The sequence below is a fragment of the Novosphingobium sp. PASSN1 genome (genome assembly GCF_002278815.1).
The window spans coordinates 132,795-175,200 of record NZ_NKIS01000010.1; the positions used below are offsets into that span (position 1 = coordinate 132,795).

At 67.7% G+C, this 42,406-nt stretch carries 52 protein-coding genes; 26 read left to right on the forward strand and 26 right to left on the reverse strand.

Going from position 1 to position 42,406, the window contains the following annotated elements; genetic code table 11:
- Positions 1 to 443: PEPxxWA-CTERM sorting domain-containing protein (locus CFE35_RS16700; RefSeq protein ID WP_292932235.1), on the forward strand; the 443-nt coding region annotated here is incomplete at its 5' end.
- 36 nt (positions 444 to 479) lie between these two features.
- On the opposite strand, the gene CFE35_RS16705 is transcribed toward CFE35_RS16700, so the two are convergent.
- The 4 genes from CFE35_RS16705 to CFE35_RS16720 all read right to left on the reverse strand — a co-directional run bounded on the left by CFE35_RS16705 (position 480) and on the right by CFE35_RS16720 (position 4,593).
- Positions 480 to 896, reverse strand: coding sequence for a DUF4112 domain-containing protein (locus tag CFE35_RS16705; protein WP_292932237.1), 417 nt, complete (start codon positions 894 to 896; stop codon positions 480 to 482).
- A 117-nt stretch (positions 897 to 1,013) separates the two neighbouring features.
- Complete coding sequence (purL, locus tag CFE35_RS16710; protein ID WP_292932239.1) at positions 1,014 to 3,176, reverse strand: phosphoribosylformylglycinamidine synthase subunit PurL; 2,163 nt, start codon at positions 3,174 to 3,176, stop codon at positions 1,014 to 1,016.
- A 177-nt stretch (positions 3,177 to 3,353) separates the two neighbouring features.
- Positions 3,354 to 3,668 carry a superinfection immunity protein gene (locus CFE35_RS16715; protein WP_292932241.1) on the reverse strand — a complete coding sequence of 105 codons (315 nt, stop codon included), beginning with the start codon at positions 3,666 to 3,668 and terminating at the stop codon, positions 3,354 to 3,356.
- Positions 3,669 to 3,735: 67 nt separating this feature from the next.
- Positions 3,736 to 4,593, reverse strand: a complete 858-nt coding sequence (locus CFE35_RS16720; RefSeq protein ID WP_292932243.1) for a C13 family peptidase — start codon at positions 4,591 to 4,593, stop codon at positions 3,736 to 3,738.
- 110 nt (positions 4,594 to 4,703) lie between these two features.
- Here CFE35_RS16720 and CFE35_RS16725 point away from each other — a divergent pair, with 110 nt between their 5' ends.
- Positions 4,704 to 6,035, forward strand: a complete 1,332-nt coding sequence (locus CFE35_RS16725) for an NAD(P)/FAD-dependent oxidoreductase (RefSeq protein WP_292932245.1) — start codon at positions 4,704 to 4,706, stop codon at positions 6,033 to 6,035.
- A 42-nt stretch (positions 6,036 to 6,077) separates the two neighbouring features.
- Here CFE35_RS16725 and CFE35_RS16730 read toward each other — a convergent pair whose 3' ends face one another.
- Positions 6,078 to 7,358: a type VI secretion protein ImpB gene (locus tag CFE35_RS16730; protein ID WP_292932247.1), complete on the reverse strand. Its 1,281-nt coding sequence runs from the start codon at positions 7,356 to 7,358 to the stop codon at positions 6,078 to 6,080.
- Between the two features lie 96 nt (positions 7,359 to 7,454).
- Between CFE35_RS16730 and CFE35_RS16735 the strand changes: the two genes are divergently transcribed.
- Positions 7,455 to 8,195 carry a queuosine precursor transporter gene (locus CFE35_RS16735; RefSeq protein ID WP_292932249.1) on the forward strand — a complete coding sequence of 247 codons (741 nt, stop codon included), beginning with the start codon at positions 7,455 to 7,457 and terminating at the stop codon, positions 8,193 to 8,195.
- An 11-nt stretch (positions 8,196 to 8,206) separates the two neighbouring features.
- Positions 8,207 to 9,247 carry a sulfotransferase gene (locus CFE35_RS16740; RefSeq protein WP_292932251.1) on the forward strand — a complete coding sequence of 347 codons (1,041 nt, stop codon included), beginning with the start codon at positions 8,207 to 8,209 and terminating at the stop codon, positions 9,245 to 9,247.
- Between the two features lie 3 nt (positions 9,248 to 9,250).
- On the opposite strand, the gene purQ is transcribed toward CFE35_RS16740, so the two are convergent.
- From purQ to CFE35_RS16775, 7 genes are all read right to left on the reverse strand, one after another.
- Positions 9,251 to 9,916 (reverse strand): phosphoribosylformylglycinamidine synthase subunit PurQ, encoded by a 666-nt coding sequence (gene purQ, locus CFE35_RS16745; protein WP_292932253.1) that lies wholly within the window; start codon positions 9,914 to 9,916, stop codon positions 9,251 to 9,253.
- Positions 9,913 to 10,143, reverse strand: coding sequence for a phosphoribosylformylglycinamidine synthase subunit PurS (purS, locus tag CFE35_RS16750; protein WP_292932255.1), 231 nt, complete (start codon positions 10,141 to 10,143; stop codon positions 9,913 to 9,915). Before purS ends, purQ begins: the two co-directional genes overlap by 4 nt.
- 94 nt (positions 10,144 to 10,237) lie before the next feature.
- A complete protein-coding gene (locus CFE35_RS16755; RefSeq protein ID WP_292932257.1) occupies positions 10,238 to 10,942 on the reverse strand; it encodes a hypothetical protein in 705 nt (234 codons plus the stop codon).
- 200 nt (positions 10,943 to 11,142) lie between these two features.
- A complete protein-coding gene (locus CFE35_RS16760) occupies positions 11,143 to 11,793 on the reverse strand; it encodes a hypothetical protein (protein WP_292932259.1) in 651 nt (216 codons plus the stop codon).
- Between the two features lie 73 nt (positions 11,794 to 11,866).
- Positions 11,867 to 12,196: a Grx4 family monothiol glutaredoxin gene (gene grxD / locus CFE35_RS16765; protein WP_292932261.1), complete on the reverse strand. Its 330-nt coding sequence runs from the start codon at positions 12,194 to 12,196 to the stop codon at positions 11,867 to 11,869.
- 12 nt (positions 12,197 to 12,208) lie between these two features.
- A complete protein-coding gene (locus CFE35_RS16770; RefSeq protein ID WP_292932262.1) occupies positions 12,209 to 12,439 on the reverse strand; it encodes a BolA family transcriptional regulator in 231 nt (76 codons plus the stop codon).
- Between the two features lie 4 nt (positions 12,440 to 12,443).
- Positions 12,444 to 12,761, reverse strand: coding sequence for a DUF1476 domain-containing protein (locus CFE35_RS16775; protein ID WP_292932264.1), 318 nt, complete (start codon positions 12,759 to 12,761; stop codon positions 12,444 to 12,446).
- Between the two features lie 225 nt (positions 12,762 to 12,986).
- Here CFE35_RS16775 and purC point away from each other — a divergent pair, with 225 nt between their 5' ends.
- The gene (purC, locus tag CFE35_RS16780) at positions 12,987 to 13,766 is read left to right on the forward strand and encodes a phosphoribosylaminoimidazolesuccinocarboxamide synthase (RefSeq protein WP_292932266.1); all 780 of its coding nucleotides are present in this window, start codon (positions 12,987 to 12,989) and stop codon (positions 13,764 to 13,766) included.
- 105 nt (positions 13,767 to 13,871) lie between these two features.
- On the opposite strand, the gene CFE35_RS16785 is transcribed toward purC, so the two are convergent.
- Both CFE35_RS16785 and CFE35_RS16790 read right to left on the reverse strand, forming a co-directional pair.
- Positions 13,872 to 14,162 carry a hypothetical protein gene (locus CFE35_RS16785; protein ID WP_292932267.1) on the reverse strand — a complete coding sequence of 97 codons (291 nt, stop codon included), beginning with the start codon at positions 14,160 to 14,162 and terminating at the stop codon, positions 13,872 to 13,874.
- A complete protein-coding gene (locus CFE35_RS16790; protein ID WP_292932269.1) occupies positions 14,163 to 14,720 on the reverse strand; it encodes a hypothetical protein in 558 nt (185 codons plus the stop codon).
- A gap of 91 nt (positions 14,721 to 14,811) precedes the next feature.
- On the opposite strand from CFE35_RS16790, the gene CFE35_RS16795 reads away from it, so the two are divergent.
- The 5 genes from CFE35_RS16795 to CFE35_RS16815 all read left to right on the forward strand — a co-directional run bounded on the left by CFE35_RS16795 (position 14,812) and on the right by CFE35_RS16815 (position 19,290).
- The gene (locus CFE35_RS16795; RefSeq protein ID WP_292932271.1) at positions 14,812 to 16,455 is read left to right on the forward strand and encodes an MDR family MFS transporter; all 1,644 of its coding nucleotides are present in this window, start codon (positions 14,812 to 14,814) and stop codon (positions 16,453 to 16,455) included.
- Positions 16,452 to 17,435: an alpha/beta hydrolase gene (locus CFE35_RS16800; protein WP_292932273.1), complete on the forward strand. Its 984-nt coding sequence runs from the start codon at positions 16,452 to 16,454 to the stop codon at positions 17,433 to 17,435. The genes CFE35_RS16795 and CFE35_RS16800 overlap by 4 nt, the downstream gene beginning before the upstream one ends.
- Positions 17,432 to 18,553 (forward strand): FAD-dependent oxidoreductase, encoded by a 1,122-nt coding sequence (locus CFE35_RS16805; RefSeq protein WP_292932274.1) that lies wholly within the window; start codon positions 17,432 to 17,434, stop codon positions 18,551 to 18,553. The genes CFE35_RS16800 and CFE35_RS16805 overlap by 4 nt, the downstream gene beginning before the upstream one ends.
- A 69-nt stretch (positions 18,554 to 18,622) precedes the next feature.
- Entirely contained in the window at positions 18,623 to 19,048 is a 426-nt protein-coding gene (locus CFE35_RS16810) for a putative toxin-antitoxin system toxin component, PIN family (RefSeq protein WP_292932276.1), read from the forward strand.
- On the forward strand, positions 19,045 to 19,290 hold the full coding sequence (locus CFE35_RS16815; protein ID WP_292932278.1) for a toxin-antitoxin system HicB family antitoxin: 246 nt from the start codon (positions 19,045 to 19,047) through the stop codon (positions 19,288 to 19,290). The genes CFE35_RS16810 and CFE35_RS16815 overlap by 4 nt, the downstream gene beginning before the upstream one ends.
- A gap of 14 nt (positions 19,291 to 19,304) precedes the next feature.
- On the opposite strand, the gene CFE35_RS16820 is transcribed toward CFE35_RS16815, so the two are convergent.
- The 5 genes from CFE35_RS16820 to CFE35_RS16840 all read right to left on the reverse strand — a co-directional run bounded on the left by CFE35_RS16820 (position 19,305) and on the right by CFE35_RS16840 (position 24,083).
- The gene (locus tag CFE35_RS16820) at positions 19,305 to 20,309 is read right to left on the reverse strand and encodes an NAD(P)-dependent alcohol dehydrogenase (protein WP_292932279.1); all 1,005 of its coding nucleotides are present in this window, start codon (positions 20,307 to 20,309) and stop codon (positions 19,305 to 19,307) included.
- Positions 20,310 to 20,425: 116 nt separating this feature from the next.
- Positions 20,426 to 21,565: an aminotransferase class I/II-fold pyridoxal phosphate-dependent enzyme gene (locus CFE35_RS16825; protein ID WP_292932281.1), complete on the reverse strand. Its 1,140-nt coding sequence runs from the start codon at positions 21,563 to 21,565 to the stop codon at positions 20,426 to 20,428.
- Positions 21,565 to 22,698 carry a tRNA guanosine(34) transglycosylase Tgt gene (gene tgt, locus CFE35_RS16830; RefSeq protein WP_292932283.1) on the reverse strand — a complete coding sequence of 378 codons (1,134 nt, stop codon included), beginning with the start codon at positions 22,696 to 22,698 and terminating at the stop codon, positions 21,565 to 21,567. Before tgt ends, CFE35_RS16825 begins: the two co-directional genes overlap by 1 nt.
- Positions 22,695 to 23,180, reverse strand: a complete 486-nt coding sequence (locus CFE35_RS16835) for a GNAT family N-acetyltransferase (RefSeq protein WP_292932284.1) — start codon at positions 23,178 to 23,180, stop codon at positions 22,695 to 22,697. The genes tgt and CFE35_RS16835 overlap by 4 nt, the downstream gene beginning before the upstream one ends.
- A gap of 9 nt (positions 23,181 to 23,189) precedes the next feature.
- Entirely contained in the window at positions 23,190 to 24,083 is an 894-nt protein-coding gene (locus CFE35_RS16840; RefSeq protein ID WP_292932286.1) for a LysR family transcriptional regulator, read from the reverse strand.
- Between the two features lie 112 nt (positions 24,084 to 24,195).
- Here CFE35_RS16840 and CFE35_RS16845 point away from each other — a divergent pair, with 112 nt between their 5' ends.
- From CFE35_RS16845 to CFE35_RS16860, 4 genes are all read left to right on the forward strand, one after another.
- Positions 24,196 to 24,576, forward strand: a complete 381-nt coding sequence (locus tag CFE35_RS16845) for a YdhR family protein (RefSeq protein WP_292932287.1) — start codon at positions 24,196 to 24,198, stop codon at positions 24,574 to 24,576.
- Complete coding sequence (locus CFE35_RS16850; protein WP_292932288.1) at positions 24,573 to 25,604, forward strand: alcohol dehydrogenase catalytic domain-containing protein; 1,032 nt, start codon at positions 24,573 to 24,575, stop codon at positions 25,602 to 25,604. The genes CFE35_RS16845 and CFE35_RS16850 overlap by 4 nt, the downstream gene beginning before the upstream one ends.
- Positions 25,605 to 25,672: 68 nt before the next feature.
- The gene (locus CFE35_RS16855; protein ID WP_292932290.1) at positions 25,673 to 26,071 is read left to right on the forward strand and encodes a DUF1801 domain-containing protein; all 399 of its coding nucleotides are present in this window, start codon (positions 25,673 to 25,675) and stop codon (positions 26,069 to 26,071) included.
- Between the two features lie 157 nt (positions 26,072 to 26,228).
- A complete protein-coding gene (locus tag CFE35_RS16860; RefSeq protein WP_292932291.1) occupies positions 26,229 to 26,963 on the forward strand; it encodes a TlyA family RNA methyltransferase in 735 nt (244 codons plus the stop codon).
- A gap of 118 nt (positions 26,964 to 27,081) precedes the next feature.
- Here the strand turns inward: CFE35_RS16860 and CFE35_RS16865 are convergent, their stop codons facing one another.
- Positions 27,082 to 27,297, reverse strand: a complete 216-nt coding sequence (locus CFE35_RS16865) for a hypothetical protein (RefSeq protein WP_292932293.1) — start codon at positions 27,295 to 27,297, stop codon at positions 27,082 to 27,084.
- Positions 27,298 to 27,446: 149 nt separating this feature from the next.
- On the opposite strand from CFE35_RS16865, the gene CFE35_RS16870 reads away from it, so the two are divergent.
- The 6 genes from CFE35_RS16870 to CFE35_RS16895 all read left to right on the forward strand — a co-directional run bounded on the left by CFE35_RS16870 (position 27,447) and on the right by CFE35_RS16895 (position 31,372).
- Positions 27,447 to 28,073: a TspO/MBR family protein gene (locus tag CFE35_RS16870; protein ID WP_292932295.1), complete on the forward strand. Its 627-nt coding sequence runs from the start codon at positions 27,447 to 27,449 to the stop codon at positions 28,071 to 28,073.
- Between the two features lie 4 nt (positions 28,074 to 28,077).
- On the forward strand, positions 28,078 to 28,368 hold the full coding sequence (locus CFE35_RS16875) for an accessory factor UbiK family protein (protein WP_292932297.1): 291 nt from the start codon (positions 28,078 to 28,080) through the stop codon (positions 28,366 to 28,368).
- Positions 28,369 to 28,462: 94 nt separating this feature from the next.
- On the forward strand, positions 28,463 to 28,981 hold the full coding sequence (locus CFE35_RS16880) for a YbjN domain-containing protein (protein WP_292932298.1): 519 nt from the start codon (positions 28,463 to 28,465) through the stop codon (positions 28,979 to 28,981).
- Positions 28,982 to 28,988: 7 nt separating this feature from the next.
- Positions 28,989 to 29,756 carry a pyrroline-5-carboxylate reductase gene (gene proC, locus CFE35_RS16885; protein ID WP_292932300.1) on the forward strand — a complete coding sequence of 256 codons (768 nt, stop codon included), beginning with the start codon at positions 28,989 to 28,991 and terminating at the stop codon, positions 29,754 to 29,756.
- Between the two features lie 5 nt (positions 29,757 to 29,761).
- Positions 29,762 to 30,541, forward strand: coding sequence for a GDSL-type esterase/lipase family protein (locus tag CFE35_RS16890; RefSeq protein WP_292932302.1), 780 nt, complete (start codon positions 29,762 to 29,764; stop codon positions 30,539 to 30,541).
- A gap of 219 nt (positions 30,542 to 30,760) precedes the next feature.
- Positions 30,761 to 31,372 (forward strand): PEPxxWA-CTERM sorting domain-containing protein, encoded by a 612-nt coding sequence (locus CFE35_RS16895; RefSeq protein WP_292932304.1) that lies wholly within the window; start codon positions 30,761 to 30,763, stop codon positions 31,370 to 31,372.
- Positions 31,373 to 31,437: 65 nt separating this feature from the next.
- Here the strand turns inward: CFE35_RS16895 and CFE35_RS16900 are convergent, their stop codons facing one another.
- On the reverse strand, positions 31,438 to 31,941 hold the full coding sequence (locus CFE35_RS16900) for a MarR family transcriptional regulator (RefSeq protein ID WP_292932306.1): 504 nt from the start codon (positions 31,939 to 31,941) through the stop codon (positions 31,438 to 31,440).
- 107 nt (positions 31,942 to 32,048) lie between these two features.
- On the opposite strand from CFE35_RS16900, the gene CFE35_RS16905 reads away from it, so the two are divergent.
- Together CFE35_RS16905 and CFE35_RS16910 are read left to right on the forward strand one after the other, a co-directional pair.
- Positions 32,049 to 32,927: a branched-chain amino acid aminotransferase gene (locus CFE35_RS16905; RefSeq protein WP_292932307.1), complete on the forward strand. Its 879-nt coding sequence runs from the start codon at positions 32,049 to 32,051 to the stop codon at positions 32,925 to 32,927.
- Positions 32,928 to 33,020: 93 nt separating this feature from the next.
- Positions 33,021 to 35,771 carry an SLBB domain-containing protein gene (locus tag CFE35_RS16910; RefSeq protein WP_292932309.1) on the forward strand — a complete coding sequence of 917 codons (2,751 nt, stop codon included), beginning with the start codon at positions 33,021 to 33,023 and terminating at the stop codon, positions 35,769 to 35,771.
- A gap of 151 nt (positions 35,772 to 35,922) precedes the next feature.
- On the opposite strand, the gene CFE35_RS16915 is transcribed toward CFE35_RS16910, so the two are convergent.
- Positions 35,923 to 36,201, reverse strand: a complete 279-nt coding sequence (locus CFE35_RS16915) for a DUF6440 family protein (protein ID WP_292932311.1) — start codon at positions 36,199 to 36,201, stop codon at positions 35,923 to 35,925.
- Between the two features lie 263 nt (positions 36,202 to 36,464).
- On the opposite strand from CFE35_RS16915, the gene CFE35_RS16920 reads away from it, so the two are divergent.
- Entirely contained in the window at positions 36,465 to 36,866 is a 402-nt protein-coding gene (locus CFE35_RS16920) for a PaaI family thioesterase (protein WP_292932313.1), read from the forward strand.
- Positions 36,867 to 37,079: 213 nt separating this feature from the next.
- Here the strand turns inward: CFE35_RS16920 and CFE35_RS16925 are convergent, their stop codons facing one another.
- On the reverse strand, positions 37,080 to 37,454 hold the full coding sequence (locus CFE35_RS16925; protein ID WP_292932315.1) for a nuclear transport factor 2 family protein: 375 nt from the start codon (positions 37,452 to 37,454) through the stop codon (positions 37,080 to 37,082).
- A gap of 113 nt (positions 37,455 to 37,567) precedes the next feature.
- On the opposite strand from CFE35_RS16925, the gene CFE35_RS16930 reads away from it, so the two are divergent.
- The gene (locus CFE35_RS16930) at positions 37,568 to 38,083 is read left to right on the forward strand and encodes a MarR family transcriptional regulator (protein WP_292932316.1); all 516 of its coding nucleotides are present in this window, start codon (positions 37,568 to 37,570) and stop codon (positions 38,081 to 38,083) included.
- Positions 38,084 to 38,133: 50 nt separating this feature from the next.
- Here CFE35_RS16930 and CFE35_RS16935 read toward each other — a convergent pair whose 3' ends face one another.
- From CFE35_RS16935 to CFE35_RS16945, 3 genes are read right to left on the reverse strand one after another with little or no spacing between them, the layout of a single operon-like run.
- The gene (locus CFE35_RS16935; RefSeq protein ID WP_292932318.1) at positions 38,134 to 38,670 is read right to left on the reverse strand and encodes a hypothetical protein; all 537 of its coding nucleotides are present in this window, start codon (positions 38,668 to 38,670) and stop codon (positions 38,134 to 38,136) included.
- A 12-nt stretch (positions 38,671 to 38,682) separates the two neighbouring features.
- Positions 38,683 to 39,855, reverse strand: a complete 1,173-nt coding sequence (locus CFE35_RS16940) for an acetyl-CoA C-acetyltransferase (RefSeq protein ID WP_292932320.1) — start codon at positions 39,853 to 39,855, stop codon at positions 38,683 to 38,685.
- 39 nt (positions 39,856 to 39,894) lie between these two features.
- Positions 39,895 to 40,992: an alpha/beta hydrolase gene (locus CFE35_RS16945; protein WP_292932322.1), complete on the reverse strand. Its 1,098-nt coding sequence runs from the start codon at positions 40,990 to 40,992 to the stop codon at positions 39,895 to 39,897.
- Here CFE35_RS16945 and phaR point away from each other — a divergent pair.
- Positions 40,991 to 41,563 (forward strand): polyhydroxyalkanoate synthesis repressor PhaR, encoded by a 573-nt coding sequence (phaR, locus tag CFE35_RS16950; RefSeq protein ID WP_292932323.1) that lies wholly within the window; start codon positions 40,991 to 40,993, stop codon positions 41,561 to 41,563. The two genes, CFE35_RS16945 and phaR, sit on opposite strands and share 2 nt — an antisense overlap.
- 297 nt (positions 41,564 to 41,860) lie before the next feature.
- Positions 41,861 to 42,226, forward strand: coding sequence for an RNA polymerase-binding protein DksA (gene dksA / locus CFE35_RS16955; protein WP_292932335.1), 366 nt, complete (start codon positions 41,861 to 41,863; stop codon positions 42,224 to 42,226).
- The last annotated feature ends 180 nt before the right edge of the window (positions 42,227 to 42,406 follow it).

Below are 42,406 nucleotides of genomic sequence, written 5' to 3' on the forward strand. Positions count from 1 at the left end.
CCAACAATGTCGCTGATGGTGCCACCCAGGGCTTTGCCGGCTTTGATTCGTCGGGCATGGGCTATGATCGCATCACCATCACCAACAATTCGATCGCCGGACTCTATCCGCAGGGTATCGCGTGCTACAATTGCCGTGACAGTCTGGTGTCGGGCAATGTTGTGACATCGCTGGCGGGGGCACAATGGCGAGTCAGTGTGAACGTTGTCGGTGGCAGCAACAATATCGTCACCAACAACAGCATCGGCCCGGTGAACAAGGCATTGGCGACGCCGCTGATCTATTATTCCGTGGTGCAAACGGCAACCGGCCCGGAACTGGTTGTCGATGGTCTGGCGGTCGCTGATGTGCCGGAGCCGGCGGCATGGCAGATGTTGCTGATGGGGTTTGGCATGATCGGCGGAGCGGTTCGGCACCACAATCGCCGGTTGGCGCGCGGCTAAAATTGCCGGTGCCGCGATGCCGGCACCGTCATGGCCTCATCGCTGCGCCGGTTCGGCAACCAGCTGCGTCCGATCGATATGCCGCCGGATGAGCCGCAAATTGCGGGAATTGGAACGGTACAGCAGGTCGAAGACATCGCCGGCGAGTGGCAACGCGCCCAATGCCGTGTCGATCCCGACATTGGCCAGCATGCGCGCCTGGGTCCATTTCGACAGCCCGAGATTGCGGGCTTCCCAGACCAGATAAAGCCCCATCAGCCCGGCAATGGCATCGCCCGCCACCGGCAACAGGCCGATGATGGCGTCGAGGCCGAAGGGCCGGTTCAGGCCAGGTATGACGAAGGCGCGCTCGAGCAGGGTTTCGAACAGGGTGATGCGCTGGCGGACAGCCGCCGCGTCGGTGCCGATCAGGCGGCGAGCGGCATTGCGGTCAAGGGCATAGGTGGCGGCCATCGGGCGGGGCATACTCCGGCGACGGGCTGTCGCTGGAGTCAAGTGGCCCGGACGCGGTGGAATTCAAGATCGGCCCTTGCCGTCATCCCGGGTCAAGCCCGGGATGACAGATGGTTTCTAGATTTCGCCCTTCATCATCGCCGGCAAGGCGCCGTCATTCGCCGCGCGCAGGGCCGCGAGCGTCACCCCGGCAACGGTGTCGCCGCCGGTGGTGCCGAGCCGGCGGGCCGATACGCCGACGGTCGGCGGTGCATCGCCGGGCGTGGTGACGATATAGCGGCCCTGGCCTTCGCCGAACGCCGTGCCCGCATCGGGGAGGGCGTCGGCGACCAGCCTCACGCCGATGTTGCCGGCCAGCGCCATCTTCGCCAGCGCCACGAGCACGCCGCCGCCCGACACATCATGCACCGCTGTCACGGCGCCGGCAGCGATCAGCGCGGCCACGGCTTCGCCCGCGGCGCGCTCGGCCGCAAGATCGACGGCGGGTGGCGGGCCCTCTTCGCGGCTGTGGCATTCGCGCAACCACAGCGACTGGCCGAGATGCACACTGTCGACGCCGACCAGCCAGACGGCCTCGCCTTCGCCCTTGAAGCCCATCGTCATCTGCCGGGTGTAATCGGCGATCATCCCCACCCCGCCGATCGCCGGGGTCGGCAGGATCGCGCTGCCGCCACCGGTGGCGCGGCTTTCATTGTAAAGACTGACATTGCCCGACACGACCGGATAGTCGAGCGCGCGGCAGGCCTCGGCCATGCCCTCGATGCAGCCGACGAGCTGGCCCATGATCACCGGGTTCTGCGGGGACCCGAAGTTCAGGCAGTTGGTGATGGCGAGCGGCTTTGCACCCACCGCAATCAGGTTGCGCCAGCTTTCGGCGACGGCCTGCCTGCCGCCCTCCACCGGGTCGGCGAAGCAATAGCGCGGGGTGCAATCGGTGGTGATCGCCAGCGCCTTTTGTGTGCCATGCACGCGCACCACGGCGGCGTCGCCGCCCGGGCGCTGCAACGTGTCGGCGCCGACCATGTGATCATATTGTTCCCAGATCCAGCGCTTCGAGGCGAGGTCGGGGCAGGCCATCAGGGTCAGCAGGTCGGCGGCGATATCGGTCGATTCCGGCACATCGGTCAGCGGTGCGCGCTGCGGCGTCGGCACATGCGGCCGGTCATATTTCGGCGCTTCATCGGCCAGCGGCCCCAGCGGAATGTCACCGACGATCTCGCCATGGAAGGTCATGGTGAGGTTGCCGCCGGCGACGACTTCGCCGATCACCGCGAAATCCAGCTCCCACTTCTTGAAGATGGCTTCGGCAAAGGCTTCGCGGCCCGGCTTCAGCACCATCAGCATGCGTTCCTGCGATTCGGACAGCATCATCTCATAGGGCAGCATATGGGTTTCGCGGCACGGCACCTTGTCGAGATCGAGCCGGATGCCGACGCCACCCTTTGACGCCATTTCGACGCTGGAGGAGGTGAGGCCGGCGGCGCCCATGTCCTGGATGGCGACAATGGCGTCGGATGCCATCAGTTCGAGACAGGCCTCGATCAGCAGTTTCTCGGTGAACGGGTCGCCAACCTGTACCGTCGGGCGCTTTTCCTCCGACGATTCGTCGAACTCCGCGCTGGCCATGGTGGCGCCATGGATACCGTCGCGGCCGGTTTTCGACCCGACATAGACGACCGGATTGCCGATGCCGGCGGCCGCCGAATAGAAGATCTTGTCCGCCCTGGCGACGCCCACCGTCATCGCGTTCACGATGATGTTGCCGTTGTAGGCCTTGTGGAAATTGGTCTCGCCGCCGACGGTCGGCACGCCGACGCAATTGCCATAGCCGCCGATGCCGGCGACGACGCCCTTGACCAGATGGCGCATCCTGGGCGCGTCGATCTCACCGAAGCGCAGCGCGTTCATGTTGGCAACCGGCCGTGCGCCCATGGTGAAGACATCGCGCAATATGCCGCCGACGCCGGTGGCGGCGCCCTGATAGGGCTCGATGAAGCTCGGATGGTTGTGGCTTTCCATCTTGAAGATGGCGGCGTCACCGTCGCCGATGTCGATGACGCCGGCATTCTCGCCGGGGCCGCAGATCACCCAGGGGGCTTTCGTCGGCAGCTTAGACAGATGGATGCGCGAGGATTTGTAGGAACAATGTTCGGACCACATCACCGAAAAGATGCCGAGTTCGAGCAGATTGGGCACCCGGCCCATGCTGGCGACAACGCGCGCATATTCGTCCGGCGTGAAGCCATGGTCGGCAACGATCTGGGGCGTGATCTCGGTCATGCCGCGGCGATAGCGAAGCTGCGCCGCCAAGTCGAGAAAGCGTTGGTGCCCGCGAGAGTCGATTGCGTTTAAGAGGAGTCGGCACCGGCCCGCTCCCCCGCCCGGCCCCCCATATAGTACAATGACGTGGGTGGCCGGGCGGGGGCGCGGGCCGGTGCCGCCCTGACGCAATCGATGTTATTGCCGCGTCAGCGTATAAGCGGTGGTGGCAATCCCGATGCTGACCAGCCCGACGACGATGGCGATCAGCCGGCCGCGGTTCTGGCTGTCGCCGACGAAGCGGTTGATCACCGAATCATTGCGCTGGCCACCGATCGCCCAGGCCATCAGCGCCCCCCAGAGCAGGAAGGAAAAGATCGACAGGATGTTGAGCCGGCCGATCAGCTGGCGTTCCGGGTGCCGGCGGGCATAGGCGATGATGGCGGGGATGAAGTTCAGCAGCAGCCCGACGACCAGGCCGATGCCGAGCGCGAGCATGTTGGTCTGGGTCATCGTCGGCACCTTTCCATGCAACTGTATTATGCGGATAACATAGTTACGGCGCCGTCATGGTCAAGCGTCAGCGGCCCTCGTTCCACAGCGCCTGCATGTCGCGGCCGACCTGCGCCGCCGGCCGCGACGGCGTGACCTTCAGCCGGCGTTCCTCGGCAGCGATGCGCGCCTGCGCGGCCGCGAACGCCGCCGCCAGCGACTGCGGCTTCGCCAGTTCGGCGAGCAGGGTTTCGCCGAACAGCGTCAGCTCGCGGCTGTCGTCACAGCCAAAGCTGGTGCGGTCGGGCGCTGCCGCCGCGATCATGATCGTCGTCGGGCTGGCCAGCGCCGGGAACCAGCTGGCGCCGAAACAGGCCGAAACGATGATGATGCGGCGGCGCAGCCCAGCCTTGTCGAGCGCCGCCGCCAGGTCAGCGGCGGTCAGGTCGGCGAAATCGAGGCCGGGGGCGTCCATCTGGATATTGGCGCTCTCGCCGCCGTGCGAGGCCAGATAGACGATGACCGTGTCGTCGGCCCGCGCCCGCCGGCCCAGCCCGGCCAGCGCCAGCCTGACGGTTTCGCGGGACGCCAGCGTGCCGCTTCTCGCCTGCGCTGCCGTGTTGCTGAGGATCAGCGCCGGGCCATGATGGCGGGCGGTCAGCACCGCTGCCGCGCGCCGCGCCTCGCGGTCGAAGATCGCCTGCCAGCCGCTGCCGCCGACCGCCAGCACCGGCATGTCCGCGGCGGGCGCATGTGGCGGCAGCCGGGCGATGGCGGCGGCGATGCGCTCCGGCTGCGCCATTGCCGCATCGCCGGTGAAGACATCGTCGAACGTCCTGACCACCCGCGCCATGGCGGCTTCGGCCTCGCTCTGCCGGCGCGGCGCGGCGGTGCTGGAACTGGCGAGCAGGGTGAGCAGCAGCAGGGCAAATATGGGCGAACGCATTGGGGGCTTGTGCCGCAAGCGAGCGCGGGTGTCACCGGGGGCGAATTCCCCGCTTGGGCTAAGCGCCGGCTGCCGTTAAGGGTGCAGTGCAGCAATCGAAGGGCGCGTTGATGCCACGCACACGGGCAGACGGAAAAAAGACGCAGATCGTCGTCGTCGGTGGTGGCGCCGGCGGCCTCGAACTCGTCACCAGATTGGGCGGGCATCTGTCGCGCGACGATTTCGACATCATCCTCGTCGACCGCAACCCGACGCATATCTGGAAGCCGCTGCTGCACGAAGTCGCCGCCGGCTCTTTGGACGCCAATCTCGATGAGGTCGGCTATCGCGGCCATGCCTATCGCTGGGGCTATCGCTATTTCGATGGCGCGCTGGAGGGCATTGATCGCGAGGCCAAGCAGATCATCGTCGCGCCGATCAAGGACGAGGACGGCAGCGAGGTCATCGGCCGCCACCGCATCCGCTATGACTATCTGGTGATGGCGGTGGGCAGTGTCTCCAACGATTTCGGCACGCTGGGGGTGAAGGAGCATTGCCTGTCGCTCGACAGCCGCGCCGATGCCGATCGCTTCCGCCGCCGCCTGCTCAACCAGTGCCTGCGCGTGTCGCGGATCATGACCCAGGACCCCGCGGCCGATGCCTATGCCCGCGTCGCCATTGTCGGCGGCGGCGCCACCGGGGTCGAACTCGCCGCGGAACTCTATTCCGCCGCCACCGCGCTCGGCTTTTATGGTCTTGAAGTGTTCGACGAAAAGCGCCTGCAGGTGACGCTGATCGAGGCCGGGCCGCGCATCCTGCCGGCTCTGCCCGAAAAGCTCGCCGCCGCCGCCACCGCCGAGCTGGAAGCGCTCGGCGTGCGCGTGCTGACGGCGACGCAGGTGACGTCGGCCACCGCCGATGCCATCGTCACCCGGGATGGCGAGACGATCCCGGCCGATCTGAAGGTCTGGGCCGCCGGCGTGAAGGGCGCGCCGTTCCTCGCGCAGATCGGCGGGCTGGAAACGACCCGCAACAACCAGCTCGTCGTCGGCCCGACGCTGCAGACGACGCTCGATCCCAGCATTTTCGCCATCGGCGATTGCGCCTATTATGTGCCGGAAGGGGAGGGCAAGCCGATCCCGCCGCGCGCCCAGGCCGCGCACCAGATGGCAACGACCGCCTATCACAACATCCGCGCGCTGATCGACGGCAAGCACCTCAGGCACTTCGATTATCAGGACAAGGGCTCGCTGGTCAGCCTTGCCCGCTACACCACGGTCGGCAGCCTGATGGGCAATCTCGTCGGCGGCCGCATGGCGATCGAGGGCCGGCTGGCGCGGCTGGTCTATACGTCGCTCTACCGCATGCACCTGATCGCCATCCACGGCTGGATCAAGGGGCTGTCATTGTTGCTGGTCGGCCATGTCAACCAGGTGGTGCGGCCGAAGCTGAAGCTGCACTGATCGCCTCTCTCCCGCTTGCAGGGAGGGAGAGGGAAAGGAACCTCACTCCCGAAACTCCGCCAGTTCCGGAATCCGCGTGAAGGCTATCCGCGGTCCCGAAGATCGCGACGCCCCCGCCGCATCGTGACCGATCGTCACCGCATCCCGGCCGAAGCGCTGGTTGACCTTGTCCATCGCCTGGCTCAGCGCCAGCCGCCGCGCCTCGGCGCGCGGGTCGAGCGCGGCGCCGCCGTCGAACAGATGCATCTGCACGGCATCGGCGGCGCCCAATTCGCCCAGCGTCACGGCCACCTGCAACAGGCGATGATTGCCGAATTCAGCCAGCATCCGCGCCCAGAGCGTATCGAGCGTCCCCAGCAGCGTCACCGTGTCCATCACCTGCGGCAGACGCTGGGCGGCGTGCCATTTGCCGCCCTTCACCCCGTCACGGCCCTCCGCCTTCACCGCCAGCACCAGCAGCCCGGTGCGCTGGCCGGCGCGGCGCAGGCGGGTGGCGGCCTTGGCGAGCAGGCGCCGCGCCACCAGCCGGGCGCGCTCCGGCGGGCGCTTGTCGGGGCCGAGGACATGGCTGTGGCCGATGCTGCGCGTTTCCGTCGCCACCTCGGCCAGATCGGCACCTTGCAACAGCCAGTGCATGCGTGTCCCCCAGACGCTGCCCCACACCAGCCGCGCCTCGCGCACATCGAGGGACAGCAGCCGCTCCATCGTCACCACCCCGGCGGCGGCCAGCCTGCGCTCCATGTTGCGGCCGACGCCGGGAATGTCGGACAGCTTCAGGGTCGCCAGCCGTTCGGCGAGCGTCGCCGCTTCCAATATGGTCAGGCCGTCTGGCTTCTGCATGTCGGCGGCCATCTTGGCGAGCAGCCGGTTGGGGGCGACGCCGATCGAACTGGTCAGGCATTCGCCGACATTGGCGCGGATGCCGGCCTTGATGCGCGCTGCCAGCGCCGTCACCGCCGCCCGGCTGTTCTCATTGTCCATCAGCCGGCAGGCGACCTCGTCGATCGAACAGACGGCGGTGACCGGCACGTGCCGCTCCACCTCGGCGATGATCGCATGGTGGTAGCGGACATAATCCTCATGCCGGCCCGGCACGATGACCAGGTCGCGGCACAGCGCCTTCGCTTCCCAGATCTTGGTGCCGGTGCGGATGCCATAGGCCTTGGCCTCATAGCTTGCGGCGATGGCGCTGGTGCTGTCGGTATCGACCGGCGCCACCACCACGGGGCGGCCGCGCAGGGCCGGATTCAACTGCTGCTCAACGCTGGCAAAATAGCTGTTGAGATCGAGATAGAGCCAGCGAAGGGGCGGCGACTCGGCCATATGTTCAGCATAGCACAATCGGAACGAAATAAGAACATAACGCCTGCGCCATTGCAGCGCTTGCCAGCCGCGCAGCGCCTTGCGAGACAGGGCCGCATGAGCCCGCGCGATCCCAGCATCACCGCCGTCACCGCCGACAGCCTGTCGGGGCGGCAACTCCGCTATTATGACTTCGCCATGGCGGCGTTCGCGGTCATCCTGATCTGCTCCAATCTCATTGGTGCGGGCAAGCGGGCGACCTTCACGCTGCCCGGTTTCGGCCCGGTCATCTTCGGCGCCGGCATTTTGTTCTTCCCGCTGGGCTATGTGCTCGGCGATGTGATGACCGAGGTCTATGGCTATGCGCGGGCGCGGCGCGTCGTCTGGGTCGGCTTCGCCGCTTCGGCCTTTGCAGCGGCGATGTCGTGGGTCGTCGTCCACATGCCGCCGGCGCCGGGCTGGGACGGGCAGGCGACGCTGGCCGCGGTGTTCGATCCGGCACCGCGCATCTTCATCGCTTCGATCATCGCCTTCTGGGCCGGGGAGTTCGCCAACAGCTTCGTCCTCGCCCGCATGAAGGTGCTGACCAAGGGCCGGATGCTGTGGACGCGCACCATCGGCTCGACGGTGGTGGGGCAAGGGGTCGACAGCCTGATCTTCTACCCGCTCGCCTTTCTCGGTGAATGGGAGACGTCCGCGGTCGTTCAGGTGCTCATCACCAATTACCTGCTGAAGGTGCTGTGGGAAATCGTGCTGACCCCGGTCACCTATCGCGTCGTCGCCTGGTTCAAGCGCGCCGAGGGGCTGGACGTCTATGACGACGGCACCGACTTCACGCCCTTCACCACCAGGGTCTGAGCCCCCCGCGCATGGAGCGGCCGATCTTCATCACCGGCGCCGCGCGCTGCGGTACCGAGCTGGCGCGCTCGCTGCTCAACCGGCACCCGCTGATCCATATTGCCGCCGAATCCCATTATTTCGACGACCCCCGCCCGCGGCTGGCCGATGCCGCGGCGCCGACGGCGGCCGAGGCGACGGAACTGCTGGCCTATTTCCGGCGCATCGGCCGGCATGGCTATGGCCTGCCGCTGGACGATGTCGATGCGGGCGCAGACGCCGCGTTACGGGCGGCCTGGCAGGCGGAAGGGCCGGGCGCCGATGCGCTGTTCGCCGCCTTCTGCCGCCGCCAGGCCATGGCCGCCGGCAAGCCGATCTGGGGCGAAAAGACACCGCGTCACCTGTTCCGCGCCGCCGACATCTTCGCGGCCTTTCCCGGCGCCCGCCTCATCATCTGCCTGCGCGATCCGCGCGGCGCCGTCGCCTCCTACCGCGACTGGCGCAACAACTGGTTCGACCGCGGCAGCATCGATGCACAGCTCCGTGCCGGGGTGGAGCGCGAGGAAGCCCGGGTCCGCCGCTCCTACAATCTGACCGTCACCACCCTGCTCTGGCGCGCGGCGGCGCAGGCGGCGCTGGCGACCCGGCAGCAGTTCGGGGTGGAGCGCGTGCTGGTCGTGCGCTTCGAATCGCTGCTCGCCGCCCCTGAAAGCGAAGTCCGCCGGCTGACCGACTGGCTGGGCGTGGCCTATGATCCGGCGCTGCTCGACATCAGCCGCGTCAACAGCTCCTATGCCGGCGGTGCCGCACAGACCGGCCTCGATACCAGCGTCGGCGACCGCTGGCGCCAGCGCCTGACTCCGGGGGAAGCCGCCTATATCGCCTGGCTTACCGGCGATGCCATGGCCAGCCTGGGCTATGCCGGGACGCCGGCGCGGCCACCGCTCGGCCAGCTGACGCGCGAACTTGCCGCCCTGCCGCTGGCACTGGCGCGCATCCTGGCGGCGAACCGGTCGCGCATCGGCAACCTGCCGGCGTTCCTGTCCGCGCGCCTGCAGGCGCTGCGCACCTGAGCCTCAGCCCAGTGCGGCGTTCAGCGCCTCGAACATCCGCCGGCCATCGGTGCCGCCCTGTTCGGCCTCGATCAGCCGTTCCGGATGGGGCATCAGGCCCAGCACATTGCCGGCGTCGTTGATGATGCCGGCGATGTCGCGGGCGGAGCCGTTCACCGGCTCGGCATAGCGGAACACCACCCGGCCTTCGCCCTCCAGCCGGTCGAGCGTGTCGGCATCGGCGACATAATTGCCGTCATGATGGGCAACCGGAATGGTCAGGCGTTCGCCGGCGGCATAGCGGGCGGTGAACATGGTCTGGGCATTGTCCACAGTCAGCGCCACATCGCGGCAGACGAAATCGAGGCCGGCATTGCGCATCAGCGCGCCGGGCAGCAGCCCCGCCTCGGTCAGCACCTGGAAACCGTTGCAGACGCCCAGCACGGCGCGACCCTCCCCGGCGGCGGCGATCACCGCCTGCATCACCGGCGAGCGCGCGCTCATCGCGCCGGAGCGCAGATAATCGCCATAGGAAAAGCCGCCCGGCAGCGCGATCAGGTCGAGCCCGGCCGGCAGTGTCGTTTCGCCATGCCAGAGCATCAGCGGCGCCGTGCCGGTGATGCGTTCGATCGCCACCGCCAGGTCGCGATCGCAATTCGATCCCGGAAAGACGATGACCGCCGCCTTCACAGCAGCTCGATCCGGTAATTCTCGATCACCGTGTTGGCGAGCAGCTGCCGGCACATCGCGTCGATGTCGGCCTCGCTGGTGCCGTCGGCCAGATCGAGCTCGATCAGCTTGCCCTGCCGCGCGCCGACGACACCGGCAAAGCCGAGGCCGCCCAGGGCATTCTGGATGGCACGCCCCTGCGGGTCGAGCACGCCGGGTTTCAGGGTGATGGTGATGCGGGCTTTCATGGGGCAGGCCTTTACGGGCGGCGGCGCGGAAGGGCAAGCGGCGGCGGTATCGGAGCGGCGAAATGGTTAACGGGCGTTTACAAATTGACAAAGTTTACACATCGGGCGGTCGCCACGAGTCATTCGAGACCCTGGCCCAATATTCCGGCGTGCGCGGATCATCGAAATGCTCGGGGTTCGCCGGCGCATTCAGATCGTGATGCGGCGGCAGTTTGGCGATATCCTCCGGTGACAGCAATTCCTCCAGCAGGCCCTCGAAATTCTCCAGCGCCAGCGATTCGGCCGTCGGGGTCGGCCGCCGGTCGGCAAATTCGTGCGACATGTCGCCGTTGCGATGATGGGCAAGGCGGTTGATCTGGGCGCGAAGTTCGTTGACGGCGCGGGTGTGGTGGCGCTTTGCCTCGGCCTCGAACCGCGCTTGCGCCTGCGCCCGGGCGCGGGCGGCGCGGTCCATCACCAGGGCAACCAGCCGCGGCGAACAGGGCTTGTGGCGGACGATGCGCACATCGTCGCGTTCATAGACTTCGGTTTCGCCATGGATGACGCGCTCCATGACGCTCTCCTCCACCCGGCGCCAGGCCTCCGCCATCGCCATGTCCCAGGCCTGGCGAAATTGCCCCGCATCGGGGTGGCGGCGCATCGCATAGGCCGATTGCCGGCTCATCCCCACCCGCCGCACCGCCTCGCTCAACGATCCGGTATCGATCAGCGCCTGCAGGAATTCGCGCTGTCGCTCGGCTGTCCAGCCGTCGAGGCGCTGGGTGGCGGGAACGGGCGGCGGGGAGGGGGGCGTGTCCATGGCCGGCGTTATAACCGATATGGATAGTTGTAGGACAGGCCCCAACTTTCCTCTCCCGCCTGCGGGAGAGGCGACTCGCCCTCTTGGGCGAGCGGGTGAGGGTGTCCTTTTCCGTGACGACACGCGGGGACACCCTCACCCGGGGCGCTGGCGCGCCTCTCGCCTCTCCCGCAAGCGGGAGAGGCGAGAATGGGAGGGCGTCAGCGCAGTTGCAGATAGACCACGGCCGCCGCGGTGGCGCTGGCGATGGAGAACAGGGTCGAGATCGCCGCCGTCACCAGCGCGGCGACAAAGCCGCCGACGGCTTTCAGCCCGACCAGCGTCAGCAGCGAGCCCAGCGCGGCGCCGACGCCGCTGGTCAGCACGCTGGCGCCAAGGATGAACAGGATGGCGAGGACCAGGAACAGCATCAGCGTGCCGCCATGGCCATTGGTCATGTCCCAACTGCGGCGCAACATGGCAAGGGGGCCGAGCCGTTCGACCGTCGCCACCGGCACGATGACGAACAGCCGCGCCAGCAGATAGAGGCCGGGCACGACCAGCAGCGCAAAGCCGATGCCGGTCGGCAAGGCGCTGATCAGCACGGCGGCCAGATAGGCGGGCAGCACCGCGAACGCCGTGCCCAGCGCCTGGCGCGCGGTGACACCGGGGCTGGCGACCAGTTGCGCCACTGCCAGCTGGGCGATGGTGCCGATCAGGCCGGGGATGACCAGCAGCTGCAGGGCGATGGCAGGGGTGAAGCCGGCCATGTCCTTTGGCTGTTCGGGGCCGTAGAGCGTGACGACCATGTTGACGAGCAGCGTGAACGGCGCCGCGACGGCGAACAGCATCCAGCCATCGCGGCGCAGCACCGCGATCGTGTCGCGCCAGAGGCTGGCGCTGGTCAGCGGCGTGGTCGGGGGATTGGGAATGGCCGGGGTCCGATCAGGCGCTGCGGCTGATGCCGGCGGCTTCGATCATCGCGGTCAGTTCGCCGGCCTGGTACATTTCCATCATGATGTCGCTGCCGCCGACGAATTCGCCCTTGATGTAGAGCTGCGGCACCGTCGGCCAGTCGCTGTATTCCTTGACGCCCTGGCGGATTTCCGGATCGGCGAGGACATCGACGCCCTGGAAGGTCACGCCGACGCGTTCGAGGATGGCGACGGCGGTCGAGGAAAAGCCGCACTGCGGAAACAGCGGCGTGCCCTTCATGAACAGCACGATGTCATTGCCGGTGACGAGCGATTCGATGCGGTCGTGGGTGGTGGTCATGGCATTGATCCTTCAGGCCGGAATGGTGGTGAGTTTCAGCGCGTGCAGCACGCCGCCCATGCGGCCGCCCAGCGCATTATAGACCAGCTGGTGCTGGCGCACACGCGGCAGGCCGGCGAACTGCGCCGCCGTCACGACGGCGGCATAATGATCGCCATCGCCGGCGAGATCGGTGATCTCCACCACCGCACCGGGCAGGGCGGCGGTGATCGCGGCGGTAATGTCTTCGGCGGCCATCGGCATGGGGTTACAGGCTTTCCATGATCTGGCGACGCGCCTCGGCGGCCTGTTCGGCGAGCGCCGCGCGAATATCGGCTTCGGTCACGCCATCGTCGGCAAGATCGGCGACCAGCTTCCTGACCACATCCTCGTCGCCGGCTTCTTCCAGATCGGCGAGCACGATGGACTTGGCATAGTCGGCGGCGGCATCGCCTTCCAGGCCCAGCTTGGCGGCGGCCCACAGCCCGACCAGCTTGTCACGCCGCGCCGCGACCTTGAACTGCAATTCGGCATCATGCGCGAACTGGTTTTCAAAGGCGTTCTCGCGGTCGTTGAAAGTCGTCATGGCTGGGGGTCCTGAAATGGCGTTCGCTGTTCAGATAGAGCGGCGGCGCGGCGGGTTCAATGCGCAACCGCCGCAACGCCAGACATTGTAAGAACCGGCCCGCTTCGCTATGGGCAGGGCTTGCCGCCCCGGCTGCGCTCGACAAGGGTGCCGTCGGGGCGTAGTTTTCCAACCCAACCCCAGCCGCGTCCGCCCAGCCCGGGGCCGACGATCAGGAGACCAGGCATGACGCGCCGTCGCCAGATTTACGAGGGCAAGGCCAAGATCCTCTATGAGGGGCCGGAACCCGGCACGATCATCCAGTATTTCAAGGATGACGCCACCGCCTTCAACGCCCAGAAAAAGGGCACGATCAGCGGCAAGGGCGTGCTGAACAATCGCATCTCGGAGCATCTGTTCACGCTGCTCGCGACCATCGGCATCCCGACGCACTTCATCCGCCGCCTGAACATGCGCGAGCAGCTGGTCCGCCAGGTCGAGATCGTGCCGATCGAGGTCGTCGTGCGCAATGTCGTCGCCGGCAGTCTCGCCAAGCGCTTCGGGCTGGAGGAAGGGACGGCGCTGCCGCGCACCATCCTCGAATATTATTACAAGGACGATGCGCTCGGTGATCCGCTGATCACCGACGAACATATCGCCGCCTTCGGCTGGGCCAGCCAGGAGGAAATGCACGACATTGCCGACATGGCGATCCGGGTGAATGACTTCATGGCCGGGCTGTTCGCCGGCGTCGGCATCCGGCTTGTCGATTTCAAGCTGGAGTTCGGCCGGCTGTTCGACGGCGATTTCAGCCGCATCATCCTCGCCGATGAAATCAGCCCCGATGGCTGCCGGCTGTGGGACATGAAGACCAACGAGAAGCTGGACAAGGATCGCTTCCGCCGCGACCTGGGCGGCGAGGTCGAAGCCTATCAGGAGGTCGCGCGTCGCCTCGGCCTGGTGCCGGAAGGCGATGATTCGGCCGTGCTGGACCTGGAAGAGCACCGGAAGACGCGCGGCAAATAGGGCGCCCGGCGGCGCTGGCTCAGCGTCGCCACAGCCACCAGCCGGTTGCCAGCCCGACGCCGAAGCCGGCCACTATCCATATCCAGATTTCGCCGAACAGCCAGATCATCGGTCCAGCCATTCGGCGTCGGCGATGCCCGGCTGGCGGCGCACCGCTGCGATGACGCGGGCGCGGGTGGCCGCATCGGCGGTGCCGGACAGGCGGGCGATGCGCCAGGTCCAGCCGGCGTCATTGTCCCAGCGCACCGCCGCGTCGGTGACGCCTTCGGCCAGCATCACCGGCACGATCGGCCGGGCGAGCCGTGTCTGCAGCGACTGTTTGTCGAAATACCAGGCGCCCTTGGCCAGCAGCGCGGTGGCGGCGATGCCGGCCAGCAATTTCCAGCCGGGTGCCACTCAGGCCGGGCCCAGCTTGCCGAACAGGGTTTCATATTCGGTGTAGCGGCCCTCGGTCAGCAGCCGGGCCTGTTCGACCAGCCGGTCGCCGGCGATGCGGCCGCGGAAATCGCCCATCTGGCCGTCGATGACCTCGACATCGGCGCCGCTCCAGCCGGCGATCTGGTCGAGGCTGGTGATGCCGGCATGGGCGAGCCTTTCGGCGAATTTGGCGCCGACACCCTTCAGCTGGGTGATGGCGAGCGGATCGATCTGGCGGGTTTCGGCAGGCGTCGCGGCAGCATCGCCCTGGGCGCGGGCGCGGGCGAAATCGCGGCGCAATTTGTCGACCTCGTCCGACAGCGGGCGGATCTGCGCCTCGCGCGCCTTCAACTCCACCGCCAGCCGGTCGCGTTCGCCGATGGCGGCGTCGCGTTCGCGGGTCAGGCCGGTGTTGCGTTCATCGAGCACGGCGGCACGGCGCTTCAGCGGCGCGCGCACGGCGAGGCCGATGAACAGGCCGAGCAGCAGCGCGACGATGGCGACCGCCAGCAGTTGCGGATCGATCTGATAGGTCATGGCAAAACTCCCTGTTGCGGCCTTAACGCCCTGCCGCTTCCGGTTCAAACCCTATCGACCGCGCCTGTTCCACGCGCTATCCGGCAGGGGCATGACCGCCGCCGCCATCCCGCACCATTTCAGCGACAGCGAGCGCCGCATCGCGCTGGTCGCCGTGCTGATCGTGCTGTTCCTGTCGGCGCTCGATCAGACCATCGTCGCCACCGCCATGCCGCGCATCGTCAAGGAACTGGCCGGGCTCGATCGCATCGCCTGGGTCGGCACTGCCTATCTGCTCACCTCCACCGTCACCGTGCCGATCTATGGCAAGCTGGGCGATATCTTCGGCCGGCGGCCGGTGCTGGTGTTCGGTGTCATCGTTTTTCTGACCGGATCGATGCTGTGCGGCCTGTCGGGCGAATTCGGCACGCTGGCGCTGGTCGGCGATGGCATGAACCAGCTGATTTTCTGCCGCGCCATCCAGGGGCTGGGCGCCGGTGCGCTGACCACCGGCGCCTTTGCCACCGTGGCCGACATCGCGCCGCCGGCGGAACGCGGGAAGTACACGGGCCTGTTCGGCGCGATGTTCGGGCTGGCCGGGCTGGCCGGGCCGGTGCTCGGCGGCTTCCTCACCGATCATGCGACGACGACGGTGCTGGGCCATGTCGTATCGGGCTGGCGCTTCGTGTTCTATGTCAATCTGCCGCTCGGGCTGCTGGCGCTCTACATCCTGTTGACCAAGCTGCCGGCCGGGCGACGCGGCGCCGATGCCCGCATCGACTGGCTGGGCAGCGTGCTGATCGTCGCCAGCGCGGTGCCGCTGCTGCTGGCCTTGAGCTGGGGCGGCCAGGGTGCCGGTGGCGGCTGGGAACAGCCGCGGGTGCTGCTCGGCTTTGCGGCGGCGCTGGTGGCGTTCATCGCCTTCATCGCCGTGTCGCGCGGCAAGAGCTGGGCAGTGGTGCCGCTCGATCTGTTCGCCGATCCGGTGGTGGCGCGCGCCAATCTGGCGCTGTTCCTGATCAATCTCGGCTATATGGGCGTGCCGATGTTCCTGCCGCTCTATCTGCAGCTGGTGCGCGGCCTGTCGGCCAGCCAGAGCGGCTTTGCCATGTTGCCGTTGCTGTTCGGCGTGCTGACCGGATCGATGATCGCCGGGCGGATGGCGAGGAAGACCCAGCAGTACAAGCCGGTGATCGTCGGCGGCGGCGTCGTCGCGCTGGCGTCGCTGGCAGCGCTGACATTGATGACGCCGGACACGCCGCGCTGGGTTTTGACGCTCAACCTGCTGGCGCTCGGCATCGGCCTTGGCCCGGCGCAGGGCATGTTCACCCTCGCCATCCAGAGCGCGGTCAGCCATGCCCGCACCGGCGTCGCCACTGCCTCGGCGCAATTCTGCCGCCAGATCGGTGCCACCATCGGCGTTGCCATTTTCGGCGCGCTGCTGACCTGGCAATTGTCCGGCGAACTGAAACTGCGCGTGCCGGAACTGGCCAGCGCCGGCCAGCATCTCGAACTGTCGAAGGCGCAGACGCTGGCGATGGACCGCGGCGCGCTGCGGGCGGCACTGGCGGCGCGCGGTGATCGTGATCCGGCGGTCGCCGAGCGCGCCGGCGCCGCATTGCGCACCAGTTTCGCCCTGTCGATCGAGCGGTTGTTCCCGGTGGCGCTGCTCATCCTCGGCATCGCGTTTCTTGTCACCCTGGCGGTACCGGCGCGGCGGCTGCGCGGCCGGGCGGACCCGGTGCCCGAGGCATGAGCGACACGCTGGCCCGGCGGCGATCCCTGCCGGCCGGCGGGCAGGTGTTCCTGCAATCGATGCGCGATGGCTGGCCGGTGCGCGTCGCCATCTGGCCAGGGCGCAGCGACGGGCCGGGCTCGCTGCTGTTCATCACCGGGCGCGGCGATTTCCTCGAAAAATATTGCGAGACCTTTCACGACCTGGTCGATGCCGGCTGGGGGGTGATGAGCTTCGACTGGCGCGGCCAGGGCCTGTCCGGCCGGCAGGGCGATGATGCGATGAAGGGGCACAGCCCCGGCTTTGCCAATTGGCTCGATGATCTCGACGCGCTGGTGGCGCTGTTTCAGGATCGGCTGCCACGGCCCTGGTTTGCCGCGGCGCATTCGATGGGCGGGCATCTGCTGCAACGCCATCTGGCCGGCGAAAATGGCGAATTCACCCGCGCCGTGCTGCTGTCGCCGATGCTCGGGCTCGTGGCGAAACCGCTGGGCGCCGGCCTGACCCGGCTGCTGGCGCGCCTCGCCGTCATGTTCGGCAAGGGCGGTGCCTATGTGCCGGGGGGTGGCCCCTATGTGCCGGGCACGCCGGGCAGTTACCGCCAGCACCTCCTCACCAGCGATGCCGAACGCTATGGCGATGAAGGCTGGTGGGTGGCGCAGACGCCGGCGCTGGCGCTGGGCAGCGTCACCTATGGCTGGCTCGATGCCGCGTTCCGCTCGCTCGACGCATTGTTTGCACCGCCGCCGGGCGCGCGCGGCAGCGGTGAAGGCGCGGCTGCGACGCCGATGCTCGGCCGCATCACGACACCGCTGCTGATCCTGATTCCGGAGCAGGACGGCCTGGTTGACAATCGCGCCACGCGGCGGGCGCTGGCGCAGATGCCGCTGGCGCAGCTGGCGGAATTTCCCGGCGCCGGCCATGAATTGTTGCGCGAAATCCCGGTCCTGCGGTCGCGGGTGCTGGCGCGGCTGACGGCTTTCCTGCAAGATACGGCATGAGTGTTGATGTGTTGATTCACGATGTCGCCATTGTCGGCGCCGGTATCGCCGGGGCCAGCCTCGCTTGGAGCCTGGGGCAGCGCAGCGGCGGCGCGCTGTCGGTGGCCCTGGTCGAAATGGAATCGCAGCCCGGCTATCACACCACCGGGCGCTCCGCGGCCTTTTGGGTGGAAAGCTATGGCGGGCCGGGCATCGTGCCCTTGAGCCGCGCCTCGCGGTCGTTCTTCACCGATCCGCCTGCGGGGTTCACGCCGGGGCCGCTGCTGTCACCGCGCCCCGGCCTCAACATCGCGCCGCCCGATGATGCCGGCGAACTCGATGCGCTGGCGGCGGAATTCGATCAGGGCGGCGTCGCCTATCAGTGGCTCGCGGCCGACGCGCTGGCCGCCTATCCGATCCTGAAACCGGAATGGCGGACGCGCGCCATTCTGGAGAGCGACAGCTACGACATCGATGTGGCGGCGCTGCACCAGGGCTTTCTGCGCGGGGTCAATGGCTGGAAACCGACGCTGCTGACCGATGCCGAAGTGACGGCGGCGGTGCGAGAGGATGGGATCTGGACGCTGACGACGCGCGCGGGCCCGGTCAAGGCGCGCAGCCTCGTCAACGCCGCCGGCGCCTGGGCCGATGGGCTGGCGACGCTGGTCGGCGCCCGCCCGCGCGGCCTGCAGCCCTTGCGCCGCACCATGGCGGTGCTGATCATCGATCCGCCGCCGCCGGCCGATCTGCCGGTGATCTTCGACGCCAAGGGGCGTTTCTATTGCAAGCCCGATGGCGGCCGGCTGTGGCTGAGCCCGCACGACGAGACCCCCGATGTCGCGCATGACGTGCGGCCCGACGAATTGGACCTCGCCATCGTCATCGACCAGTTCGAACAGGCGAGTACGGCGCGCATCGTGAAGCTGGACTCCAGCTGGGCGGGGCTGCGCACCTTCACCGCCGATCGCCTGCCGGTGTTCGGCTGGGATGGCGCGGTGGACGGCCTGTTCTGGTGCGCCGGCCAGGGTGGCTTCGGCATCCAGACGGCGCCGGCGGCGGGTGACCTGTGCGCGGCCCTGCTGATGGGCGAGACGCCGATGGTGGAGGCAACGCCCTATCTGGCGACACGGGCGTTCTGAACACGCCGACGGCGACCAGTGCGGTCGCCAGACTTGGCGCAGAGGTCAATAAGTGATATCCCATGGGATATGCTGAGCGTGGTTCTCGACACCGATATTCTGGTGACGGCGTTGCGCAGTGCCGGCGGCGGCAGCAATGCATTGCTGCGCGAAGTCGCTCGAGGTCGGCAGCGACCGTTGGTGACGCCCGCGTTGTTTCTCGAATATGAAGCGGTGTTGCGGCGGCCGGAGCAGCAGCGGATCCACGGCCTCGACTTTGCCGAAATCGACCGATTTCTGGCGGCGTTCGCCAGTGCCAGCCTGGCTGTCGAGGTGAGCTTCCAATGGCGTCCGCAATTGTCCGACCCAAATGATGAAATGGTGCTGGAGGCGGCAATCAACGGTCATGCCGACGCGCTTGTCACCCATAATGTTCGGGACTTCAGCACAGGCGCAGCGCGCTTTGGCCTGCGCGTGCTCAGGCCTGGCGAATTGTTGAAGGAAATGAGGCAATGAGCAAAGCGTCTTACCCCCTGAAGCTGCCGGCATCAGTCAAGGCCGCGGCGGCACGGCTGGCCAAGGAAGATGGCGTGTCCCTGAACCAGTGGATTGCCGTGGCTATCGCGCAGAAGATCGGCGTTGTCGAAACCGCCGCCGATTTCCTGGCGCGGCGGGCCGGCAGCGCCACACCGGCGGACCTTCTGCCGTTTCTCGACGCAGCGGGGCAAGAGCCGGTGTCGGCAGCCGATCGGCTATAGACTGCCGTTGCCGCTCACCACTCCAGACAGATCTTCCCGAAATGCGTCGCTGATGCCTGGTGCCGGAACGCGTCGCCGATGGCTTCCAGCGGGAAGCTGGAATCGATCACCGGCTTGATGCCATTGGCCTCGATGGCGCGGATCATGGCGATCTGCTGTTCGCGGCTGCCGACGGTCAGGCCATTGATGCGGACATTGCCGGCCATGGCGGCGGCGGTCGGCACATTGCCGGCAAAGCCGGCGAGCACGCCGATCAGCGCGATATTGCCGCGCAGCCGTGTCGCCATGATCGACTGGGTCAGCGTGCCGGCGCCGCCGATTTCAACGACATGGTCGACCCCGCGGCCGCCGGTCAGCGCCCGCGCCGTGCTGCCCCAATTCTCATCGGTCTTGTAGTTGATGACATGGTCGGCGCCCATCGCGGTCAGCCGCGCCAGCTTGGCGTCGGAGGAGGAGGTGGCGATGACGCGCGCCCCGGCCGCCTTGGCGAATTGCAGGGCAAAGATCGAGACGCCGCCGGTGCCCTGCACCAGCACTGTCTCGCCGGGTTGCAGCGATCCTTCGACGAACAGCGCACGCCACGCGGTCAGCCCGGCGCAGGTCAGCGTCGCCGCTTCGGCATGGCTATAGCCCCTGGGCGCATGGGTGAAGGCGGTGGCCGGCGCCACGACCTCTTCCCGCGCATAGCCGTCGTTGCGGTCGCCGGGGACCTGGGCCAGCGCCTCCAGCGTCGGCTCGCCGCCCAGCCAGAGCGGGAAGAAGGTCGAGACGACATGATCGCCGGGCGCAAAGCCGGTCACCGCCGCGCCCACCGCCAGCACCACCCCGGCGCCATCCGACATCGGAATCCGGCCATCGGGCGTCGGGATGCCGCCGAGCACGACGATATAGTCATGATAGTTGAGCGAGCTGGCGTGCAGCCGCACATGCAGGTCATGCGGCCCGAGCGGGCCCGGATCGGCGCTGCCCATCGTCAGATTGTCGATCCCGGCCGGAGCCTTCAGCCTGATGGCGCGCATGGTGTTTCTCCTCGATTGCGCGGCGGTTGTAGGGCTGGGCTGGAGCGGCGTCGCTTGGGGGATGTGCTAGGTGGTGCAGCGGGGTTCCTCTCCCGCAAGCGGGAGAGGGGACTTGTCTACCCCCGCGCCCGCAGCCAATCGCCGAACACGGCCAGCGCGTCCGCCATGTTGCTGCGCCCGAACCCGATGCGGAAATGGTCCGCCGGCACCGGGCCGAGTTCGGAGCGGTAGATGCTGGCCGGCAGCAGCAGCACGCCGGTTTCGGCAACGAGCCGCTCGCAAAACGCCTCGACGCCGTCGGCACCGCGATAGCGGATGAAGGCGACGCAGCTGCTATCGGGGTGGCGCCAGTCGAACAGATCGGGGAAGCCGGCGAAGAAATCGTCGAGCAGCGCCAGATTGCTGCGCACCAGCGCGCGGTTGCGCGCCAGGATGGTGTCGCGCGCCTTCAGCGCGATTTCGGCAAGCAGTTCCGATGGCCCCGCATTGCAGATCGACAGATAATGTTTGTAGCGCTCGGCAGCGGCGAGGACGCCGCGGTCCCGGCAGGCCAGCCAGCCGATGCGCAGGCCGGGCAGGCCATAGGATTTCGACATGACATTGAGCGACACGCCGCGGTCATAGACATCGGCGACCTGCGGCAGGCGGAGGGCGGGGTCGCGCTCGATCAGCCGATAGACCTCGTCGCTGAACAGCCACAGGCCATGGGCGCGGCACAATTCGACCAGCGCGTCGAAGGTGGCGCGTGACGGGATGGCGCCGGTAGGGTTGTTGGGAAAGCAGATCGAGATCAGCCGGGTGTTCGGCCGCAGCGCCGCCCGCACCTTGTCGATATCCAGCGCCCAGCCGGCGTCGGCATCGAGCGCCACCCCGGTGACGGCGCAGATCGACAGCGGGATGGTTTCGGCGGCCTGATAGTTCGGCGTGATGACGATGGCATGGTCTTCGGGTCGCAGCAGCACGCGCATGGCGACATAAATGCCCTCCTCCGCCCCGGCGAAGCAAAGCAGGTCGTCGGCCGCGATATGGTCATAGGTGCCGGCGATCGTTTCGCGCAGCGGCCGGCTGCCGAAGGTTTCGGTATAGCCGAGGTGCAGCGCATCGAAGCGCGCCCGGTCTTCGGGGCTGGCCAGTGCCAGCAGGTCGGACAGCGTCATGCTCTGCGCGTCGGACGCGGTCAGATGATATTTCGCTGCAAATTCCCATTTCGAAAAATAGACTTCGAGGGCGAAGTTGCGAAAGCTTGCCAGCTCCATCAGCCGCTCCGGGCGCTGTAGCGGGCGAGGAAGCCGGCCGCGAACGCCGCCAGCCGTGTCTCGGCAATGGCGGCGCGCAGCCCGGCCATCAGATGCTGGTAGAAACCGATATTATGCTCGGTCATCAGCATCGCGCCGAGCATTTCGCCGGATTTGACGAGATGGTGGAGATAGGCGCGCGACACGCCGCCGGCGCAGACCGGGCAGGGGCATTCGGCATCCAGCACCGCCAGATCTTCGCCATGGCGAGCATTGCGGATGTTCAGCGGGCCATCATGGGTGAAGGCCTGGCCGTTGCGGCCCGATCGCGTCGGCAGCACGCAATCGAACATGTCGACACCGCGCAACACCGCGCCGACGATGTCGTCGGGCTTGCCGACGCCCATCAGATAGCGGGGCGCGTTCGCCGGCAATTGTGCGGTGGCGTAGTCGAGCACCCCGAACATCGCCACCTGGCCTTCGCCGACCGCCAGCCCGCCGATGGCATAGCCATCGAAGCCGATGCCGGTCAGCGCCGCGGCGGATTCGGCGCGCAGGCGCTCGTCGAGCCCGCCCTGCTGGATGCCGAACAGCGCGGCCCGCCCCGCATGCCCGGCATCGCTGTCGAAGCCCGCCCGGCTGCGCGCCGCCCAGCGCATCGACCGCTGCATGGCGGCCTCCACCGTTTCGCGCGGCGCCGGCAGCGCCACCAGCTCGTCAAAGGCCATGACGATATCGGAGCCGAGCAGCCGCTGGATCTCCATCGAACGTTCCGGGCTCATCATGTGGCGGCTGCCGTCGAGGTGGCTGGCGAAGGCGACGCCCTCCTCGCTGCGCTTCGTCAGCGCCGACAGGCTCATCACCTGATAGCCGCCGCTGTCGGTGAGGATCGGCCGGTCCCAGCCCATGAAGGCGTGCAGGCCGCCCAGCCGGGCGATGCGCTCGGCGCTGGGGCGCAGCATCAGATGATAGGTGTTGCCCAGGATGATGTCGGCGCCGGCGGCGCGGACTTCGGACGCGCGCAGCCCCTTCACCGTCGCGGCGGTGCCGACCGGCATGAAGGCCGGGGTGCGGATCACCCCGCGCTGCATGGTGATGCTGCCGGTGCGGGCGGCGCCGTCGGTCGCGGCAATGCGGAAATCGAAGCGGGTCACGCGGTCAGGTCCAGCACCCAGGTTTCGCCCGGTTCCGGCTTGCCGAATTCGTCATGCGTCGCCGTGGCAGTGATGCGGAAGCCGGCGGCGGCATAGATGGCGCGGGCGGGCAGCAGCACGGCATGCGTCCACAGCATGATCTGGCGATAGCCGGCGGCACGGGCGAATTCGACGCACTGTTCGACCAGTCGCGTGCCGAGGCGCTGGCCGCGCGCCGCCTCATCGAGATGCAGCAGCCGCAGCTGGGCGACGCCGTCGCCGGCATCGCAGCAGAACACCGATCCGACCAGCCGGCCATCCAGCTCCGCCACCCAGCAGTTCGTCTGCCCCGGCCGGTGATCGCGCAGGAAATCGCCGCAGATCTGCAACAGCAATTGTTCCATATTGCCGCGCCAGCCCCAGGCGCGATCATAATATTCGGCCTGTGCGCTGACGATGGCGCCCATGTCGCCATAGCGGAATTCGCGGATCGTGACGGTCATGGGGTTGCTTTAATCGCTGGCGGCGGCTTGTGAAGCCCCGGCCTCGAACGCCGCGATGATCCAGCGGTGCACAGCGGCGACCTGCGGCAGGCGGCGCAGGTCGCGGTGTACGGTGAGCCAGGGGATGCGCAGCGGCGGCGGCTGCGGCATCGGGATGGCGACCAGCCCGGCGGCGAAGCGCAGCGGCACGATGCCGACGCCGGCGCCGGCGCGCGTGGCAGTGACCAGCGCGCGGGTGGAGCCGGTGCGCAGCGCGATGGCCTGGGTCAGGCCCAGCGCATCCAGCCAGGCCAGTTCCGGCAGCGGCCCGAAACTGTCGTCATAGGCGAGGATCGGCGCTGCCTTCAGGTCGATGGCAGCGGGATCGCGGCCGGCGAGCCAGGCCGGGCTGGCATAGAGCCCGATCGGTTGCGGCGGCAATTGCCGGATCAGCAGCGAATCGCCGCGCGGCCGTACCATGCGCACCGCCAGCTCGGCATCGCGGCCGGCAAGGCTGACGATGCTGTTCTGCGATTGCAGCTGCACGGTCACGTCGGGCGCCGTCGCCCATAGCCGGGGCAGGGCCGGCGCCAAGATGTCGGCGATGATGGTCTCGGTGCCCGAGACGCGCACCAGCGTCGGCCCGGTGCCGTGGCGAAGCACATCGGCGGCGCGGGCGATCTCGGCGAGCTGGTCGGCCAGCGGCAGTGCCAGCGCCGCCAGCCGCTGGCCATCCTGGGTCAACCGCGCGCCATTGGTGCGGCGGTCGACAAGACGCAGATGCAGCCGCGCCTCCAGCCCGTCGAGCCGTCGCGCCGCGGTGGACACCGACAGGCCGGCGGCCTTGGCGGCGGCGCTGATCGAGCCCAGCCGCGCGATGGCCGCCAGGATCGCGATGCCGCCCATTTCGCTCGACAGGTCCATATGGTCCCCTGTGGTTTTGCGTTTTTGCAATACCGCTTTGCACGATCCTGCATAGCGACGCCGCCCGGCCCCGCCTAGCCTCAGTGCATCCGCAACCGAAGGATCGAACCCCATGAAGACGCTGCTGACCGCCGCTGCCCTTGCCCTGACCCTTGCCACCGCTGCCCCCGCGCTGGCCGAGCCGGTCGCCGTGCTCGTCGCCGTGCCGATCCCCGCCGGCATGCCGCGCGACCGTCTCGCCGGCCTGTTCGTGGCGGCGGTGCCCGACTATGCCAAGGTGCCGGGGCTGGTGCGCAAATATTTCACCATCGGCGACGACAACAAGGCCGGCGGCATCTACCTCTGGTCGAGCCGCGCCGCCGCCGAAGCCTGGTACAATGACGCCTGGCAGGCCGGGGTGCTGAAGCGCTGGGGCAAGCCGGCGGAAATCCATTATTTCGCCGTCCCCGCCACCGTCGATGGCCAGAATGTCGAAGGCTTCAAGCCGCAATGACGATGCAATCGCTGCATTTCCTGGCGCCCGGCCGCTTCGAATGGCGGGAGGTGGCGACGCCGCGCCTCGCCGACGCCCGCCATGCCATCGTGCGGCCGCTGGCGGTGGCGCGCTGCGATCTCGACCTGCACATCGCCACCGGCATAGTGCCGTTTATTGGTCCTTTCGCCTTCGGCCATGAATGCGTGGCGGAGGTGGTGGACGCCGGCGATGCCGCCGGCGTGCAGCCCGGCCAGCGCGTCGTCGTGCCGTTCCAGCTGTCGTGCGGCGCCTGCGGTTCCTGCCGGCGCGGCTTCACCGGCAGCTGCGATACGATGCCGCCGCTGGCCAATTACGGCCTCGCCACAGCCGGCCGCACCGAATTCGGCGGCGCGCTCGCCGATCTGATGCATGTGCCGCACGCCGATCACATGCTGGTGCCGCTGCCGGCCGGCCTCGATCCGGTCAAGGTCGCCAGCGCCACCGACAATATCGTCGATGGCTGGCGTGGCGTCGCCCCGCAGCTGGCGGCGCGGCCGGGGGCGAGCGTGCTCGTCGTCGGCGGCCTGGCGCAAAGCGTCGGCCTCTACGCCGCCGGCGCCGCGGTCGCGCAAGGCGCCGGCCGTGTGCTCTACCTCGATGACGATGCCGACCGTCGCGCCCGCGCCACGGCCATGGGCGCCGACGCCGCCCCGCTCGCGCTCGCCGAGGGCCGTCGTCCCGCCGAACTGTTCGACATCGTCGTCGAAGCCGCCGGCACGCCCGATGCGCTCGGCTTCGCCATCCGCTCCGGCGCGCGCAACGCCGTGCTGACCAGTGTCGCCATCCACCTCGGCCGCACCACGCCGGTGCCGCTGACCGAAGCCTATTACAAGGGGCTGACGCTGGTGACCGCCCGCGCCGATTCCCGCGCGCACTTGCCCGCCGTGCTCGATTGCCTCGCCTGCGGCCGGCTGCACCCGGAACATGTCACCCACCGCGTGCTGGGCTTTGCTGAAGCAGGAGAGGCGATGACCGATCCGGGGCCGAAGCTGGTGTTTGTGCGATAGAAACGAAAGGGCGGCCTCCGGAAAACCACTGCTTGTCGCTCGCAATCGCCGGTGGCAGCATCCGCGCCATGGCTACGCTCTTCCGCCTACCTTGGGCGCGCCCGCACGATCCGGCGGTGGTGGCATGGTTCGCTGCGGACAGTGACGGCCTGCGCCTGCTGGCGCGCCCCTGGTTCGATCGGATGCGTGGCGCCGGCGATGATGTGCTTGAATGTCTGCACGATGGCGCGCCGACAGCCTGTGTCGGGGATGCCGCCTTTGCCTATGTCGCTGCCTTCAGCCGCCATGTGAACATCGGCTTCTTCCATGGCGCGGCGCTTCCCGATCCGGCCGGCTTGCTGGTCGGCAACGGCAAGCGCATGCGCCATGTCAAACTGCACTGGGGTGAAGCGGTTGACGAGGCGGCGTTGGCGGCGCTGATCGCCGCCGGCTATCGTGACATGGCGGCGGCGGCAGTGCGGGGCTAGGGCAGTCAGCGTGCTGTCCTGCATCCGCACTTTCCATTAGCATTGCCGCCATGATCGCCTCAGCCTTGTGTTTTTCGTGGCCGGAACGCGCCGGAAGCAGCAAACACGGTCAATTCGTAAATGATAGTGTAGGCCGCGCGTCGATGGGGCGCCCGGCATGAAAACCCGTATCGATCAATTGCTCGCCAATCGCGGGCTGGCCGAAAGCCGGACGCGGGCGCAGGCGCTGATCCTCGCCGGGCTGGTCTATGTCGGCACGCGCAAGGTCGCCAAGGCCGGCGAACTGGTCGCCGATGACGCCGAGATCATGGTGAAGGGCCGCGATCACCCCTGGGTGTCGCGCGGCGGCGTGAAGCTGGCGCATGGCCTGGCGCATTTCGGATGGGATGTGACCGGTGCCGTGGCGATGGACGTCGGGTCATCGACCGGCGGCTTCACCGATGTGCTGCTGTCGGGCGGGGCGACGCGGGTCTATGCGGTCGACAGCGGCACCAACCAGCTCGCCTGGAAATTGCGGCAGGATGCGCGGGTGGTGGTGCTGGAGCAGCTGAGTGCGCGGCTGCTGACCGCCGCGCATGTGCCGGAGCCGGTCGACATCATCGTCTGCGATGCGAGCTTCATCAGCCTTGCCAAGGTGCTGGACGTGCCGATGACCTTTGCCGCGCCGCAGTGCCGGCTGCTGGCGCTGGTCAAGCCGCAGTTCGAGGCCGGGCGCGGCGAAGTGGGCAAGGGCGGCGTCGTGCGCGATGCCGCTGTGCATGCGCGGGTGTGTGCGGCAGCAGCGGCCTGGCTGGCGGATCAACCCGGCTGGCAGGTGGCGGGGATCACGCAGAGCCCGATTACCGGGCCGGAGGGCAATGTGGAGTTCCTGCTGGGCGGCATCAGGGGCTGACGCTGCGGGGCAGGGGGAGCACGGGCGGGACCGGGCCGGGGTCGCACATTTGCGACCGGTGCCGGGTCCCGCCCGGCTGCTTGGCGCCGCCCAAGGGGTAAAGACGGCGCGAAGAGGATCAGGCGGCGACTTCCGGCGTGCCCTTGCGGCGCAGGCCGACGGTGACGAAGCCGAGGCCGGCGAGCAGGGTGGCGATGCCTTCCGAACCCGGGTTGGCGGTCATCAGCGCGTTCAGGCTGTCGCTGGTGGCGGCGCCGGCGATGGCGGGGAGCAGGGCGCCGAGGGTGGCGGCGGCGTAGATGGCGATCCGGGGGGCGGCGATGCGGGTCTTCATGGCGGCTTCCTTCGTGAAACTTTGGCGCCTGGCGGGATGGCCGGGCTGATGCAAACATCTATGCAAACGCCGTGCCAACTGCTGTCGACGATGATTTTTGGCGGTTTTGCGTGGTTTGACCTGCTGTGACCCGAGCCTTTCCTCGCAAAATGCACGATGCAAAGTGCGAAAATCGCACATTGCAAATTGCATTACGCGAATTCTCATGCGCCCTGTCCCCTCAGGCGCGATTGCGCTATGAGGATGCCATGACAGCAACAGCGATGACCCCGGCGCGCGGATCGATCTGGCGAGCGGGGTTGGTGCTGGTGCCGGCGCTGCTGCTGGTCGGCGGCTTGTCGGCCCGGCTCTCCGGCTCCACCGAAACCAATGCCTGGTTCCAGACCCTCACCCTGCCGGCGGCGCAGCCACCGGGGCCGGTGTTCGGCATCGCCTGGTCGATCCTCTATACCCTGCTCGCCGTGTCGGCGGCGATTGTCTGGGGTCATCGCCACCAGCCCGGCGGCCGCCGCGCCCTCACGCTGTTCGCCATCGGCATGCTGGTCAATTTCACCTGGTCGCCGACCTTTTTCCGCCTGCACCTGATCCTGCCGGCGCTGGGCATCATCGCGGTGATGCTTATTGTCGCGCTGGCGACGACCTTTGCCTATGCGCGCGTCAACAGGCTGGCGGCGTGGCTGATGGTGCCTTATCTGGTGTGGCTATCATTTGCCCTGTCGCTCAATGCGCGGATATGGGTGCTCAATCCGGCGGCCGACGCCTTTCGCTTGGGATAAGACCATGCAGACCGAAAACAAGCTGTTCGAAGATCTCTCCAAGGTTGCCTCCTCGGCGCTCGGCACCCTGGCCGGCGTCACCCGCGAAATGCAGGACCAGGCCCGCGCCCGCGCCCGCGATTTCGTCGGCGGCAGCGACGCCATCGATCGCGACGAGTTCGAGGCGGTGAAAGCCAATGCCGCCGCGGCACGCGAGGCAGTGGAAGTGCTGAAGGCCGAAGTCGCGGCGCTGAAGGCGGAACTGGCGGCGCTGGCGAAACCCCCGGCGGCAGCGCGAAAGTCCGCCAAGGCGTGATTATCCACAGCTTTGTCGCCCGCGGCCTGCGTCGCGGTCTTGCCGAATCATGGCCGTGCCGACAGCGTGCAGCATCGCAGCGGAAGGGAATGGCATGAGCCTGGTCGATATTGACTATACCCCGGCACCGGCCGCCCCCATCGATATGCTGGAACATGTCTTCGACGCCAATGGCTGGGCGTTCGAGCGTTCGGGCGATGAGGAAATCAGCACCTCGATCAAGGCCGGCTGGGCGACCTATCAGTTGCGCGCGCTGTGGCGGGAAGATGAAGGCGTGCTGCAGATCATCGCGCGCGCCGATCTGACCGCCAGCGACGACCGTCGCGCCGCCGTCTATGAAACGCTCGGCCTCATCAACGAGCAATTGTGGATGGGGCATTTCGAGCTGTGGTCAGCCGATGGCACCGTGCTGTTCCGCCATGCGACGTTGCTGGATGGCAGCGAGGACGAGGATGGCCCCGATCTGACGCTCGGCCAGGCCGAAGTGCTGGTGGAAGCCGCCGTCGACGAGTTCGAGCGCTTCTATCCGGTGTTCCAGCTGGTGCTGTTCGCCGATCACGCCCCGGCCGATGCCATGGCGGCGGCGCTGCTCGAAACCGTCGGGGAAGCGTGACGCGGGCATGACCGCGCCGCTCTGGCTGCTCGGCGCCGGCAACATGGGCGGCGCCCTGCTGCGGCGCTGGCTGGCCGAGGACATGGGGCCGGTGGCCGTCATCGATCCGGCGCCGCGCGACCTGCCTGAAGGCGTTGCGGCCAGTGCCGCGCCGCCTGTCGGCCGGCCCGATGTGCTGGTGCTGGCGGTAAAGCCGCAGATCTGGTGGGCGGCAACGGCGCCGCTGGCGGACCGGGTCCAGGCCTCTACCCTGATCGTCTCGGTCATGGCCGGCGTCACCACCGCCGATCTGGCGCGCCGCTTCCCGCAGGCGCCGATCATCCGCGCCATGCCCAACACGCCGGCGGCCATCGGCCAGGGCGCGACGGCGCTGTTCACGGCGGCGGGCGATCTGGCGCAGGGCGCCGCCGAGGCGCTGTTCAGCCCCGCCGGCACGACCGTGTGGCTGCCCGAGGAAGCGATGTTCGACGCGGTCACCGGCCTGTCCGGTTCCGGCCCGGCCTATGTCTTTGCCTTTATCGAGGCGCTGGCGGCGGCGGGGGAGGCCGAAGGCTTGCCGCCGGCGCTGGCGATGCAGCTGGCCCGCGCGACGGTGAGCGGGGCCGGCGCGCTGGCAGCGAGCCAGGCGGCAACGCCGGCGGCAGTATTGCGCGCCAATGTCACCTCGCCGGGCGGCACCACCGCCGCGGGGCTGGCGGTGCTGCAACCGGCACTGGCACCCTTGCTGACGGCAACAGTGGCGGCGGCGGCGGTACGGTCACGCGAACTGGGATAGGGTTCATGACATTGCGGGGATTGCTGCTGGCGCTGGCGCTGGCCTCGTCGGCGCAGGCGGCGGACTTTGCCGCGACCAAGCCGACGCAGCGGGTCGATTACTGGCAGCAGCGCCAGGCGGTGATTGCCGCCCAGCTGGCGACGCCGGCCAGCCTTGCCCGTTACAGGCTGGTGTTCATCGGCGATTCGATCACCGACTTCTGGCTGCTCGGCAAGAACCCCTGGGCGGCCGGGCAGATGTTTGGCCGGGCGGTTTGGGACGAGAGCTTTGGCGAAACCAGCCCGCGGCCGGCGCTCAATCTCGGCATTTCCGGTGATCGTATCGAACATGTGCTGTATCGTCTCGCAGCGCCGGCGGATGGCGGCCTTGGCCAGCTCGACCGCGCCGATCTCCGCCCCGATGCCATCGTGCTGATGCTCGGCATCAACAACAGCTATGACCCCGAAACCCCCGCCGATGCCGCGATCTTTGCCGGTGTGCAGGCGGCGGTGCGCACCATCCATGCCCGCAAGCCCGGTGTGCGCATCATCCTGCAATCGCTGCTGCCGACCAATGATCCGGCGAAGAACACCGCCATCGTGCAGCCGGTGAACGCACGATTGCAGGCGATGGCGGCGGCGCCGGAGTTTGCCGCCTATGTCCGCTGGCTCGATCTCTATCCGGCCTTTGTCGACGCCGAAGGCCGGCAGATCACGGCATTGTTCAACGATGGCCTGCACCCGAATGAAGCCGGCTATCGGCACTGGCGGGACCGGCTGCTGCCGGTGTTGCCGCCAGCGCGGTGATCCGGCGGACAATTGTTGCCTTTGTTCGCCGTCACGGCGTGCCAGAATGCAGCAATTGGCGCTGCATTTCGCAACGATCTTTGCATTTCGATTAATTGTATTTTTACAGTTCCAATGCTAAATGATATGCCATATCGATATATCATCATGATTTTATTGATATATCTCGGTGTTCGGTAGCGGTGTCGTTGCGTATCGATTCGAACACAAGGGGGACACATGTTTCGAACAGCAATTCGGGTCGCTTTGCCGGTCGCCGCGGCCTTGCTGGCAACGGCTGCCAGCGCCGCCATCACCTACAATGGCAGCGTCACACCGATCCGCCAGTTTGGCGCCGGCACGCTGACGGTCGATTATGCCATCACCACCGATGGCTCGCTGGGCTCGATCACCATCGCCAGCATCACCAACTACAGCCTGACGTTCAACTACAACGGCACGATCACCACCTATTCGACGACGGATGCACCGACCGACGACTGGCCGGAAACCCGGCTGGTCGCCTCTGCGACGACGCTGTCGATGGACTTCACGCGCGTGCCGGGTGCCATCAACCAGTTCACGCTGGGTCCGAGTGCGCCGCTGAAGCAGATCACGTTCAGCAGCCATGGCAATGAAATCCTCGGCCCGCCGAACACTGGGTCGATCACGGCTTTCTATGTCGTGCCCCCGGCGATTTTTGCCGGCTATTCGCTCCCGGGCGCGGGCCTGCAGGTTATCGGTACCGCCGCCGCCGCCGTTCCCGAACCGGCCAGCTGGGCGCTGCTCATCGCCGGCTTCGGCCTGACCGGCGCCGCCTTGCGTCGCCACCGGGCGCTGGCGACCGCCTGACCGTCACGTCTGACGCTGAAATCGGGGCGTCTGCCATTGGCGGGCGCCCCTTTTTTTGCGGGCGCTCAGCCCTGGCGCAGATTCTCGACCATGGCGCGATCGCCATCCGGAATCAGGCCCAGCAGCACCGCCCAGAAGCCGGTGACCGCAGCCTGTCCGGCCTCGCCATAGGCTGCCGCCATGCGGGCGTTCAGCTCGGCAAACAGGGCCGCCTCCAGCGCTTCGCCTGGCGCCGTCAGCCGCAACAGCCGCTGCCGCCGGTCCTCTGTGCCGATGGACTGAATGACCAGCCCCTTGTCCTGCAGTTCATTGAGCACCCGGCCCAGCGATTGCTTGGTGATGGCGAGCAGGCGCAGCAGGTCGCCCACCGACAGACCCGGCTGGCGCGCAATGAAATAGAGCGCGCGGTGATGGGCACGGCCGAAGCCTTCGCGCGCCAGGATCGCGTCGGCGCCGCGAATCATCGCGCTGTAACCGAAATAGAGCAGTTCGATACCGCGCCTGATCTCGTCCTCGCGCAGATAGAGCGGCGAGGCCGTGGGCGGGGTGAGGCGATTTACGACAGTCATGTTGACATATCTTGCACGAAAGCCTAGCCCAAGGCAACAAAGCATCAGCTTGGGGCACAACGCCTGTAACAAACGGGCAGCGTGATCGGCAACAAGGGACAGGAACGATGACCGACGCCACCTTCGACAATCGCGATGGCTTTATCTGGTTCGATGGCGCGCTGCGGCCCTGGCGCGACGCCAATGTCCATGTGCTGACCCATGCCATGCACTATGCCAGCGCGGTGTTCGAGGGCGAACGCGCCTATGGCGGCGAGGTCTTCGCGCTGTCCGAACACAGTCAGCGCCTCATCGATTCGGCGAAGATCCTGGGCTTCACCATCCCCTGGAGCCGCGACGAGATCGACGCCGCGGTCAAGGAAACGCTTGCCGCCAACAAGCTGACCGACGGCTATGTGCGTCCCATCGCCTGGCGCGGCTCTGAACAGATGGGCGTGTCGGCGCAGCGCACCAAGCCGCATCTTGCCATCGCCTGCTGGGAATGGGGCGCCTATTTCGGTCCCGAAGCACTGGCCAAGGGCCTGCGCCTGACCATCGCGCCCTGGCGCCGCCCGGCGCCCTATACGGCGCCGACCCGGTCCAAGGCCGCCGGCCTCTACATGATCTGCACCATGTCGAAGCATGCCGCCGAGGATGCCGGCTACAATGACGCGCTGATGCTCGACTGGCGCGGCCAGGTCGCCGAAGCCACCGGCGCCAATGTCTTCTTCCTGAAGGATGGCGCGCTGCACACGCCGACGCCCGATTGCTTCCTCGATGGCATCACCCGCCGCACCATCATCGGGCTGGCGAAAAAGCGCGGCATCGCGGTCATAGAGCGGGCGATCTGGCCGGAGGAACTGGAAGGTTTCGAACAGGCGTTCCTGACCGGCAGCGCCGCCGAAGTGACGCCGCTCGCCGAAATCGGGCCATGGCGGTTCGAGGTCGGTGACATGACGAAGCAGCTGGCGCGCGACTATTCCGATCTGGTCAACCGCCGCATCTGATGGCGGGTGCGGCCCGCAGTCGTTGACGCATTTCCGCCGCCCGCTTACAGCGCGGGCAGCGCATGATGATCGGGACGAGTGATGGTTAGGATGATGAAGCGTGCCGTTGCCGGTGTGCTGGCAAGCGCGCTGACGCTGACCACGGCACTGCCGGTGCAGGCACAGGCCATCGATCCGCGCGTGCTGCAACAATTGCAGGGCCAGTTGGGCGGCAACAGCGGCGCGGGCGCCGTCGATGCCGCACGCGATGCCGGTGACCAGCGGCCCCCGGCCGCCGTGCCCGGCGCGCGCATCGATACCCGCGAAGAACAGGAATTGCGCCGCACCGAAGCCCGCATCGGCCTGAACCGCTATTACACCGCCAGCCCCATCGAGCGCGAATTCCGCGAACGCATGGCCGATCCGACGCTGAAACAATTCGGCTATGACCTGTTTCAGGCGGCCACCGGCACGGCCGGCGCGCTGACCGGGGCCGTCGGCGATGATTATGTCATCGGCACGGGTGACGATGTCGTCGTGCAATTCCAGGGCGCCACCAATGACAGCAAGACGGTGCGCGTGTCGCGCGATGGCCGGCTGATCGTTGGCTCGCTGCCGCCGATCCCGGCTGCCGGCCGGTCGCTCGCTGCCGTGCGGCGCGACCTGCAGGCGGCGACGCGGCGGACGATGCTGGGCACCGATGTCTATCTGTCCCTGGGCTCGGTCCGCGCCGTCACCGTGTTCGTTGGCGGCGAAGTCGATCGTCCCGGTCAGTATAATCTGACCGCGCTCAGCGATATCAGCGCGGCGCTCGCCCAGGCCGGCGGCGTTCGCCGCTCCGGCTCGCTGCGCAACATCCGCGTTGTCCGTGGTGGCAGCAGCATCAGCGTCGATGTCTATGGTCTGCTCGGCATCGGCACGCCGCCGGCGCTGCGCCTGCAGGACGGTGACCGGGTGATCGTGCCGGTGATCGGCGACACCGTCGCGATTTCGGGCAGCGTCGCCCGGCCCGGCATCTATGAAATCCGCAAGGGCACATCGCTCGGCAATGTGCTGGCCTATGCCGGCGGCGCGCTGCGCCCGCGGGGCAACCAGGTTGCCATCAGCCGCATCACCGCCGATGGCAGCGAACAATATCTGCGCGCGGCGACGCTGGCGACGACGCTGGTGCCCGGTGATGGCGTGGCGGTGATCGGGGGCAGCGCCGGCGGCAGTACCGGGCGTGTGGTGCTGCGCGGTTATGTCGGCAATCCCGGCACCCGGGCGCTGGTTGCAGCGCCGACCGTGCATGACCTGCTGGGCGATATCAGCGACCTGCGCGCCAATACCTATCTGCCGATGGCCATCCTGATCCGCCGCGATCCGCAAACCGCGTCGCGCGTTTTCGAACCGATCAACCTGCTGAATGCGCTCAACAATCGCCCCAATGTTGCGCTGCGCAGCGATGATCGCCTCTATGTCTTCAGCCGCAGCGATATCGATTTTCTCAATCGCACCGCGGTGCGCCGGGTCGTGCTCGGCCAGCCCAACTCGCTTTCCGAATGTGCGTCACTCGATCGGCTGGAAGCGCTGGTGCGCGACGGCCAGTCGGCCCGTTTCAATGTGGTGACCCGCGCCGCCTTCATCGTCGAGCGTGGTGGCCAGAGCGACGTGGCGGCCACCGGCGGCAGCCTGGCCGTTGCCGGCCGTGGTGGTGACGCCACGCTGCGCAGCGGCGACGATCAGGTCGGCCTGCGCAGCGGTGCCGCGCCGAGCCAGCGCGCCGATGCGCGCGATCCGGAACGTGACGCCGCCGGCGACGTGATGGCGGCAAGCCGCTGCCCGCTGGTGTTCGAGGAGGAGCCCGACCTTTTGCCGGTGCTGATCGAGAACGCCGTGGCCGTCGGCGGCGCGGTGCGTCGGCCCGGCGCCTATCCGATTGCCGGCCAGGCCAGCGCAGCCGATCTTGCCGCCGTGGCCGAAGGCGTGCAGCGCAACAGCAGCGCCATGACGCTGGATATCACCCGCGCGGACGGCGCCGCCGCCACGCAGCAGCGTATCGCCGTCGATGGCTATCCGACCGCGCTGGCCAGCACCATTGTGTCCGCCGGTGACGATCTGCGCTTCAACGCTGCCCAGCCCCAGTTCGAAGCCGGCGGCGTGCTGTTGACCGGCGAGGTCAACCGCCCCGGCCTCTATTCCATCCGCAAGGGTGAGACGCTGTCGCAACTGCTGGCCCGCGCCGGCGGGCTGTCGCCGCTGGCCTATCCCTATGGCACCATCTTCACCCGGCGGTCGGTCAAGGAATTGCAGCAGGAAGGCCTGCGCCGCACCGCCCGCGAACTCACCCAGTCGCTGCTGGCGGTGTCGGCCCGCAAGCAGGGAACCGGCGATGGCATGGTTGCCGCGCAGGGACTGATCCAGCAGCTGGCGACGCTGGAAGCGCCAGGCCGCGTTGTCGTTGAAGCCGACCCGCGCGTGCTCGAGCAGCGTCCGGATCTCGACACCGTGTTGGAAAGCGGCGACGCCATCGTCATGCCGAAGCGGCCGAATTTCGTGCTGGCGCTGGGTGATGTCGCCAACCCGGGCGCCCTGCAATTCGTCAAGGACAAGCCGGTGGCCGCCTATGTGCGGGAAAGCGGTGGCACGGCCTCCACCGCCGACAAGGGCCGCATCTTCCTGGTGCTGCCCAACGGCACCGCGCAGCCGATTGGCGGCCGCGGCTGGGGCCGTGATGACAATGCCGTGGTGCCGCCCGGCTCCACCATCATCGTTCCCAAGAACATCGACCCGCTCTACAAACTGGATGTGGCGCGGGACATCACCGGCATTCTCGGCTCGCTGATCACTTCGGTCGCGACACTGGCGATCCTGGCAACGAACTGAGACGGGAGTCGATTGCGTTCAAGTGGAGTCGGCACCGGCCTGCTCCCCCACCCGGCCACCCAGGTCATTGTACGATATGCGTGGCCGGGAGCGGATGCGACCGCCGTCGCGGGCGGGGGAGCGGGCCGGTGCCGTCCGACGGCAATCGACTCTAGCCGGCCTGGCCAGCGGCCCCGCACAGCGGCTTGCCCTCTGCCGAGAGGCGCGGGGTCATGCTGCCCTTGCCGCGACGTTCCCACAGCAGATATTGGCAGCCGGTGTCGGGATCACGCCAGACACGCACCTGTTCGCCGCCGCTGCGGTTGCCGCGCAGCTTGCCTGCGATGGAGCTGGTCTCGATGCTTTCGGACTTGAAGGGTGAGTCCTGCTGGTCACAGCCGGCAAGCAGCAGCAGCAGGCTGGATACGCACAGAAGCTGAATCGGCTTCATCATTGCTGGCAAACTCCGGTTCGGGATGCGTTACCGAACTGCAATTAACGTTAAACCCCGATCGTGCAAACCATGAACTGCGCGGTTGCGACAAAGCGACCGAGACGGCCCCGGGGCGCGATGGCGCTGCGTTTCGGTCGCGCCGCCACGGCCATCACCCGCGTCGCTATCGAATTTGTGGTTCGCCGAGGCCTGGGTTTGGCGGCACAAGGGCTGGCATGTGCGGCGCACGCCGCCGGTTCGGCTCTTTTCTAGGACGCAGCATGCACCAGCCCGATTTTGCCGCCATCACCAGCGCAGTGCCCTTTGCCGATCACCTGGGCTTCGAAGTCATCCGCTGCGATGCCGAACAGGTCATCGTCGAGGTGACGCTGGCCCCGGAGCATTGCACCGCCGGCGGCACCGCCCATGGCGGTTTTCTGATGGCGCTGGCCGATTTCACCGGGGCCGCCGGCGGGTTCGTGACGCTGCCGGCGGGCGCCCGCGGCACGACGACGATCGAAAGCAAGACCAACATGATCGGCACGGCGCCGGCGGGCAGCCGATTGCGCGCCATCGCCACGCCCTTGCACATCGGCCGCCGGACGTCGGTATGGAACACACGGGTCGAAACGGCCGATGGCAAGCTGATCAGCCAGACCAGCCAGACCCAGTTCGTGCTCTAGAGTCGATTGCCGTCGGTCGGCACCGGCCCGCGCCCCCGCCCGCGACGGAGGTCGCATCCGCTCCGGGCCACCCAAGTCTTTGTACGATATGGGTGGCCGGGCGGGGGAGCGGGCCGGTGCCGACTTCACTTTAACGCAATCGACTCTAGCCCAGCTTCGCCAAACGCCTTCGCCATGGCTGTCGGCGCTGGCCATGCATCGGTGCCGGAGCCATCATGCCTGCAGATGGGCGGAATCAAAGATCACATGCTCTTCGATCGCCATGCCGTCGGCGATGCGAAAACGGTCGACGCCCTTGTAGGTGCGGGTCGAGCCGGCAATCACGGCCGAAGTTTCCCAGAAAATGTAGAGCCGGTCGCCGTCTCCGGCGCAGTCGAGCGGCGTCACCTTCAGCCCCACCATCGCATCGAGCATGCCCTGCATCACATTGACATAGTCGGCGCCCGAAAATGTCCCGGCGCCGGTGAAATGGATGGTGGCGTGCGGCGCGATCAGTTCCGCCACGCGCGCGCCGCTGGGGGCCGCCCAGAAGGATTGGAAACGTTCGTAGAAATCCCGATGCTCGGGGCTGAGGGATGTTGCGGTCATGACTTGCTCCCAGAAATGCGGATGCCGACACGGCGTCACCATGCGCAGAATTATGTGCGCAACGCACATATAGTCAAGTTGAATAATGTGCGCACCGCACCTATCGTCGCCCGATGATCGACCGGACGACCAATCTCCTCGGAACAGTCGGGCTTGCCGTGGCGGATCGCATCACGGCTGCGGCGCGCGACACGCTGGATCATGCGGGCGAAACGCCCGCGGCGGTGGTGGTCATCGGCTATGGGCTTGGCCCGTCCAACGACGAATTGCGGCGGATTCTCGGGCTGTCGCACCCCGGTACCGTGCGCCTCATAGACCGGCTTGTGGCTGATGGCCTGGTCGAGCGCCGTAGCGGGCGCGACCGGCGGGCGATTGCTCTCTACCTGACCGAACGCGGTCACGCCCGCCGCGAGGACTTGCTGCAGGGGCGCCTGGCCGCCATTCGGCCGCTGCTGACGCCGCTGTCGCCTGCAGAACAGGAGGCTCTGGCGGCATTGCTCCACAAGCTGCTGGCGTCGATGGACGCGAGCGATGCGCAGCGCTGCACCCTCTGTCGCCTGTGCGACGATCGGGTGTGCAGCGACTGTCCGATCCCGGCCGACTTCCGCAATCAGACGAGGACAGGCTGATTCGTTGAAGCATATATGCCGCCGTAATTGCTGGAGACTCTCTTGGCGATTTAGGTCGCCACCGCCGGCGCCGTGACTTCCTGCACCCGGCCGATCATCGTCGGCGCCAGGCCATCGGCCTTGCCGACAAGGATGAGGTGAAAGCGCTGCGGCAGGGTTTCGATGCGCCAGTCGAGCACGTCGAACATCGTGTCGGCGAGCAGCGGGGCGAGATCGTCCTGCAGCCAGCCGGGCGCTTGCCATTGCCAGGGGCGACGCGCCTTGACGATGAGCAGCGTCAGGCTTGCCGGGGTGAGCACGCGCCACAGCTCGCGCAGTTCCTCCCGGGCGTGGCTGCCGGGCAGGGGCGTTGTGACCAGCGCGCGATCGAACAGCGCCTCGACAAAGGGCAGGCGCAGCGCATCGGCAACGGCGGTGCCCGGCATCGGCTCGGCGGGGCGGGCGAGGCAGGCGACACGCTCGAAATCGGCCAGTTCGGGCAGTTTCAGGCCGATGGGCGGGCGCCAGGCCATCAGCAGCCGGCAATGCCGCCCGCCGGCGAGCAGCCGGTCGAGCGGATGGCTATCCTCTGGCAGCGCGCCCCGCATCGGGCGGCGGCGTCAGCGCTCGACGCAGAGGGCGATGCCCATGCCACCGCCGATGCACAGCGTGGCGAGGCCGCGCTTGACGTCGCGGCGGATCATTTCATGGATCAGCGTCGTCAGCACGCGGGCGCCGGAAGCGCCGATCGGGTGGCCGATGGCGATGGCACCGCCGTTGACATTGACCTTGGCGGGATCGAGGCCAAGCTCCTGGCCGACGGCCAGCGCCTGCGCGGCAAAGGCTTCATTGGCTTCGATAAGGTCGAGATCGGCGACGCTCCAACCGGCCTTTTCCAGCGCCTTCTTGGACGCCGGCACCGGGCCGATGCCCATGATGGCGGGATCGACACCGACCGAGGCCCAGCTGGCGATGCGGCACAACACCGGCGCATTGCGGCGGGCGGCTTCCGCCTCGCTCATCACCACCAGCGCCGCAGCGCCATCGTTGAGGCCGGAGGCATTGGCGGCGGTCACCCCGCCATCCTTCTTGAAGGCGCCGCGCAGGCCGGAAATGCTCTCCAGCGTCACGCCATCACGGATATATTCATCGGTATCGACGGTGATATCGCCCTTCCGGCCCTTGATGGTCACCGGCGCGATCTGGCCCTTGAAGCGGCCTTCGGCGCGGGCGGCGCTGGCCTTGTTCTGGCTGGCGACGGCGAAATCGTCCTGGGCGGCGCGGCTGATCTGATAGCGTTCCGCGACATTTTCGGCGGTGATGCCCATGTGATAGCCGTTGAAGGCATCCCACAGCCCGTCCTTGATCATCGTGTCGACCAGCTCCAGCGCGCCCATCTTGGTACCGGCGCGCAGCGCCTGGGCGTGCGGCGACAGGCTCATCGATTCCTGCCCGCCGGCGATGATGACCCGGGCATCGCCCGACTGGATGGCCTGGGAGGCCAGCGCCACGGCGCGCAGGCCGGAGCCGCAGACCTGGTTGACGCCCCAGGCCGGTGCGGCCTCGGCAATGCCGGCGGCCATGGCGGCCTGGCGGGCGGGGTTCTGGCCCTGGCCGGCGGTCAGCACCTGGCCCAGGATGACTTCGTCGACATCATCGGCGCCGATGCCGGCATCGGCCATGGCGGCGATGATGGCGGCCTTGCCCAGTTCATGCGCCGGCGTGCTGCCGAAGGCGCCCATGAAGCTGCCGACGGCGGTGCGGCGGGCGGCAGTGATGACGGTTCCGGTCATTGATACTTCCCCAGATGTTCGATTCGATCCGGAGTGACGTTAATCGGCTTGTCCGGCAATTGCCATGGGGCGGAACCAGTCGGCCAGCGGCTGCCACAGCATGTCAGGCGCGCGATGGCCGACGATCATGCCGACATGGCCGGCATCGAGCGGCAGGGCGGTGCCGATGCCCGAAGTGCTGAGCGCCGCCGCCGCCGGCACGATATGGTCGCGCCGGGCGATGACATCGAGGATGGGGCAGGCCAGCGCCGCCGGATCGACGCGCTGACCGCCGACCTGCCAATCACCGCGTCCCGTGATGTCGGCGGCGAACAGCACCTCGGCCAGGTCGCGCGCCGCCGCCAGCGCCAGCGGCTGGCCGCCGTTGCTCCAGTCCTCCAGCCGGACGAAGGCCGCCAGCCCGGCAGCGGGCATCGCCGCCAGCGCCTCATATTTGGCGGTGACGCCGGCTTCATCGAGCGCCCAGAAGGCTGGTTGCAGCAGGTCCATCGGCAGGCTGCCCAGCGTTGCCGCCAGCGGGCCCGCCTGTTGCCACCAGCCCGCCAGCTGGTCGCGCGCGGCGCCATAGCCGCGGAAGTGCCAGGGCGTCGCCAGCAGGGCGAGGCGCGCCACCTGCGGGCCGAGCAGCGTCGCCGCCCCCAGCGCCAGCGTGCCGCCAAGGCAATAGCCGATGAGCCCGACGGGCGCGGCCAGGCCGCGCAGCAGCGGCACCAGCCGTGTGGCGACGGTGTCGGCAAGGTCGAGACCTTCCGGGGCGCCCCAATCGACCGACAACAGGTGATAGCCCCGCGCCACCAGCCCGGCGATCAGCGACTGGCCAGGGGCGAGATCGAGCACGGTCGGCGGGTTGATCAGCGAGGGGATGACGACCAGCAAGGGCCCGTGGCCGCCGTGATCGTGCAGGCTGACGTTGCCGACGCGGGCGCGCACCGGTGCCCGCGGACGCGGCGTCGCCGCCGGCGCCTCCTGATAGCGGCGCAGGCCGGCCAGCACGCGCGCCAGCCGGGCGCGATCATCGCCGCAGACCCGGGTCACCGTGGCCAGAAACAGCGGCAAGGGGTGCGGCCCGCGCTCGCGTTGCGGTGCAACATGCAAATGTGTTAGGGGCGCGCTTTCCGCTGCCTCAGGATCCGTCATGGCCCATGCCCCGTTCACTGCTGGCCCCGCCGGCACCACGCCTGATGCCCCCGCGCCGGTGGTCATCAAGAAATACGCCAACCGCCGCCTCTATAATACCGAAACCAGCAGCTATATCACCCTCGAACATCTGGCGACGATGACGCGCGATGGCCGCGACTTCCAGGTCTTCGATGCCAAGACCGGGGAAGACATCACCCGCTCGGTGCTCACCCAGATCGTCATGGAAGAGGAAGCCACCGGCCAGACCATGCTGCCGGTGCCGTTCCTGCGCCAGATCATCGCCATGTATGGCGATTCGATGCAATCGATGGTGCCGCATTATCTCGAAGCCTCGATGGCGGCGTTTTCCGAGAACCAGACCAAGTTCCGCGACGCGGCGCTGAAGCCCTTCGAGCAGCTCGCCAAGCAGAATCTGGCGCTGTTCCAGGCCGCGACGGAAATGCTGACCGGTGGCAAGCTGGCGCCGAAGCCCGCGCCGCCGGCGCCGGCCGCCGACGCCGAGGTTGCGGCGCTGAAGGCACAGCTGGCAGCCCTGCAGGCGCGTATCGACAGAATGGCCAAGGAATAGCGCTCGTCGTCGCTGCATTGCAGCAACGATTTTCCACAGATTCCACCGACTTCGCCCCTTGCGGGCGCTTGCCCGGCCGGTGCGTCGCGGCTATGAGCCGCGCGGGGAGCAGATGCCGGATCAGGGCATCTGCAAGCCGGCCAATCGGGCGAGCGACTGGCATCCAAAACGGGGCCAGTTCCTCCCACCACATGGTCGGCAGGGTGAGGGAAGCTATCCGTGAGTCTCGACGAACCGCTTGATACCATCGGTGTGACGCTGCCGGAGGGGTACCGCCCTTCGGCAGACGAAGAATTCATGAATCCGCAGCAATTGGCCTATTTCCGGCGCAAACTGCTCGACTGGAAAGAGTCCATCCTGCGCGAATCCGCCGGCACGCTGGAAACGCTGAAGGCCGAGCCGCTGCGCGAGCCCGACATCACCGATCGCGCTGCCAGCGAGACCGATTGGGGTATCGAACTGCGCACCCGCGACCGCCAGCGCAAGGTGATCAGCAAGATCGACGCTGCGCTGCGCCGCATCGATTCGGGCGACTATGGCTATTGCGAAGTGACGGGCGAGCCGATTTCATTGCAACGGCTGGAAGCCCGGCCGATCGCGACGATGACGCTGGAGGCGCAGGAGCGCCACGAGCGGGACGAGAAGATTACCAGGGATGAGTGAAGCGCGGCCGTCGCATAGCGTAGCTATGCGCGGACTCGCGCAAACTCGGCCAGCGGGGCGGCCGCGCCTTCAGCGGCCGATCCCGTCTGACGTCAGCCGCGGCTTTGCCGCGGCTGACGTCAGACGTGCTCGCCGACGCCGAGGCTTCGCCGCCCCGCTGGCCGGTCTGGCGCTTGACGG

Bases quoted from the DNA above. Each gene is read 5' to 3' on its own strand.
- CFE35_RS16910 (WP_292932309.1), top strand. From the start codon at position 33,021: ATGAAGCGTGCCGTTGCCGGTGTGCTGGCAAGCGCGCTGACGCTGACC.
- purS (WP_292932255.1), bottom strand. From the start codon at position 10,143: ATGAAAGCCCGCATCACCATCACCCTGAAACCCGGCGTGCTCGACCCG.
- CFE35_RS16815 (WP_292932278.1), top strand. From the start codon at position 19,045: ATGAGCAAAGCGTCTTACCCCCTGAAGCTGCCGGCATCAGTCAAGGCC.
- CFE35_RS16805 (WP_292932274.1), top strand. From the start codon at position 17,432: ATGAGTGTTGATGTGTTGATTCACGATGTCGCCATTGTCGGCGCCGGT.
- CFE35_RS16870 (WP_292932295.1), top strand. From the start codon at position 27,447: ATGCACGATGCAAAGTGCGAAAATCGCACATTGCAAATTGCATTACGC.
- grxD (WP_292932261.1), bottom strand. From the start codon at position 12,196: ATGACCACCACCCACGACCGCATCGAATCGCTCGTCACCGGCAATGAC.
- CFE35_RS16770 (WP_292932262.1), bottom strand. From the start codon at position 12,439: ATGCCGATGGCCGCCGAAGACATTACCGCCGCGATCACCGCCGCCCTG.
- CFE35_RS16730 (WP_292932247.1), bottom strand. From the start codon at position 7,358: ATGGCCGAGTCGCCGCCCCTTCGCTGGCTCTATCTCGATCTCAACAGC.
- CFE35_RS16940 (WP_292932320.1), bottom strand. From the start codon at position 39,855: ATGACCGGAACCGTCATCACTGCCGCCCGCCGCACCGCCGTCGGCAGC.
- CFE35_RS16860 (WP_292932291.1), top strand. From the start codon at position 26,229: ATGAAAACCCGTATCGATCAATTGCTCGCCAATCGCGGGCTGGCCGAA.
- CFE35_RS16835 (WP_292932284.1), bottom strand. From the start codon at position 23,180: ATGACCGTCACGATCCGCGAATTCCGCTATGGCGACATGGGCGCCATC.
- CFE35_RS16850 (WP_292932288.1), top strand. From the start codon at position 24,573: ATGACGATGCAATCGCTGCATTTCCTGGCGCCCGGCCGCTTCGAATGG.
- CFE35_RS16705 (WP_292932237.1), bottom strand. From the start codon at position 896: ATGGCCGCCACCTATGCCCTTGACCGCAATGCCGCTCGCCGCCTGATC.
- CFE35_RS16810 (WP_292932276.1), top strand. From the start codon at position 18,623: ATGCTGAGCGTGGTTCTCGACACCGATATTCTGGTGACGGCGTTGCGC.
- proC (WP_292932300.1), top strand. From the start codon at position 28,989: ATGACCGCGCCGCTCTGGCTGCTCGGCGCCGGCAACATGGGCGGCGCC.
- CFE35_RS16775 (WP_292932264.1), bottom strand. From the start codon at position 12,761: ATGACGACTTTCAACGACCGCGAGAACGCCTTTGAAAACCAGTTCGCG.
- CFE35_RS16725 (WP_292932245.1), top strand. From the start codon at position 4,704: ATGCCACGCACACGGGCAGACGGAAAAAAGACGCAGATCGTCGTCGTC.
- CFE35_RS16875 (WP_292932297.1), top strand. From the start codon at position 28,078: ATGCAGACCGAAAACAAGCTGTTCGAAGATCTCTCCAAGGTTGCCTCC.
- CFE35_RS16930 (WP_292932316.1), top strand. From the start codon at position 37,568: ATGATCGACCGGACGACCAATCTCCTCGGAACAGTCGGGCTTGCCGTG.
- CFE35_RS16895 (WP_292932304.1), top strand. From the start codon at position 30,761: ATGTTTCGAACAGCAATTCGGGTCGCTTTGCCGGTCGCCGCGGCCTTG.
- CFE35_RS16740 (WP_292932251.1), top strand. From the start codon at position 8,207: ATGGAGCGGCCGATCTTCATCACCGGCGCCGCGCGCTGCGGTACCGAG.
- CFE35_RS16890 (WP_292932302.1), top strand. From the start codon at position 29,762: ATGACATTGCGGGGATTGCTGCTGGCGCTGGCGCTGGCCTCGTCGGCG.
- CFE35_RS16825 (WP_292932281.1), bottom strand. From the start codon at position 21,565: ATGGAGCTGGCAAGCTTTCGCAACTTCGCCCTCGAAGTCTATTTTTCG.
- phaR (WP_292932323.1), top strand. From the start codon at position 40,991: ATGGCCCATGCCCCGTTCACTGCTGGCCCCGCCGGCACCACGCCTGAT.
- CFE35_RS16935 (WP_292932318.1), bottom strand. From the start codon at position 38,670: ATGCGGGGCGCGCTGCCAGAGGATAGCCATCCGCTCGACCGGCTGCTC.
- CFE35_RS16900 (WP_292932306.1), bottom strand. From the start codon at position 31,941: ATGACTGTCGTAAATCGCCTCACCCCGCCCACGGCCTCGCCGCTCTAT.
- purL (WP_292932239.1), bottom strand. From the start codon at position 3,176: ATGACCGAGATCACGCCCCAGATCGTTGCCGACCATGGCTTCACGCCG.
- CFE35_RS16905 (WP_292932307.1), top strand. From the start codon at position 32,049: ATGACCGACGCCACCTTCGACAATCGCGATGGCTTTATCTGGTTCGAT.
- CFE35_RS16845 (WP_292932287.1), top strand. From the start codon at position 24,196: ATGAAGACGCTGCTGACCGCCGCTGCCCTTGCCCTGACCCTTGCCACC.
- dksA (WP_292932335.1), top strand. From the start codon at position 41,861: ATGAATCCGCAGCAATTGGCCTATTTCCGGCGCAAACTGCTCGACTGG.
- CFE35_RS16880 (WP_292932298.1), top strand. From the start codon at position 28,463: ATGAGCCTGGTCGATATTGACTATACCCCGGCACCGGCCGCCCCCATC.
- CFE35_RS16755 (WP_292932257.1), bottom strand. From the start codon at position 10,942: ATGGACACGCCCCCCTCCCCGCCGCCCGTTCCCGCCACCCAGCGCCTC.
- CFE35_RS16800 (WP_292932273.1), top strand. From the start codon at position 16,452: ATGAGCGACACGCTGGCCCGGCGGCGATCCCTGCCGGCCGGCGGGCAG.
- CFE35_RS16820 (WP_292932279.1), bottom strand. From the start codon at position 20,309: ATGCGCGCCATCAGGCTGAAGGCTCCGGCCGGGATCGACAATCTGACG.
- CFE35_RS16790 (WP_292932269.1), bottom strand. From the start codon at position 14,720: ATGACCTATCAGATCGATCCGCAACTGCTGGCGGTCGCCATCGTCGCG.
- purC (WP_292932266.1), top strand. From the start codon at position 12,987: ATGACGCGCCGTCGCCAGATTTACGAGGGCAAGGCCAAGATCCTCTAT.
- CFE35_RS16945 (WP_292932322.1), bottom strand. From the start codon at position 40,992: ATGACGGATCCTGAGGCAGCGGAAAGCGCGCCCCTAACACATTTGCAT.
- CFE35_RS16920 (WP_292932313.1), top strand. From the start codon at position 36,465: ATGCACCAGCCCGATTTTGCCGCCATCACCAGCGCAGTGCCCTTTGCC.
- CFE35_RS16865 (WP_292932293.1), bottom strand. From the start codon at position 27,297: ATGAAGACCCGCATCGCCGCCCCCCGGATCGCCATCTACGCCGCCGCC.
- CFE35_RS16795 (WP_292932271.1), top strand. From the start codon at position 14,812: ATGACCGCCGCCGCCATCCCGCACCATTTCAGCGACAGCGAGCGCCGC.
- CFE35_RS16735 (WP_292932249.1), top strand. From the start codon at position 7,455: ATGAGCCCGCGCGATCCCAGCATCACCGCCGTCACCGCCGACAGCCTG.
- CFE35_RS16840 (WP_292932286.1), bottom strand. From the start codon at position 24,083: ATGGACCTGTCGAGCGAAATGGGCGGCATCGCGATCCTGGCGGCCATC.
- CFE35_RS16715 (WP_292932241.1), bottom strand. From the start codon at position 3,668: ATGACCCAGACCAACATGCTCGCGCTCGGCATCGGCCTGGTCGTCGGG.
- CFE35_RS16915 (WP_292932311.1), bottom strand. From the start codon at position 36,201: ATGAAGCCGATTCAGCTTCTGTGCGTATCCAGCCTGCTGCTGCTGCTT.
- CFE35_RS16855 (WP_292932290.1), top strand. From the start codon at position 25,673: ATGGCTACGCTCTTCCGCCTACCTTGGGCGCGCCCGCACGATCCGGCG.
- CFE35_RS16925 (WP_292932315.1), bottom strand. From the start codon at position 37,454: ATGACCGCAACATCCCTCAGCCCCGAGCATCGGGATTTCTACGAACGT.
- CFE35_RS16720 (WP_292932243.1), bottom strand. From the start codon at position 4,593: ATGCGTTCGCCCATATTTGCCCTGCTGCTGCTCACCCTGCTCGCCAGT.